Origin of the sequence: Pseudotamlana agarivorans, assembly GCF_018860245.1 — a bacterium.
GTDB lineage: Bacteria > Bacteroidota > Bacteroidia > Flavobacteriales > Flavobacteriaceae > Pseudotamlana > Pseudotamlana agarivorans_A.
Window position 1 is genome coordinate 1 of sequence record NZ_JAHKPD010000001.1, and the last position, 57,671, is coordinate 57,671.

At 34.9% G+C, this 57,671-nt stretch carries 49 protein-coding genes (1 of these 49 running past the window's edge); 22 read left to right on the plus strand and 27 right to left on the minus strand.

Annotated features, from left to right (window positions below; translation table 11 throughout):
- Positions 1-990 precede the first annotated feature (990 nt).
- The 4 genes from KO493_RS00005 to KO493_RS00020 form a co-directional block, all read right to left on the minus strand.
- Complete coding sequence (locus KO493_RS00005; RefSeq protein WP_216065903.1) at positions 991-2,310, minus strand: TolC family protein; 1,320 nt, start codon at positions 2,308-2,310, stop codon at positions 991-993.
- Positions 2,300-5,497 carry an efflux RND transporter permease subunit gene (locus KO493_RS00010; protein ID WP_216065904.1) on the minus strand — a complete coding sequence of 1,066 codons (3,198 nt, stop codon included), beginning with the start codon at positions 5,495-5,497 and terminating at the stop codon, positions 2,300-2,302. The genes KO493_RS00005 and KO493_RS00010 overlap by 11 nt, the downstream gene beginning before the upstream one ends.
- Positions 5,497-6,630 carry an efflux RND transporter periplasmic adaptor subunit gene (locus tag KO493_RS00015; RefSeq protein WP_216065905.1) on the minus strand — a complete coding sequence of 378 codons (1,134 nt, stop codon included), beginning with the start codon at positions 6,628-6,630 and terminating at the stop codon, positions 5,497-5,499. The genes KO493_RS00010 and KO493_RS00015 overlap by 1 nt, the downstream gene beginning before the upstream one ends.
- Before the next feature lie 74 nt (positions 6,631-6,704).
- Positions 6,705-8,621, minus strand: coding sequence for an ABC transporter ATP-binding protein (locus KO493_RS00020; RefSeq protein WP_216065906.1), 1,917 nt, complete (start codon positions 8,619-8,621; stop codon positions 6,705-6,707).
- 86 nt (positions 8,622-8,707) lie between these two features.
- Here KO493_RS00020 and KO493_RS00025 point away from each other — a divergent pair, with 86 nt between their 5' ends.
- A complete protein-coding gene (locus tag KO493_RS00025) occupies positions 8,708-9,094 on the plus strand; it encodes a DUF983 domain-containing protein (RefSeq protein ID WP_216065907.1) in 387 nt (128 codons plus the stop codon).
- Between the two features lie 159 nt (positions 9,095-9,253).
- Here the strand turns inward: KO493_RS00025 and KO493_RS00030 are convergent, their stop codons facing one another.
- The 9 genes from KO493_RS00030 to KO493_RS00070 form a co-directional block, all read right to left on the minus strand.
- A complete protein-coding gene (locus KO493_RS00030; protein ID WP_216065908.1) occupies positions 9,254-10,297 on the minus strand; it encodes an NAD(P)/FAD-dependent oxidoreductase in 1,044 nt (347 codons plus the stop codon).
- A 313-nt stretch (positions 10,298-10,610) separates the two neighbouring features.
- Positions 10,611-11,411 carry a hypothetical protein gene (locus KO493_RS00035; protein WP_216065909.1) on the minus strand — a complete coding sequence of 267 codons (801 nt, stop codon included), beginning with the start codon at positions 11,409-11,411 and terminating at the stop codon, positions 10,611-10,613.
- 338 nt (positions 11,412-11,749) lie between these two features.
- Positions 11,750-12,640: a gliding motility protein GldN gene (gene gldN / locus KO493_RS00040; RefSeq protein ID WP_216065910.1), complete on the minus strand. Its 891-nt coding sequence runs from the start codon at positions 12,638-12,640 to the stop codon at positions 11,750-11,752.
- A 147-nt stretch (positions 12,641-12,787) separates the two neighbouring features.
- A complete protein-coding gene (gldM, locus tag KO493_RS00045) occupies positions 12,788-14,350 on the minus strand; it encodes a gliding motility protein GldM (protein WP_216065911.1) in 1,563 nt (520 codons plus the stop codon).
- 62 nt (positions 14,351-14,412) lie between these two features.
- The gene (gene gldL, locus KO493_RS00050; RefSeq protein ID WP_216065912.1) at positions 14,413-15,051 is read right to left on the minus strand and encodes a gliding motility protein GldL; all 639 of its coding nucleotides are present in this window, start codon (positions 15,049-15,051) and stop codon (positions 14,413-14,415) included.
- A gap of 71 nt (positions 15,052-15,122) precedes the next feature.
- Positions 15,123-16,493 (minus strand): gliding motility lipoprotein GldK, encoded by a 1,371-nt coding sequence (gene gldK / locus KO493_RS00055; protein ID WP_252723115.1) that lies wholly within the window; start codon positions 16,491-16,493, stop codon positions 15,123-15,125.
- Between the two features lie 155 nt (positions 16,494-16,648).
- Complete coding sequence (locus tag KO493_RS00060) at positions 16,649-17,815, minus strand: formimidoylglutamase (protein WP_216065913.1); 1,167 nt, start codon at positions 17,813-17,815, stop codon at positions 16,649-16,651.
- Positions 17,816-17,824: 9 nt separating this feature from the next.
- Positions 17,825-20,347: a type I DNA topoisomerase gene (gene topA / locus KO493_RS00065; RefSeq protein WP_216065914.1), complete on the minus strand. Its 2,523-nt coding sequence runs from the start codon at positions 20,345-20,347 to the stop codon at positions 17,825-17,827.
- A 144-nt stretch (positions 20,348-20,491) separates the two neighbouring features.
- Positions 20,492-21,250 (minus strand): hypothetical protein, encoded by a 759-nt coding sequence (locus KO493_RS00070; protein WP_216065915.1) that lies wholly within the window; start codon positions 21,248-21,250, stop codon positions 20,492-20,494.
- Between the two features lie 186 nt (positions 21,251-21,436).
- On the opposite strand from KO493_RS00070, the gene miaB reads away from it, so the two are divergent.
- From miaB to groL, 8 genes are all read left to right on the plus strand, one after another.
- Positions 21,437-22,897: a tRNA (N6-isopentenyl adenosine(37)-C2)-methylthiotransferase MiaB gene (miaB, locus tag KO493_RS00075; protein WP_216065916.1), complete on the plus strand. Its 1,461-nt coding sequence runs from the start codon at positions 21,437-21,439 to the stop codon at positions 22,895-22,897.
- Between the two features lie 102 nt (positions 22,898-22,999).
- Positions 23,000-24,271: a sigma-54 interaction domain-containing protein gene (locus tag KO493_RS00080; RefSeq protein WP_216065917.1), complete on the plus strand. Its 1,272-nt coding sequence runs from the start codon at positions 23,000-23,002 to the stop codon at positions 24,269-24,271.
- Between the two features lie 50 nt (positions 24,272-24,321).
- Positions 24,322-24,831: an LptE family protein gene (gene lptE, locus KO493_RS00085; RefSeq protein ID WP_216065918.1), complete on the plus strand. Its 510-nt coding sequence runs from the start codon at positions 24,322-24,324 to the stop codon at positions 24,829-24,831.
- A gap of 43 nt (positions 24,832-24,874) precedes the next feature.
- Positions 24,875-25,837, plus strand: coding sequence for a hypothetical protein (locus tag KO493_RS00090; RefSeq protein ID WP_216065919.1), 963 nt, complete (start codon positions 24,875-24,877; stop codon positions 25,835-25,837).
- Positions 25,837-26,187 carry a preprotein translocase subunit SecG gene (gene secG, locus KO493_RS00095; RefSeq protein ID WP_216065920.1) on the plus strand — a complete coding sequence of 117 codons (351 nt, stop codon included), beginning with the start codon at positions 25,837-25,839 and terminating at the stop codon, positions 26,185-26,187. Before KO493_RS00090 ends, secG begins: the two co-directional genes overlap by 1 nt.
- 148 nt (positions 26,188-26,335) lie before the next feature.
- Positions 26,336-26,611, plus strand: a complete 276-nt coding sequence (locus KO493_RS00100; RefSeq protein ID WP_216065921.1) for a co-chaperone GroES — start codon at positions 26,336-26,338, stop codon at positions 26,609-26,611.
- Positions 26,612-26,651: 40 nt separating this feature from the next.
- A complete protein-coding gene (locus tag KO493_RS00105; RefSeq protein WP_216065922.1) occupies positions 26,652-27,002 on the plus strand; it encodes a four helix bundle protein in 351 nt (116 codons plus the stop codon).
- A 124-nt stretch (positions 27,003-27,126) separates the two neighbouring features.
- Positions 27,127-28,758 (plus strand): chaperonin GroEL, encoded by a 1,632-nt coding sequence (groL, locus tag KO493_RS00110; protein WP_216065923.1) that lies wholly within the window; start codon positions 27,127-27,129, stop codon positions 28,756-28,758.
- A gap of 90 nt (positions 28,759-28,848) precedes the next feature.
- Here the strand turns inward: groL and KO493_RS00115 are convergent, their stop codons facing one another.
- From KO493_RS00115 to xrtF, 8 genes are all read right to left on the minus strand, one after another.
- Positions 28,849-29,250, minus strand: coding sequence for a hypothetical protein (locus KO493_RS00115; protein ID WP_216065924.1), 402 nt, complete (start codon positions 29,248-29,250; stop codon positions 28,849-28,851).
- A 69-nt stretch (positions 29,251-29,319) separates the two neighbouring features.
- Entirely contained in the window at positions 29,320-30,459 is a 1,140-nt protein-coding gene (locus KO493_RS00120; protein ID WP_216065925.1) for a PepSY-associated TM helix domain-containing protein, read from the minus strand.
- A gap of 102 nt (positions 30,460-30,561) precedes the next feature.
- Positions 30,562-32,952 (minus strand): TonB-dependent receptor, encoded by a 2,391-nt coding sequence (locus KO493_RS00125; protein WP_216065926.1) that lies wholly within the window; start codon positions 32,950-32,952, stop codon positions 30,562-30,564.
- Positions 32,953-33,352: 400 nt separating this feature from the next.
- On the minus strand, positions 33,353-33,712 hold the full coding sequence (locus KO493_RS00130; protein WP_216065927.1) for a heavy-metal-associated domain-containing protein: 360 nt from the start codon (positions 33,710-33,712) through the stop codon (positions 33,353-33,355).
- Between the two features lie 33 nt (positions 33,713-33,745).
- A complete protein-coding gene (locus KO493_RS00135) occupies positions 33,746-35,992 on the minus strand; it encodes a TonB-dependent receptor (RefSeq protein ID WP_216065928.1) in 2,247 nt (748 codons plus the stop codon).
- A 121-nt stretch (positions 35,993-36,113) separates the two neighbouring features.
- Entirely contained in the window at positions 36,114-36,515 is a 402-nt protein-coding gene (locus tag KO493_RS00140) for an HYC_CC_PP family protein (RefSeq protein WP_216065929.1), read from the minus strand.
- Between the two features lie 68 nt (positions 36,516-36,583).
- Positions 36,584-37,012 carry an exosortase F system-associated membrane protein gene (locus KO493_RS00145; protein ID WP_216065930.1) on the minus strand — a complete coding sequence of 143 codons (429 nt, stop codon included), beginning with the start codon at positions 37,010-37,012 and terminating at the stop codon, positions 36,584-36,586.
- Positions 37,005-37,556, minus strand: coding sequence for an exosortase family protein XrtF (gene xrtF / locus KO493_RS00150; RefSeq protein WP_216065931.1), 552 nt, complete (start codon positions 37,554-37,556; stop codon positions 37,005-37,007). Before xrtF ends, KO493_RS00145 begins: the two co-directional genes overlap by 8 nt.
- 132 nt (positions 37,557-37,688) lie before the next feature.
- On the opposite strand from xrtF, the gene KO493_RS00155 reads away from it, so the two are divergent.
- The 8 genes from KO493_RS00155 (at position 37,689) to def (ending at position 46,350) form a co-directional block, all read left to right on the plus strand.
- Positions 37,689-38,147, plus strand: coding sequence for a GAF domain-containing protein (locus KO493_RS00155; RefSeq protein WP_216065932.1), 459 nt, complete (start codon positions 37,689-37,691; stop codon positions 38,145-38,147).
- A gap of 216 nt (positions 38,148-38,363) precedes the next feature.
- Positions 38,364-39,896 (plus strand): bifunctional phosphoribosylaminoimidazolecarboxamide formyltransferase/IMP cyclohydrolase, encoded by a 1,533-nt coding sequence (gene purH, locus KO493_RS00160; RefSeq protein WP_216065933.1) that lies wholly within the window; start codon positions 38,364-38,366, stop codon positions 39,894-39,896.
- Positions 39,897-40,084: 188 nt separating this feature from the next.
- A complete protein-coding gene (locus KO493_RS00165; RefSeq protein ID WP_216065934.1) occupies positions 40,085-41,113 on the plus strand; it encodes a rod shape-determining protein in 1,029 nt (342 codons plus the stop codon).
- Positions 41,114-41,131: 18 nt separating this feature from the next.
- Positions 41,132-41,956 (plus strand): rod shape-determining protein MreC, encoded by an 825-nt coding sequence (gene mreC, locus KO493_RS00170; RefSeq protein WP_216065935.1) that lies wholly within the window; start codon positions 41,132-41,134, stop codon positions 41,954-41,956.
- Positions 41,949-42,455, plus strand: coding sequence for a rod shape-determining protein MreD (locus tag KO493_RS00175; RefSeq protein WP_216065936.1), 507 nt, complete (start codon positions 41,949-41,951; stop codon positions 42,453-42,455). The genes mreC and KO493_RS00175 overlap by 8 nt, the downstream gene beginning before the upstream one ends.
- Positions 42,452-44,389, plus strand: coding sequence for a penicillin-binding protein 2 (gene mrdA, locus KO493_RS00180; protein ID WP_216065937.1), 1,938 nt, complete (start codon positions 42,452-42,454; stop codon positions 44,387-44,389). The genes KO493_RS00175 and mrdA overlap by 4 nt, the downstream gene beginning before the upstream one ends.
- Positions 44,390-45,667, plus strand: coding sequence for a rod shape-determining protein RodA (gene rodA, locus KO493_RS00185; protein WP_216065938.1), 1,278 nt, complete (start codon positions 44,390-44,392; stop codon positions 45,665-45,667).
- Between the two features lie 155 nt (positions 45,668-45,822).
- Positions 45,823-46,350, plus strand: a complete 528-nt coding sequence (def, locus tag KO493_RS00190; RefSeq protein WP_252723117.1) for a peptide deformylase — start codon at positions 45,823-45,825, stop codon at positions 46,348-46,350.
- On the opposite strand, the gene gldC is transcribed toward def, so the two are convergent.
- Both gldC and gldB read right to left on the minus strand, forming a co-directional pair.
- Positions 46,347-46,685 carry a gliding motility protein GldC gene (gene gldC / locus KO493_RS00195; protein WP_216065940.1) on the minus strand — a complete coding sequence of 113 codons (339 nt, stop codon included), beginning with the start codon at positions 46,683-46,685 and terminating at the stop codon, positions 46,347-46,349. The genes def and gldC overlap by 4 nt on opposite strands.
- A complete protein-coding gene (gene gldB / locus KO493_RS00200; RefSeq protein ID WP_252723118.1) occupies positions 46,685-47,659 on the minus strand; it encodes a gliding motility lipoprotein GldB in 975 nt (324 codons plus the stop codon). The genes gldC and gldB overlap by 1 nt, the downstream gene beginning before the upstream one ends.
- Positions 47,660-47,733: 74 nt before the next feature.
- On the opposite strand from gldB, the gene nadE reads away from it, so the two are divergent.
- Both nadE and KO493_RS00210 read left to right on the plus strand, forming a co-directional pair.
- Positions 47,734-48,522 (plus strand): NAD(+) synthase, encoded by a 789-nt coding sequence (nadE, locus tag KO493_RS00205; protein ID WP_216065941.1) that lies wholly within the window; start codon positions 47,734-47,736, stop codon positions 48,520-48,522.
- A 102-nt stretch (positions 48,523-48,624) separates the two neighbouring features.
- A complete protein-coding gene (locus KO493_RS00210) occupies positions 48,625-49,254 on the plus strand; it encodes a response regulator (protein ID WP_216065942.1) in 630 nt (209 codons plus the stop codon).
- Here KO493_RS00210 and dnaG read toward each other — a convergent pair.
- The gene (gene dnaG, locus KO493_RS00215) at positions 49,249-51,207 is read right to left on the minus strand and encodes a DNA primase (RefSeq protein ID WP_216065943.1); all 1,959 of its coding nucleotides are present in this window, start codon (positions 51,205-51,207) and stop codon (positions 49,249-49,251) included. The two genes, KO493_RS00210 and dnaG, sit on opposite strands and share 6 nt — an antisense overlap.
- Before the next feature lie 257 nt (positions 51,208-51,464).
- Here dnaG and KO493_RS00220 point away from each other — a divergent pair, with 257 nt between their 5' ends.
- From KO493_RS00220 to KO493_RS00230, 3 genes are read left to right on the plus strand one after another with little or no spacing between them, the layout of a single operon-like run.
- Positions 51,465-52,907, plus strand: coding sequence for a circularly permuted type 2 ATP-grasp protein (locus tag KO493_RS00220; protein WP_216065944.1), 1,443 nt, complete (start codon positions 51,465-51,467; stop codon positions 52,905-52,907).
- 14 nt (positions 52,908-52,921) lie between these two features.
- Positions 52,922-53,848 carry an alpha-E domain-containing protein gene (locus KO493_RS00225; RefSeq protein WP_216065945.1) on the plus strand — a complete coding sequence of 309 codons (927 nt, stop codon included), beginning with the start codon at positions 52,922-52,924 and terminating at the stop codon, positions 53,846-53,848.
- A 5-nt stretch (positions 53,849-53,853) separates the two neighbouring features.
- Positions 53,854-54,804 (plus strand): transglutaminase family protein, encoded by a 951-nt coding sequence (locus KO493_RS00230; RefSeq protein WP_216065946.1) that lies wholly within the window; start codon positions 53,854-53,856, stop codon positions 54,802-54,804.
- 174 nt (positions 54,805-54,978) lie between these two features.
- Here KO493_RS00230 and KO493_RS00235 read toward each other — a convergent pair whose 3' ends face one another.
- The 3 genes from KO493_RS00235 to queA form a co-directional block, all read right to left on the minus strand.
- Positions 54,979-55,956: a polyprenyl synthetase family protein gene (locus KO493_RS00235; RefSeq protein ID WP_216065947.1), complete on the minus strand. Its 978-nt coding sequence runs from the start codon at positions 55,954-55,956 to the stop codon at positions 54,979-54,981.
- Positions 55,957-56,003: 47 nt separating this feature from the next.
- A complete protein-coding gene (rlmN, locus tag KO493_RS00240) occupies positions 56,004-57,044 on the minus strand; it encodes a 23S rRNA (adenine(2503)-C(2))-methyltransferase RlmN (RefSeq protein ID WP_216065948.1) in 1,041 nt (346 codons plus the stop codon).
- A gap of 122 nt (positions 57,045-57,166) precedes the next feature.
- Positions 57,167-57,671, minus strand: the 3' portion of a protein-coding gene (gene queA / locus KO493_RS00245; RefSeq protein WP_216065949.1) for a tRNA preQ1(34) S-adenosylmethionine ribosyltransferase-isomerase QueA. 545 nt of this gene lie beyond the right edge of the window; 505 of the gene's 1,050 nt are visible here — the last part of the coding sequence; its start codon lies beyond the right edge, outside the window; its stop codon occupies positions 57,167-57,169.

Consider the following 57,671-nt stretch of genomic DNA (forward strand, 5'->3'; position numbering starts at 1 on the left):
TTTTAACCCTAATTTAATACCTGAAAACTGTTAATGAACTACCGCTACAATGGCTATGCCTTTGTTAGCGGGGTGCAAATATACAACTGTTTATATCTATCCAACAAACTTTTTATGGGCTTTTTTTAATTATTTTTTATCAAGTGTTTTAATACCCACTAAACGTGTGGTTTATACTTGAAAAAAGTTTTGGTTTGTTGGTGGGGTTTAGAGTTTTGATAGCCCCTACTCTATTTGTCCTTTTATAATAGTGGCTGTTTGTGCTGGAATATGCATGTTTGAATGTTTTCGTTTAGGTTAGATTTAGTATAATTATAATCGAAAAGAACTGAGTTTATCTTTTATTCCACTCAAAAAAGACTTTACACTGAGGTAACAATAGCTAAAACATGTCTGCTTCAGCTTAATTGTGCCCCTTCTATATTATTAGAAATATTCTTTTTACACGAAATCTTCTAAAAACTTTAAAAGTTATTGAATGTTCTTCCTATTATATAGGTACACATTATATGTAACGAGAATAATTCCGCCGAAAGGCTAATCATTTTTATAGTGAATAGTGAAAATTTGACGGGAGACCGAAGACAGAAGTTGTCGCTCCTGACGAAAGGCGGAATCGTTTAAATTAAAAACGGGCAACTCTATTTAGGGAAGCTCAGTCGTGTCTAAAAAATTGGATCCCGACTGCGCTCGATCTGACATTCTACTAATATTCTATTTTTAGTTCTTCGTGTTACTCTGTGAAATCCTCTGCGTAGCTCTGCGTAATAGTTTTTTCTCGCAAAGGCGCGAAGTCGCAAAGCGTAATAATTAAAAATTAATAGTGAAAAATTAAAAATGGGCAACTCGATTTAGGCTGCTCAACCTGTAATGAGATACGGAACAAATCTGTGAAATCTGTAAAATCTATTTCTAGAAAATTCTAAACGTAACAGTGAGCTACCAATAACCAGCAACCAACAACCATCAACTACTTACTATTTTTTAAAACTAAAACTCTACATTCAACAGTTCCCCACTAATTTGAAGTAATTCAATTTCGGCAACCTTAGCCAAATATTTTGCCTTATTTCTATTTAACTCGGCGTTTAGAAGGTTCACCTGTGCCAAACGAAATTCAATAGAATTGACTTGACCGAGTTTAAATTTTTCTTCGGTGCGATCGAAGTTGTTTTGAGAGGTCCTTATATTATCTTCCTCCAGACGATAAATATTTAATCGGTTGTGGTAATTATCCCAAGCGTTATTGAAATCACGTGCTAAGGAGACAAGTAGTTGCTGCTTTTGAATATTCTGCGCTTCTAAACTCAACTTCGCATTTTTTACGCGCGTAATCGTAGTACCACCATCAAACAAATTCCAGCTTAGGTTTAAACCGCCAGACAAACCATTGGATGTTGAAACCGCGACGAAAGAGGCTGCATTGTTATCGTTTTTATTCCACCCGTAACTTCCTATTAATCCTAAGGTAGGTAAATAAGCTGATTTTTCTGAACTTACCCCTAGCCTACTAATGTCCATGTTTTTATCAACCTGCAAAATGCTCACATTATTTGCAATGGCCTTTTGCTTCAACTCTTCCTTATTATATATGGTATTGAAATTGATAGCGGTATCCACATCGAAAGTATCGGGAAGGGAGTTGCCTAAAACCACATTCAAATCACGCTTAAAATTTCTAAGTTGCTGACGCGTATTCATCATGGTAATACTATCGTTGTTAATATCAACTTCGGCGTTAAGTACATCAAGCTTGGTATTCTGTCCGTATTCAAATTGATATTGAGCACGAAGTAAACGATCTTTGGAAATCGCAAAGGTTTGTATGATGGCGTTGTAATTATCGGCAATCTCGGCAACATTATAATATACCGTAAATAATTGCAAAACGGTATTTTCAATAGTAGCACGTGCTTCTAGTGCTGTTAAGGCTTCCGTTTCTTTAAGACGTTTATAATTATAAGAGCGCCCTAAACCATCAAAAAGCACATAATTTAAATCTACCGAGGCATTATACCTGGAACTTTCGGCTCCCGATAACTCTGTAACTCTACCGTCTGCAAACTCAGCCTCCGTATTATCTTTGTTAAAAGTAGCACCAGCATTTCCCGTTAGAGTGGGCAAATAGCCAGAATTTAAAATATCTGCATTGTTTTTAGCAATCTCTACATCGGTATTCACTAATTTAATACCATAGTTATGCTCGAGTGCCAAACTAACTGCTTCTTGCTGCGTTAATACGTCTTGAGCAAATAACGACGAGGCTTGCGAAAACAATAGGATACTAAAAACAAGGGATTTAATGTGCATTCTCTTCATTTTGTTCTTTAATAGCGCGTTCAACTTCTTCTTTAGTCACATCTTTTCCGGTTGCCAACCACTTTACATTTTTCTTAATATCGTTACTAAATGATAAAAATAATGGTAACACTAATAAAGTTAATACGGTGGCATAAGCGATTCCGAAGGATATTGAAATGGCCATAGGTTTTAAAAATTGTGCTTGTCTACTTTTCTCTAATAGTAAAGGTGCTAATCCAGCAACTGTAGTAAGTGAAGTTAAGAAAATAGCTCTGAATCTCGATTTTCCAGCTTCCAAAAGGGCATCATCAAACAACATCCCTTCTTTTAAATTACTATTAAACTTGCCTATTAATACGAGACCATCGTTTACCATGATCCCAATTAATGCAATAATCCCTAACATAGATAAGACATTTACAGGAAATCCTAAAAGCCAGTGTCCCCATGCCACAGCGGTTAAACTGAAAGGCACTAATAGAATTAACAGTATTGGCTGACTATAACTTCTAAATGTAAAGGCAATCGTGATATAAATAAGCAGTAAAATAGGTATTCCGGCATTAGCTAGAGATGATGAAAGCTTATTGGCTTCTCTATTCTGACCTTCATAAGACGTTGAAATTGTAGGGTATTTGGATTGAATAGCAGGAATTACATTCGTCTTGATATCATTTAAAATATCCGTTGTACTCGTACTTGGGTCTTTTAAATCGGCTGAAACCTGAATTTCACGTTGCCCAAGTAAATGATTGATAGCGACATCTCCTCTTTCAATAGAATAATTTGCGATGTCTTTTAAAGTCACCCGATTGCCCGTTGGTGTGATGATATGCATGTCGTCCAAATTATTTATAGACTCTCTATTCGATCTGTCGTAACGCACCCAAACTCGAATTTCATCTTGTCCACGTTGAAAACGTTGTGCTTGCACACCAAAAAATCCGGCACGCACTTGGTCCATCACAGTCCTTAGGTTCAAGCCTAGTAAATAGGCGCTTTCTTTTAATTCCAGTCGAATTTCTTTAATCCCCGCAGGATCATTATCCTCAACATCTTTTAATAAAGGATTGGACTGTAGTACTTTTTTTAGTTCTTCCTTAGCGCCTTTAAGGTCGGTTATGTTATTACTTAATAATGACACCGAAACCGGGCTTCCTCCAAAATTGCCTCCAGAACCAAAAATTAAGCGCTCTGTTCCAATAATTGGTCCAACTAGTTCCCTTAATCGATTAGCCACCAAACTGGAACTGATTTCATCAGGTCGTTCTTCCCCTGGTAATAAATTGATACTTAAACGCGCACTTGATGTACTGTTTAGGGTTAATATCGTATTTTCAAAAAGTTCCTGACCTGTACCTTTTAAATATTTCTCGGTAAGCTCTTGATTGACGATAAAAGATTTCTGTTCAATCATTGAAATGATAGAGTCTGTAATTTTTACATTCGTACCATTTGGCATATCCAATTCGACATTAACACGATCACTGGCAATGGACGGGAAAATGGTCATTCCGATGATACCCCCGCCAATGGACCCAAAAGTTAAAATCAATAAAGCCACAAAAATACCTAGAGATAAAAACTTAAATTCTAATACGAAATCGAAGGTAGGGCTATAAACCTTGTCTCTTAAAAAAGACATTATTTTATCGCCAAGCTTATTAATACCTCGCATTTTGGTGAAAAACTGTTTTACTTTTGAAGGATTTTCTTCTTCAACAGGTTTTTGTAGCGCTTTCGAGTGTGCTAAATGCGCCGGCAAAATAATGAGCGCTTCAATTAAAGAGACCACCAAAGTTAAAATAACAATAACGGAGACTTCACTGAAAAATTCACCAATGCGACTATCTAGGAATAAAAATAATGAGAAAGCTAATAGCGTTGTGATAATTGCTGAAACTACTGGAGGTATAACTTCCATAGTACCATCTATAGCTGCTTGAATTGGCGTTTTCCCTTTTTCATAGTGCTGATAGATATTCTCTGCGATAACTATACCATCATCCACGAGGATTCCGATAACGATAATCATTCCAAAAAGTGACAATACATTAATGGTCACATCAAACTGACCGGCAAAAATAAACATCCCTAAAAAGGAAACCGGCAAACCAAACGCCACCCAAAATGCTAAACGGGTGTTTAAAAATAATGACAAGAAGGCTAAAACAAGTAGCATCCCAACAATAGCATTTTCAGCCAAAAGTTGTGTACGCTGACTTAATGGAATGGACCTATCTTGAACAACATTAATTTGAACATTATTATAACTCTGGTTATAGCCTTCAATATATTCATTCACCTTATCGGCAGAAGACATTAAATCTTCATTGTTGGTACTAGTTACTGTTATATTAACAGCTAATTCTTCATTATAAAAAGTAGCGTTGGGGGTTTCTGAAAAGCGATCCCGAATCACGGCAACATCTTTTAGTCTAACTGTTTTACCGTCGTTTGTGGCTTTGATAACAATATTAGATAATTCATCACCGTAATACGATCTGTTATTGGCTCGTATTAAATATTCCTCAGCATCAGTTTTAATATTTCCACCTGTTACCAAAATATTGGAAGCTCCAATGGCTTGGGAAACATCGCTGAAACTGATATTATAAGCTAATAAGCGACTTTCATCTACCGCTATTTCAATTTCTTCTTCCGGATAACCGGTTACTTCAACTTGAGAAATGCCATTTATAGCACGTAAATCATTTTCAATTTGCCTACCAATTTGCTTTAAAGTGACTAATGGCACATTTTTTCCACTTAAAGCGAAAGAAATTGTTTCTCTTACCTCTTCACGTTTAGCAACAATTAAAGGCTCCATGCCTGTTGGAAAAGATGGCACGCGGTCTACAGCATTCTTAACCTCTAAGAGCATAAAGTCTATATTCTCGCCCTTTTCAATTTCTACGGTAATAGTTCCGCTATTTTCTTTTGAAACTGAAGTAACACGATCAACCCCTTTTAAACCTTTAAGGTTATCTTCTATTTTCAGTACCACCCCTTCTTCAATCTCTTGAGGAGAAGCGCCAGGGTAGGTCACATTTATCGAAATAATTTTAGAATCTATTAAGGGAAAAAACGAAGACTTTAGTGAAACTACTCCAATAACCCCAAAAACAAAAAACGCCAAAAGAAACACGTTAACCGCAACGTGGTACTTAATAAAATACGCGATTAGTTTCCTCATTATTTAGCAGTGGTTTTAGACGTTTCACCTTTAAAAGGCCTCACCAGCATGCCTACATAAGCACCAGGAACTGCTTTTTTCAAGATTACCGTACCATCAGGAATAGCTTTTAAAACGACTTTAGTATCCGAGAAATGAACTGGTTTCACAGGAATCACATCTAAAATACTATCGCGAACCACAAAAACTTCATGATCTTCTAATAACAGATTCCTGTCAATTTCAAAAGCGTTCTCTTCTTCTTTAGCATCTACTCGAGCTTCTAAATACATGCCTTCTTTAAGGTCTTCATTTTCAACATCGATGTAAGCTGTTATGGTTTGGGTAGTTGCATCAATACTACCGTTAACACGTGAAACACGACCTTGGTACGTTTCCGTATCATCTAAATTATTTAGCGTTACGGGCTCTCCAACCTTTAGTAAACTCGCATACCCTTTACTAAGGGCTACTTCCATTTCATAAACAGAAGGATCTATAAACTCCCCTAATTTTTGTCCGCTACGAATTAAAGAACCTTCGGTAACTAAAGCTTCTGTTAGAATTCCAGAAAAAGGCGCTGTGATATTATATTTATATAAACGCTGCTCTAAATTTTTAACATTGTAATAGCTGGAAACAATACCACGACCTGTTATAAAGTAATTTTCCTTATCGGAAGTCATTTCTGGCAACTTTGGTGTTGATTTATTTATGTTGAAGCTGTTAAGGTAGGACTGCCATTTTTTATAAACGTCTGGAAAATCCAAACGTAAATCTGGCATAATTGAAGATAGCGTATTATATAAATCACTTTTTGCCGATTGAACGCTTGCGTAATATTCGGCAGCGTCCATACCAATTAAAGTTTGACCTTTTCTATATTTTTGTCCGGGTTTAAAGAGTACACGCGATGGCTTGAAAACACCTTGAACTTCCGCATATAATTCTACACGACGTTTGGCTACTAAACTTCCATTGGCAGGAATTATAATTTTAACTGTAGTATTCTTAACCGTATCTGTAAAAACCGTTTTAACAACTTTTTCTTTTACTGGTTTTGGTTTGTTTTTATTTGCAATCAGTTTTTTTGCAAACAAAAAAGAAAACACAATGAGCAAAATGCCTATTGCAGAAAGTATAATTTTTCGCATTCGTATAAGTTTAGGGGTATTGTCGTCAAAATTACCCAATACTTAACCGCGAAATGTTAAAAAAAACTTAAATTCTAAGCCTCGAATTCATCTATTTGCATGTGAATTTCTTCCCATTTTTCAATAAAACTTTCTAAGTCAGATTTCTTTTTTTGGTAATCATCGAAGAAATTAGGTTTCGATGTGGTTTCCTCGTAATTAACTTCAAGTTCAACATCGATCGCTTTAATGTCTCGCTCTAATTGATTGATTTTAGATTCAACATTGCTAAGCTTATTATTTAAAGATTTTAACTTCTTTTGATCTTCGTAAGATTGTTGCTTTTTTACTTTAGGGGCTTCCTCTTTTTTAACCACGGTACGTTTTTCAACTTCTCTTAAGTTTTCAACTTTACGTTGCTCTAGGTAAAAATCGATATCTCCTAAATACTCTTTAAGTTTATGGTCCTTGAACTCATAAACAATATTTGTTAAGCCTTGTAAAAAATCACGATCGTGAGACACTAAAATCAAAGTACCTTCAAAACGTTTCAAGGCATCTTTTAATACGTTTTTAGATTTAATATCTAAGTGATTCGTTGGCTCATCCATTATTAGAACGTTAAACGGTTGGAGCATTAGCTTGGCTAAAGCCAAACGATTTCGCTCACCACCAGATAGTACACGCACGTATTTATCGGCCTCTTCGCCACGAAATAAAAAGGAACCTAAAATATCACGTACTTTACTTCTATTGGTTTCGTTGGCGGCATCTACCATAGTATCATAAACGGTTTTATTCCCGTCGAGATATTCAGCTTGATTTTGTGCAAAATATCCAATTTGCACATTGTGCCCCAATTTTAAATGTCCGTTATATTTCACATCACCAACCATAATTTTGGCCAATGTGGATTTACCTTGTCCATTTTGGCCAACAAAAGCTGTCTTACTATCGCGTTCAATAAGTAAATCTATATTTTTTAAAACGTGATTATCACCATAGTTTTTTGAAACACTTTCAGCCTCAACCACTACTTTTCCTGGTGTAATAGACACAGGGAAGTTAAGGGTCATCACACTATTATCATCTTCATCAACTTCAATACGATCAATCTTATCTAACTTTTTAATAAGCGATTGCGCCATGGTCGCTTTAGAAGCCTTAGCACGGAATTTCTCAATAAGTTTTTCGGTTTGCTCAATTTGCTTTTGCTGATTTTTTTGAGAAGCCAACTGCTGTGTTCTTAATTCTTCACGCAATACCAAAAACTCAGAATATGGTTTCGGATAATCATAAATACGTCCTAAAGAAATCTCAATCGTACGATTCGTGACATTATCTAAGAACATCTTATCGTGCGAAACGATAGCTACAGCACCAGCATAATTTCTTAAAAACCCTTCTAACCAAATAATAGATTCAATATCTAAGTGGTTGGTAGGCTCATCCAGAAGTAAAATATCATTATTTTGAAGTAATAATTTCGCCAACTCAATACGCATACGCCATCCTCCCGAAAAAGTATCGGTAAGTTTATCAAAATCTTCGCGTTTAAAGCCTAAACCTTGAAGAATTTTTTCTGTATCGCCCTGGTAGTTATATCCACCTAAAATTTCATACTGATGCTGAAGCTCATTAATATCGACCATTAACTGATGGTACCCTTCACTTTCATAATCGGTACGTTCGGCCATCTCGGTATTAACCGCTTCCATTTTAGCTTCAACTTCTTTTATCTCAGTAAAAGCTTCATAAGATTCCTCCAAAACCGTTCTCCCCAGAATAAAATCAATATCCTGTTTTAAAAAACCAATTTTTAATTCCTTATCGGCTGCAATCTGCCCTGTATCGGGTTCCATTTCTTTCGACAAGATTTTAAGCATTGTCGATTTACCGGCACCATTTTTTCCAATTAACCCGATTCTATCACCATTACCAAGCTTGAATGTAATATCTTCAAACAGGTATTCCCCTTGAAATGAAATCGATAAATTATGAATGTTCATCATAGAAATGTAACTTTTATCACAAGCGCTTTAGTATTAAAATATTATTTTTGTCCTGCGATTGAGCTTGCAAAAATACATTAAATTATATGTTTAAAAAAGGATCTAAAATATATAGCATTTTTACTGGAACATGTCCTAAATGTCATGAAGAATCGATGTTTAAAAACACCAACCCGTACATCCTTTCTGAAGCTTTAGATATGCATGAAAAATGCTCTAATTGCGGGACAAAATACAAAATTGAACCTTCCTTTTTCTACGGCTCCATGTATGTGAGTTATGGTGTAGGTATTGCTTTTGCAGTAGCCGCATTTGTGATTTCGTTTTTTGTGTTTAACGCAGGCATTAATACAATTTTCATCTCAATTATAGCCACGCTAATTATATGTATGCCAATTATTCTAAGACTATCTCGAAATATTTGGATTAACATTTTTATGCATTACGATAAGAGCTTGGCTAAGAAAAAGTAGTTTTTGGGCGTTCCCACATCCTTCGACTCCGCTCAGGACAGGTGGTCGGGCTATCCGTTACAATCTTTTTACTCGTGCCTCGCAAAAAGGATTTCCACTGCTATCCCTAACGCATTTCAAGATAAATTCAAGAGCACATTTATAGAAAAAATTTGAATATTAAGATTCAAAACGTTTAATATCAACTTCCTTTTCTAAAGGGATCTTGTTTTCAATGAGATTATAAAGTTGCTGCGCGACATACGGACCAATCATAACCCCTCGAGTACCTAAACCATTTAAAACATACAGGCTTTTATGTTCAGAGTGCTGCCCTACCAGAGGTCGTCTATCTTTAACTGTAGGTCGAATGCCCGCCACTTGATTCACAATCTCAAACTTGCATCTAATTAATTTTTCTAATTTCCCTAAAAGTTCATTTTTGGCTTTCTCTGAAACTTGGTTGCTTAAATCCTTCCACTCATAAGTAGCCCCCACAATATACTGGTCTTCCCCTATCGGAATTAAAAACACACCAGCTTTTAGTACGTAATCAATTTTCAATTCCGGGGCATAAATAATAAGGAGTTCACCCTTTGCAGGATTTAAAGGCAAGGTATTAAAAAACGGATTCTTCTTGATACCAAAGCCTTCACAAAAAACAAGTTGTGCCGCTGTGATATCTTTATACTTTACTTGATTTACACTAGTCTCTAAAACATGGTATTCAAAAGGAGTGTCAAAATATAACTCTTTTGCGCGTAAATCTTTTTCGTAGGCGTTAACCATGGTATTAACATCAATACGTCCGGTTTCTAGAACCTCTCCATAACCAAACGGGGCATCAATAACGGCATTATCATTTTTAATAATTTTAGCAGAGAGCCATTTTGACAGCAAAGGTTTATCGCTAGCCGTGAACCAATCATTTTGTTCTTCCAAAGAAGCAAACTTTCTGTACACAGGAATTTTATAATCTAATTTAACGCCTAATTCCTTTTCAATGGTAGCATAAAGCGGTAACGCCAACGCTAACTGTTCATCACTTTTCCAAACCGATGTGAAGCGTTTTAACACCACTGGATTATACAAACCACCTGCAACGGCTGAAGACTGCTGTGAGGCATTATCAAAAACAACAAATGTTTTATTAGCGCGCTTTAGTTCCTCACAAAAACAAATACCAGCAATACCACTACCTACAATAATATAATCTACTTTCATATAATAACTTGACTCAGTAATCTAAAATTAATAAGTTGTAATAAAATTATTGATTACCCATAAACTGTCTTAATACTAAAAACACAATGCTTTTGACATTCAGAAGAAGATACGACTGAAGAATACGTCAAAGATTCGAGAGATTCCTCAATTCTTCGGAATGACAAAAAACACGTTAGCTGTGTTTTACGGATAAATCAGATAAACTAAAACCAATTTAGATAACAAAGATAATACGCTTTAAACCAAAAACTCTCAGATTATAGAAATAACCTGAGAGTTTAAAATAGTTATGCATTTTAAGAATACCTTTTTATTTCATGAATTGTAAGTTAATACCAGTCAACACCTGAAATACTGGCTGAACCCCTTGAACATATATAGAATATTGTGGTTCAACATACATATTGAATACCGTATTGCCCATTTTTATTACTTGTCCAATACCTAAAGCAATAGGAAATGAGTAAGCTTCCTTTTCAAAGTCCATAACCCAAATAGGAACCCCTCTTAAATAAGTTCCTTTACCCAATTGCCAAAAGTAAAACGGTTGAATAGCCGCCAAACTCGTTGAATCACGATCAGAATCACCTGCAAAAGATGCTTGCCAAGTAATTAATGTTCCGAATTGAAAAACTGGAGACTTGGCTACGAAAGCAACAAAAGCAAAACCTCCTTGCCATTTACCAGAACCTAAAACATCATCACTAGCCGTAGGCGCTGTAATGGATGGTCCGATACCCATGGTTGTCGTAGCATTTGATACAAAGTTATAGGATAAGAAGGCATTAAAATCTCCAACGCCACTTGTTGTATTAACAACTCCATTGGCGTTAGGCATTCCTAAAGTTGAAAAAGGCATAGATGCTCTTAAAAGCAACTTACCCTTAGAAATTGGTTTTGCAAAGCGCAACCATGTGGTATTCATAAAGGCAGCGTCGGGTGCCTCAGACAATTTTGGAAAATAATAGTTCTGAAAACTTAAAGATGTCATATTTGCTAATGGATTATTAGCCTGCGCTTCGCTAGAACTAGCCGCTGGCGCATCTTCTTGGGCAAATGACACCGTAGTGGTAAGTAAAAAAACGATGAATATTCTGGTAATTTTATTCATAAATACAGTTTTTGTGTTAAATAAAGATATGCTCAATGGTTTACTAATAAATAAAGTTAGGAAAATAATAGTATCCTAGTTGTTAAAAAGTAAGATTTCACGTTACTAAACCTGATAACATTCTACGTAATTAATCATTATTTATATCTAAAAATTTAAACTAAAATAGATCACCATCAGATTAACGTCTCGTAACAATTATATTCATTCTACTAACTAAAAATAATTATTATTGGAACATATAAATCCATGAATAATCAATGCTATTAGTAAACTATAAAACAAAAAAACGCCCACTATAAAAGTAGGCGTTATATAATAATAAATGAATTTTAAAATTAATATGTCCACATATCAAGTTCAAAATCTCTAATTTTATCTTTAATTCTTTGAGATTCTAAAAGTTGCATTAAAGCATTATCCGAAACATATTCAGAAATAGCTCTATCACCTTGTACATTCTCTTCTCTATAGATATAACCATGGAAACGTCTAGCATTTAGCACGTGATCGAACGAAAACGGTATAGAACTATTTTCATTATTAAATGATTTTGCTTCATGTAACACGGCTCTAGCATCTGGGAAAAACACCCAAAACAATTCTACCAAATCAGGTTGATCGGTATCAATAAAGTTTACATCTGGAGCTACCGGAGCGATACCTAATAATCTGTACTTCATTTCAGCTTGACGCTTATCAAAATACCATAGACCTTTAATATGAAATTCTTTAATGTCTGCTGCTGTAATATCTCTTCTGTTGATATACTCTGCAGATAAAGTTTCACCAGCATTAATTTGCTCAATACCAAGTTCTGTAGTGTCAATCATAGCTAAAGAAGCTTCAATATCTTTAAGCGTTCTTTTAGTGGTAAAGTATGAATCACTATAAATGTTTTCAATCGTTCCGTTTTGAATATTCTTCATAAGAACATCGTACAATGAACGTCTATCATGACCAATATTATTGGTGTCAATAGGATAATATAACGGGAAGTTTGCGCGCTCATCAAGAACTACCTTTTCCCAAACCATTTTAGAAAATAAGATATCTCTATCATCCACATAACCGTATTCCAAAGGTTTATCATTATCTACGGCCTTTTGATCTTCTGTTCTAACGCCAATTTCTTCTGGACTCTTTGCATTTAATATATTCGCTTGAGCAAACATATTAGAGACTGTAAAAACAGTTACAAGGGTTAATAAAAAACTTCTTAAATTCATCTGCTTATATTTATTATTTCTCAATGGTATTATAAAACATCCGTTTCGTTTCAGTTGCAAACAACGTCATCTATTACGGATGTTATATATTATAATTTTTCCTTTTAATACTTATAGCACTTCCGTACTTGTGATATTAACTCAGGTTTAGTTTGTAAGCTCTATAAAAACTGGAGATACTTTTTTAAGTATAACACTTACTCCAGAAGCCTTAGCTTCAATGTCAAATATTTGAACACCAGATCCACGTTTAGCTCTTGCTAAAGCTTGTTGTGCTCTACTATCTAACTTGTTACCTCTAACACTAATAGTTGGTTGCCCAGGCACTTTAAATTTAAATCCAGTAACACGTAATGGTAATTCGAAATCGAAATCATCAAACTTAGCACCAATAGTAGAGATTTTAAGACTATTACGTTGCATTTTTAATGCGCCATCTTCACCTCTTACTGTACCAGTTGGTTTAGGTAAATCTTTAATTCTAAATTTCGCTTTATCACCAACAGTCTTACCATCAGGTAAAGTTCCTGTTACGTTAATAGTTACTTCACGACCTTTAACACGGGTTGCATCCATAACATAAGAACTACCAGATTTTCTAGATAAACCAGATGCACGTGCACTAACTTTATTATCAGGAATACCAGCAAATGAAATGGTCATCGGGTTTTTAACACCTCGGTAAACCACATTCATTTTGTCAGCAGAAATAGTTGCTGAATTAGGCTTAGCCACTGTAGCAAAAGAAGAGTTTACAGGTACTGCAATTTCTTCTCCACCTTCTCCAAAAAACAAGTTTCCTTCAATTTTATGTTCTCCAACGCCTCCAGTTCCGATTTTCAACTTCACCTTACCATCTTCAATTGAAAATTGATCTTCAGTAAGTTTTTTACCATCTAAAGTTAATTCCACTCTTTTTGGTTTAGTAGATGCATCTTTACGCCCTAAAACAATTTGTCCATCAAACTCCTCACCATTAAAGTAAGCCGATTTAGTCGTTTCCATTAAAGTGGTGTAGTTAGTCATGGAAACTTCGCTAGAAAGTGTTCCTTGTAACATCGTTGATAAAACTTCATTTTGAGTGGTTTTAATATCAGCTTGAAGTTGTGTCATTTTAGTTAAAGAAGCCACTAATGGAAATCCTTTATAGTGATAATCTAACCATCTCACAGGGCGACCATCTCTATTAGTTACTTCATCTGTATTAAATTCAGATTGTACATCTTTAATAACAGGTTCCATACCTGGCTCACCTTTTAAGATCGCAGATACCCCATCCCTGAAGGTTGCTATTTGGTTTAAAAACGCTTCACCATCAGCTTTGATCTTGTCGCCTTGAAAAAAGTTTGCGTCTAAGTAATCGCCTTTATCCATAATCTCATAATCTGTAGGATCATCAATTTTAGCGGTCATATTACCTTTTAATTCTTCTAAGTAAGCATCAAATTTGTCTGCCAACGCATCAATTTGAACTGCTTTAGCTTTTAACTCCTGATATTTTTCTGGTTGATCTGAAGCCTTTTGCTCTAAGTTTGCCATAAAACTGTCATTCTGAACAGTACTTGCAACATTAGATTTAGTAAGCTTCTCATTCATTAATCCGAAGGCTGAAAGCACTTCTTTTGACATATTTAAAGCAAGCATCGCTATAAATATTAAATACATCAGATTAATCATTTTCTGTCTAGGTGATAAATTTCCTCCTGCCATGTTTGTTAATTAGGTCTTTATTAATTATTAATTAATTAGTAGTTTGAGATTAACTCCCCTAATTATTTGTTCATTGCAGATAACATACCTCCGTATACTCCATTTAAAGAAGATAAGTTAGATGCTAAAGCTTTCATTTGCTCTTCTAACTTAGCTGCGTTTTCAACAGACTCTTGGTTAATACTAGCTTGTTTATTTACACTTTCTAATTGCACTTTGTAAAGGCTGTTTAATGACTCCATTTGAGCAGCTGCTAAAGACATTTCTTCACCATATTTTTTTGTAGCTTGAATTGAATCTACTGTTGGGCTAATGTTTTTAGCTGCACCTTCAAAATTTTTGATGCTATTTCCTAAACTAGAGATTAATTCACCATCAATTTTAGCTTCTTTTAATAAATCATCTAATTTTTGAGATAATAATCCTTGTGCATCTTGCTTCGCCTCACCTTTAGCCGATGACGCCCCACCTGCTAATTCTGGATATACCAAAGCCCAATCTAAATCATCATCAACTGGTTCAAATGCCGATAATGCGAAAATAATTGCTTCTGTTACAAGACCGATAGTTAACATTACGTTACCTGTTAGTGGTCCAATTTCGAAGTGAATAATTTTGAATAATGCTCCAACGATTACGATAGCGGCACCTAATCCGTATGCCATATTCATAAATTTCTTGTTTGCTTTTGACTTTGCCATAATGTTCGGTTTTAAATTTTTAGTAGGTTAATTTTAATTATTTTGTTTAATGAATTGGTTATAAATATGATTTACTTCTGACCGTTCGCTGTTACTTGTGTCCCCATATAATCTTGAACAGTTCTAAAGCCTATATAACTTCTTGAAGAATCTGCATACTCATAATCTCTTGAACTTACTTGTAAGAAGTATGCGACATCTTTCCAAGACCCGCCTCTTACAATTTTACGTTGGTTTTCCGCATCGTTTACACTTGGATTAATTGTAGAAGTGTACTCGTAGGCAGATGGATCATAAGATGCATTTACCCATTCAGATACATTACCAGCCATATTGTATAAGTTGTAATCGTTAGGATCGTAAGACTTTGCTTCAACCGTATATAAAGCTTGATCGGCAGCGTAATCACCACGTACAGGTTTAAAGTTGGCCATAAAACATCCTCTATCAGATTTAGTGTAAGGTCCACCCCAAGGATATGTTGCTGCTTGCAACCCACCTCTGGCTGCATACTCCCATTCGGCTTCAGATGGCAATCTGAACGTATTTACTGCAGCAGATCCTCTTTTAGATTTTTGGTAAATGTTTTTCCAAAGTGTTCTCCACTCACAAAACGCTTTAGCTTGTTTCCAAGTCACACCAACTACAGGGTAATCACTATAAGCATCATGCCAAAAATAATCGTTATGCATTGGCTCATTATATGAGTAAGCGAAATCTCTAATCCAAACGGTTGTATCTGGATAAATTTCAATTTCTTCTTTTATGATAACATCCTTACGTTTAACACCTCTTTTCTTAGCAGCTTCTTGTATGTCCATATGGTTATACTGAAACTTGAATTTGGTAACATCCCAAGTACGTTGTCCATTATAAGATTCTTCTAAAGGCAAATACATCGTATCCATAACCTCTGTATAGTACTCATCTGGATATTCAGCAGTATCTAAAATTAAATCTATATCTTGATTAATTTTTCTCCCCTCATAACCTGTTGGTCCAAGTCCTGTATAATTTTCGAACATGTACTTTTCGTAAACAGACATATCGGTCGTATCAACATCCTTAAACGCAAATTCACCAATACCACCATCATCTGGTGTTAATCCAACTTCATCAGCTAAAACAGCTAATTTCATTCTTACGATCGAATCTCTTACCCAGTTTACAAATTGACGGTATTCACTATTTGTAATTTCTGTTTCGTCCATATAAAAAGACCTAACAGTAACAGTTTTTGCAGGGGCATCATGTACACCAGCAAGGTCATCATCAGCTTTACCCATAATAAATGCACCACCAGGAATAAGTTGCATTCCATAAGGTTTTTCTGGATGCCATTTCTTTCCTTGCACACCAACTAGTTCGCCTCTGTCTTTAGAGCCACAACTGGCAAGAACAGCTAACACTGCGGTTAATAATAATAACTTCTTCATATCCATAGTAAACTCGAGGTTAATTTATTTAGCTTTTCGATTCCGAGAGCGTAAACATATTTATATATTTTTTAAAAAACAACTATTTATCTAAAAAAATAACGTTTCATCGTGAAAAAATAACACTTAAACGGTAGTCTCCTCAGGTTGATCTTTAACAATTAGACACTATTTTTTTGAAATGCTTTATACCAACGCTCTGGTATTATATTATTACAGGCATCTTTATAATCTTGATGCATGCATGGTAATAACGTATGACGCTTCAATTTATTATTAACTTCCGATAAAAATGGTATTTCAATCCACCAACGACCTGTTTTATTGCTCTTATAGAACACAAGTGACTCATCTTCAACCAGTATGATAAATTTCTGATAACTATTGTCATCTGAAAAATCATCATCCAGAACCCTATAATTAACACCTTCAATAAAATACCACATCATTTGTGCAATTAATAAAGAGGTCATATCATCATCTCTTGAAGGTTTGTATTCATAAATACCAAAAGAACTCACTTTATTACTTATACCCGCATACCTAGCGATGGCACAAATTTCTTTTCCATCTAACCCGTTTGGCGAATAACGTTGATTTAAACCTAATTCAGAGCCTTTTACTGCATTTAAATCGACGCTTACAATATTTGCATCGCGTAATGCAGGCTCAACCGATGTGATATCATGTGATACTTGTCCTAGCCTATAAGATTCAAAATACAAACTATCCATCAAGTCTAGCTCCTCTTGGGAGTTAAAATAGGTTTGATATCCGATCGTCGCGTAGTTAAAAAGATTGTAAGGTTCATCTAAAATAATTTTACCAACAAAGCTGTTATTTTTTATAGGCTTTGAAGAGTCGCCCAAATTAAATTGCGCATCGACATTAACGATATTAACCATAGGGATTAAATCGTCGTAAGCACGGTAATTGGCATAAGTTAAGTCTTGTGAACCACCTAGAATAATAGGAATTATCTTTTTTTGCAACAGCAAGCTAATCGCCTCCCTTAGGGCAAAATAAGTATCTTCAACACTCTCCCCTTTGTGTATATCACCTAAATCGGCTACACCCAAATTCCAGCTTCCTGGAAATAAACTATAAAAAGATTTACGAATTTCATGCAGTTGAAACTCTTCCCCAATATAATTAATATCATTCCTGTTTTCTAAAACACCAATAATAGCAATATCAACATCGTCTAGGTCTGGCATACCATGTTGCGCAGAATGTATTTTAAGTTTTCTTCCTAGAGCTTGCGTTGAAAGTAATTCGTTATGTGCTAAAACTAAATCTGAAACAGGCGAAAGAAAATTAAAATTCATATATCTATATTACTTTTTTGCGGTGGGCTTTTTCTTAACAGCAGGCTTCTTTTTAGCTGCTGGCTTTCTTTTAGTTGCTTTTTTCTTTGGAGTTGCGGCTTCAATAATGCCTTGAGCTTCTTCCAAACTCATTTCAGAAACATCAACAGTTTTAGGTAATTCAACTTTAATCTTACCTTTTAAAACGTTATGTCTTCCCCAACGGGCTTTTTCAACACGAATACCTTCATCTTCCCAATTGTGAATCACCTTATCGATTTCCTTCTGAATTTTTGTTTCAATTAATTCAACAATATCTTCATCGGACAAATCATCCCAATCGTATTTTTTGTTCACGTTAATGAACATATTGTTCCATTTAATATATGGTCCGAAACGTCCTTTACCTTTTTGAACTGGCAAATCGTTATACATATATATAGGGGCATCTGCTTTTTGCTTTTCTTTTATTAAAACAATGGCATCGTCTATTTCTACACTTAGCGGATCTGTTCCTTTAGGAAGTGACACATAAGCTTCTCCAAACTTCACATAAGGACCGAAACGGCCATTATTCACTAAAACCTCCTCACCCTCATAATTACCTAATGTTTTTGGAAGCTGGAATAAATCCATAGCCTCTTCATAAGTAATGGTTGTTAATTGTTGATCTGGACTTAAACTGGCAAATTGCGGCTTTTCTTCATCATCAACAGTTCCTATTTGAACCATGGGTCCGAAACGCCCTAAACGCACACTCACCTGTTTACCTGTTTTAGGATCTTTACCTAAAATACGTTCTCCAGATTCTCTATCGGCATTTTCTTTTACATCTTCCACCACCGGATGAAAGTCTTTATAGAAAGCCTTCATCATTTTAATCCAGTTCTCGTTTCCTTCGGCGATTTCATCAAAATCGGCCTCAACTTTTGCTGTGAAATTATAATCTAAAATCGCATCAAAATGATTCACCAAAAAGTCGGTAACAATCATTCCAATATCTGTTGGAACTAACTTTCCTTTATCAGAACCTACTTTTTCCGAAAGGGTATTATCCTTTACGTTTCCTTCACTTAATACTAACTGCGTATACGCGCGTTCCACACCTTCAACTGTACCTTTTTCAATATAATTTCTATTTTGAATGGTTGAAATGGTTGGTGCATAAGTAGAAGGTCTACCAATACCTAACTCTTCTAACTTCTTAACTAAAGAAGCCTCTGTATATCTTGCCGGAGCACGTGTATAACGCTCTGTAGCGGTAATGTAGCTATTTAATAGCTTTTCATTAACACGCATTGCTGGCAACATGCCTTCTTGTTCTACATCTTCATCATCGGTACCTTCTAAATAAACCTTTAAAAACCCATCGAAAGTAATCACCTCTCCGTTTGCAGTAAAAGTTTCTTTATGTGTTGACGCTTCAATTTTCACATTAGTACGTTCAAGTTCGGCTTCACTCATTTGCGAAGCAATCGAACGTTTCCAAATTAAATCGTATAAACGCGCTTGATCTCTATCAATATCAACAGAATGTGTTGCGAAATTAGTTGGACGAATCGCCTCATGCGCCTCTTGAGCTCCTTTAGATTTCCCTTTAAAATTTCTTGGCTTGCTATATTCGTCTCCGTAAGCATTTTTAATTTCTGCTTCAGCCCCTTTACGCGCTTCATCAGATAAATTCACACTATCGGTTCTCATATAAGTAATTAAACCAGCTTCATAAAGGCGCTGTGCCATTGTCATGGTTTTACTTACTGAAAAATACAATTTACGAGATGCTTCCTGCTGAAGTGTTGACGTGGTAAACGGTGCAGCGGGTGATTTCTTAGCTGGCTTTTTTGTTAAATCGGCAACGTTAAAATCTGCTGTTGCGTTTTTTTCTAAGAATTTTTGAGCCTCTTCTTTAGAAGAAAAGTTCTTCGGAAGTTTCGCTTTAAACGTCTGCCCATCTTCATTTGAAAATTCGGCATCAATTCTATATGAAGCTACAGGTGTGAATCCTTCAATTTCACGTTCTTTTTCAACAATTAAACGTACCGAAACAGATTGCACACGTCCTGCTGAAAGTCCGCCCTTTACTTTTCTCCAAAGCACAGGTGACAATTCGTAACCTACTATACGGTCTAACACACGACGCGCTTGTTGCGCATCAACTAAATCGTAATCTATACCTCTAGGGTTTTCAATTGCTTTTTTTATAGCCGTTTTAGTAATCTCATGAAAAACAATACGTTTGGTTTTGTCTTTATCTAGTTTTAGTGTTTCCGCTAAATGCCATGCAATAGCTTCTCCCTCGCGATCCTCATCACTTGCTAGCCAAACCATTTCTGCTTTCTTCGCTAAGTCTTTCAGTTTTTTTACAACTGCTTTCTTATCTTTTGAAACTTCGTATTTTGGTTTAAAATCACCTTCAACATTAACCCCTAATTCTTTCGATGGTAAATCGGATATATGTCCGAAACTTGATTCTACTTTAAAATCTTTACCTAGAAATTTTTCAATGGTTTTCGCCTTTGCAGGTGACTCTACGATTACTAAATTCTTCGCCATACTTCATTTTTTGAAGCTACAAATGTATATCAAAAAAACGTTATCTGTAGCATATTCGTTATAATCTGTAAATTATTTCAGCCTACAAACCTGCTTTTAACAGTATTAAAATAGGTCTTTTTAATGAAAAACAAGTCTTATTTATTATGAAGCCCCGATTTCATCAATGGCACTTTTCCTTCCAAAACCAATAACTTCCTTGTAAATAAAAAACACTGGCAAATACGCTATGGATATGGTAAATAAAATACCTATACCACAACCTAAAAAGCCTAATACCCCCATCAAACCAGCCACAAACATAGTCCCAAAGGATAACCACCATTTTTTGTTTCCTAATTTAAAACTGGCTTTTAGAATTTCTATCTCACTTAAATCTGGATTAAAAGCAAAAAATACAGTAATATATCCTAACGGCACATATACATATATAGCAGGTATTACAAATAGAAACAATGCTAGGGTAGATATTCCCGTATGGATCATTCCAAGGGTTAAAAGTTTTGAAAAATAGCCATGTTTAAAAAAATAGAAATAATCATCTTCTACATTTTCGTCAAATATCACATGTTTACAAATTCTATAAAAACCAGCTAGGAAAGCCATGGTTAAAGTGCTTATTAATATGTTTTGCGGAATGGCGTACAACACATTCTTAGAATAAGTATTTACCAAATCATCCACATTAAAACCTGCTTCAATATTTAATTCTGTAGTTGTATTCAAACCAATTAAGTTAAATAATATACTAGCTACCCCAGCGCACACCACTATTATCAAAACAAGCACCAAGCCTTTTTGCCACACTTTTTTAAATAACGAAATCACTTCATCTATAATAGTCCCAAATTCTAAGTCTTTGGCATTTTCAATTTTTTCAAATAAATTTTCAAGTGTAGGCATTGAAGTAAGCGGTTATGGTTAATTGGGGTTAAAATTAATTTATTTTAACACAACCGAAAGTAAATCGACCACGAATCATTAAAACTATCTTAATAGTGTGCTAAAATCAAACTGTCACTTTGTCACAAATGATAATTATATTGTATCTTTGCGTGCTTATTGACCGATAAAAGGTTTCAGTAAATTATGGAAAAGATTATAGACGAAAACAAACAAGGAGAAGCCTTAGTTTTGGAACAAAAAGACACAAACAAGCGTAAACTTTTTATTGAAAGCTACGGATGTTCCATGAATTTTAGTGATAGTGAAATCGTAGCGTCTATTATGGCGAACCAAGGTTTTAACACCACTCAAAAACTAGAAGAGGCCGATTTGGTTTTAGTAAACACCTGTTCTATTCGAGACAAGGCAGAACAAACCGTACGTAAACGTTTAGAAAAATATAACGCTGTTAAACGTGACCTAAACCCGAAAATGAAAGTTGGAGTTTTAGGCTGTATGGCAGAACGCCTAAAAACAAAATTTCTTGAAGAAGAAAAAATTGTCGATTTAGTAGTTGGCCCAGATGCTTACAAAGATTTACCAAATCTTTTAGCTGAAGTTGACGAAGGTCGAGATGCTATAAACGTGATTCTTTCCAAGGAAGAAACTTACGGCGACATATCACCTGTGCGATTAAACACGAATGGTGTGACTGCTTTTGTATCCATAACCCGTGGTTGTGATAATATGTGCACCTTCTGTGTGGTTCCTTTTACTCGTGGTCGTGAACGTAGTCGTGATCCACAAAGTATTCTTGAAGAAGTAAACGACCTATGGAACAGAGGTTATAAAGAAATAACCCTCTTAGGACAAAATGTAGACAGTTACCTTTGGTATGGTGGCGGCCTGAAAAAAGATTTTGAAAAAGCTAGTGATATCCAAAAAGCGACGGCTGTAAACTTTTCAAACTTGTTAGAAATTTGCGCCAAAGCACAACCTAAAATGCGCATTCGATTTTCAACATCCAATCCTCAAGATTTAACGCTTGATGTGATTGAAACGATGGCAAAATTCGATAACATTTGCAATCACATCCATTTACCGGTGCAAAGTGGTAGTAACCGTGTTTTAAAAGCAATGAACCGTTTGCATACACGTGAAGAATACTTCGCATTGATTGATAACATTCGTCGCATTATTCCAAATTGCGCCATCAGTCAGGATATGATCGTTGGGTTCCCTACAGAGACAGAAGAAGATTTTCAAGATACCGTTTCCTTAATGGAGTACGTAAAATACAACTTTGGGTATATGTTTACGTATTCAGAGCGCCCAGGTACCATGGCTGGAAGAAACATGGAAGATGATGTTCCTGAAGAAACTAAAAAACGTAGACTACAAGATATCGTAGACCTACAACGCGTTCATAGTGAAATTAGAACTAAAGAATATTTAAACACCGTAGTTGAAGTTTTAATCGAAAAAGAATCAAAAAAATCTGCCCAACAATGGTCTGGAAGAACCTCACAAAACATCGTGTGTGTTTTCCCTAAAGCCGATTACAACATTGGTGATTTTGTAAATGTAAAGGTAACCGATTGCACAAGTGCCACCTTAATTGGAGAGGCGAGCCCCCTAACCCCCGAAGGGGGAACTGAGGCGTAATTCAAATTTGATTATTTGATATTATGTAAAAACAGCTAGGCGCAATAGAAATTAGATTAATAACTAATAAAAAAGATTTCCGTTTTCACGGAAATGAAAAATATGGAATCAGTTCAAGCAATAAAACAACGTTTTGGTATTATTGGGAATACACCAGCATTAAATCGTGCTATCGAAAAGGCTATTCAAGTAGCGCCTACAGATATTTCGGTTTTAGTTACTGGAGAAAGTGGTGTTGGAAAAGAGAGTATTCCTAAAATTATTCATCAATTATCACATAGAAAACACAACAAATACATCGCTGTAAACTGTGGCGCGATTCCCGAGGGCACCATAGACAGTGAACTTTTTGGTCACGAAAAAGGGGCTTTTACAGGTGCTTCCCAAACCAGAGCAGGCTATTTTGAAGTCGCCGATGGCGGAACCATTTTTTTAGATGAAGTTGGCGAATTACCCCTAACGACACAGGTTCGTTTATTACGTGTTTTAGAAAATGGAGAATTCCTTAAAGTAGGTTCTAGTAAAGTACAAAAAACCAACGTACGTATTGTAGCCGCTACAAACGTGAATATGTTTGAAGCCATTGAGAAAGAAAAATTTCGTGAAGATTTATACTACCGTTTAAGTACCGTAGATATCAACTTACCGCCATTACGCGAACGCCAAGAAGACATCCATTTATTGTTTAGAAAGTTTGCCAGCGATTTTGCTTTAAAATACAAAATGCCTACCGTAAAACTTAGCGATAGCGCCATACAAATGCTTACCAAGTTCCGTTGGGGTGGTAATATCCGTCAGTTACGAAACATTGCCGAACAACTTTCGGTTTTAGAACAAAATAGAACCATTACTTCAGAAATTCTACGTGGTTATTTGCCAGATTCAGCTTCAACTAATTTGCCCGCTGTTATTAAAACCTCAAAATCGGAGAGTGATTTTAGTAGTGAACGTGAGATTCTATATAAAATCCTTTTTGATATGAAAGGAGACCTGAACGATTTGAAAAAACTCACTATGGAGTTGATGAAAAACGGCAACACCAAGGATGTTGAAAAAAACAACGAAAGTTTAATTCAGAAAATTTATGGAGAAAATGACGATGAGGATACCGACTATGAAGAATCCTTAGACACAAGCACCGAACTTCTTTCCATTGCAGAACACCCTGTTGAAGAAGACATTACGCCTATTCAAGATAAATATCATTTTGCTGAAGAAATTGAAGAAGAAGAAACCCTATCGCTTCATCAAAAAGAGTTAGAACTCATTAAAAAATCACTAGAACGTCATCAAGGAAAGCGTAAATTAGCTGCCGCGGAATTGGGTATTAGCGAGCGTACCTTATACCGAAAAATTAAACAATATGATCTTTAAACAAGTTTCATAACCATAAAAATCAGCTTATTAAGTTATAGCTATTCAGAATGAAAAAATATTTAAAACACATAGCCCTTGCCGTATTTAGCTTAACATTCTTAGGCTGTGGCATCTATTCATTTACAGGCGCTTCTATTCCTGCTGGTGTAACAACCTATCAAGTTAATCGTTTTGATAACACTGCGCTTCTTGTAGAGCCAGGTTTGGAACGTGACTTTAAACTGGCTTTGGAAGATTTAATTCAGAATCAAACCAATTTAAACTTAGTACCTTCTGGGGGCGATTTAGTTTACGAAGGAGAAATTACAGAATATAGAATATCTCCAACTACGGCAACCTCAGATCAAATCGCAGCACAAAACAGATTAACTATAAGTGTAAGTCTAAGGTTTTTTAATAAAAAGAAAGAGGAAGATGATTTAGAACAACGTTTCTCATTTTTCTACGATTACCCAGGAACCGATCAACTTGTTGGTACTCAAAAAACAATCGCACACGAAGAAATATTTGAACGTATTACTCAAGATATTTTCAACGCAACATTAGCGAAATGGTAACATCAAACTTAAAAACTTAAAATCACTAAATTTGGCAAGGCCAATGAACCAAGAAGATTACATACAAATTCTCCAAAACCCTCAAGTTTTAACCAACGAACAAACTGAAGGACTTAAGTCCGTAATCACAAAGTACCCCTATTTTCAGTCGGCTCGCGCCATTTACCTTAAAGGCCTTAAAGACCAAAGTAGCCTACAATACAACCAAGAACTTAAAAATACTGCAGCCTATACAGCCGATAGAAGTATTCTATTTGACTTTATAACTTCAGAAATATTTACACAAAATGAAATTTCTGAAACCATTAAAAACAACAGTTCTTATTTAGGAAATATTCCTGTAGAAATAGAAGATCTTTCCGTTGACAAAAAAGTGACTATTGACGATGTTTTAAAACAACAAATTAGCGATACCGATGGTGTATTAGATCCTAGCCTTTTTGAACCAAAAGAAGCCAGAACATTAAAAGAACCCCCTCTACAAGAGACACTTACTAAAACAGTAGAAACTCCAAAAGAATCAGTTGAAACGGAAAACGCTTCAGTTGAAGCCGTGTTAGAATTGGGAAAACCACTTCCTTTCGATAAAAAGGAATCACATTCTTTTAATGAATGGCTACAATTAACACGTTTTGCACCTATTGAAAGAGTTCCCGAAAAAATAGAACCTGTAATAACGGCGGACAAACTTGCTGAAACAGCGCTTTCTACAGATTTAGAAAAGGAAAAAAAGTTTAAACTTATCGATAAATTCATCGCTGAAAACCCAAAAATTAGTCCGACAAAACCCTTATTACAGAAAGGAAATTTGGCTCAAGCCCAAATGATCCAGCCGGAAGCCCTAATGACAGAGACTTTAGCGCGTATTTACGTCGAACAAAAAAACTTTAAAAAGGCAATTCAATCTTATAAAATTTTAAGTTTGAAATATCCAGAAAAAAGTAGTTTCTTTGCAAACCAAATTAGAGCAGTAGAGCAATTACAAGAACAAAACAATAAAAAATAATGAGTACGTTTACAATATTTTTAGTCCTTATAGTGGTGGTAGCGTTTTTACTTATCGTAGTAATTATGGTTCAAAACCCTAAAGGTGGCGGATTATCATCATCTTTCGGTGGTGGAGGAACACAACAATTAGGTGGTGTAAAGAAAACCACAGATTTCTTAGACAAAAGTACTTGGTACTTGGCAACCTTACTATTGGTATTAATTTTAGCTTCTAACGTAGCAATCAATAGAGGGCCTTCTAACAATGAGTCTAAAGCTTTAGATACAGAAGCGATTTCTACTCCGGTAGCTTTACCAGATGCTCCTGCAGCGACTAACGATGCAGCTCCAGCAAAGGAAGCAGAATAGTATTCGCACACATAAAACAAGACAAAAATGCCAACTTAAATAGTTGGCATTTTTTGTTTCTGCAAGTTTGTCAGTTATATATTATTGGCACATTTTTCGTATAAATTGACCTAGTATTTATAAACTTAATAATTAAAATATAAACAAAATGGGATTAAACATTAAACCATTAGCAGACCGCGTTCTTATTGAACCAGCTGCAGCCGAAACTAAAACTGCTTCAGGAATTATTATTCCAGACAACGCCAAAGAAAAACCTCAAAAAGGAACTGTAGTAGCTGCTGGACCAGGTACCAAAGATGAACCAATTACGGTTAAGGTTGGAGATACCGTTTTATATGGCAAATATGCTGGAACAGACTTAAAGCTTGAAGGTAACGATTATTTAATCATGCGTGAGAGTGATATTCTTGCGATTGTATAATAGGCTATAAGCTGTATGCTATAAGCTAAAAAGCGGTTCTATGAGAGATTTTAAAAAATATGATATTTGGAACTTAAGTCATGTATTTACCTTAAAAATATATGCACTTACAAAATCTTTCCCTTCGGAAGAACTTTACGGAGTAACCTCCCAATTACGTAGAGCAAGCTCGTCTATACCTACTAATATTAGTGAAGGTTGTGGAAGAGATAGTGACCCCGAATTTAATCGCTTTTTAACTATTGCTTCAGGCTCAGCTTCAGAAGTGGAATATCTAATTATTTTATCGAAAGATTTGAAATATATTGATGAAGCTTCTTTTAACCAACTCAGCAATGAGATTAATACAATAAAAAGAAAAATTTATTCCTTAAAACAAAAATTAAATTAACAAGCTAATGGCATAAGGCCAAAAGCTTATAGCATATAGCTAAAAGAGGAAATCTCATCAAACAAAAAAGTAAACAATAATTAAACAGATTCCCGCCTGTGCGGGAAAAGAAAATAAGCAAATCATGGCAAAAAGTATAAAATTTGATATTGAAGCTCGCGACGGTTTAAAACGTGGTGTTGATGCATTAGCAAATGCAGTAAAAGTAACTTTAGGTCCTAAAGGTCGTAACGTAATTATTAGTAAAAGTTTTGGTGCCCCATCGGTAACTAAAGATGGTGTATCGGTTGCTAAGGAAATCGAATTAGAAGACGCTCACGAAAATATGGGTGCGCAAATGGTAAAAGAAGTTGCTTCTAAAACCAACGATTTAGCTGGTGACGGAACAACAACTGCTACTGTTTTAGCTCAAGCTATCGTAAAAGAAGGTTTAAAAAACGTGGCTTCTGGTGCTAATCCTATGGATTTAAAACGTGGTATCGACAAAGCAGTTGAGGCCATTACTAAAGACCTTGAAGCGCAAGCTCAAAAAGTAGGAAACTCTTCAGAAAAGATCAAACAAGTTGCTGCTATTTCGGCAAATAACGACGATACTATTGGTGAGTTAATCGCTCAAGCTTTTACTAAAGTTGGAAAAGAAGGTGTGATTACTGTTGAAGAAGCTAAAGGGATGGAAACGTATGTTGATGTTGTTGAAGGTATGCAATTCGACCGCGGATACTTATCACCTTACTTCGTGACAGATTCTGATAAAATGGTTGCCGATTTAGAAAATCCATACATTTTATTATTCGATAAGAAAATTTCTAACTTACAAGAAATTCTTCCAATCTTAGAGCCAGTGGCTCAATCTGGTCGTCCTTTATTAATTATCGCTGAAGACGTAGACGGACAAGCTTTAGCTACTTTGGTGGTTAACAAATTACGTGGTGGTTTAAAAATTGCTGCTGTAAAAGCGCCAGGATTTGGTGATAGACGTAAAGCAATGCTTGAAGATATCGCGATTTTAACTGGTGGAACTGTAATTTCTGAGGAAAGAGGATTCACTTTAGAAAATGCTGATTTAAGTATGTTAGGTACAGCTGAAACGGTAACTGTTGATAAAGACAATACAACTATTGTAAACGGTTCTGGTGATGGTGAAACGATTAAAGCACGTGTTAACCAAATTAAAGCACAAATAGAAACAACGACTTCAGATTACGATAAAGAAAAACTTCAAGAGCGTTTAGCTAAATTAGCTGGTGGTGTTGCTGTACTTTATGTAGGTGCTGCAAGTGAAATTGAAATGAAAGAGAAAAAAGACCGTGTGGACGATGCTTTACATGCAACAAGAGCTGCAGTAGAAGAAGGTATTGTTGCTGGTGGTGGTGTTGCTTTAGTAAGAGCAAAAGCTGTTTTAGCAAAAATTACAACTGATAATTTAGATGAGACTACAGGTGTTCAAATCGTAAATAAAGCGATTGAAGCGCCTTTAAGAACAATCGTTGAAAATGCTGGTGGTGAAGGTTCTGTTGTTATCAACAAAGTATTAGAAGGTAAAAAAGACTTTGGTTACGATGCAAAATCAGAATCTTATGTAAACATGCTTAAAGCTGGAATTATCGATCCTAAGAAAGTAACGCGTATTGCTTTAGAAAACGCTGCTTCTGTTTCTGGAATGATTCTTACAACAGAATGTGCATTAATTGATATTAAAGAAGATGCTCCTGCAATGCCTCCTATGGGTGGTGGCGGTATGCCAGGTATGATGTAATCGAGAGATTTCAACATATAATTTATAAAAAAACGCTTCAATTAATTTTGAAGCGTTTTTTGTTTTTTACGGGGTACAGATAAAACAGTTTTATACTTTTTTTGCTCGTTTTAATAACTCCAGCTCGATGTTAGTAGGAAACTTTAAAATGCCGCGATACCAAAAATTATATGCGGTGATCTCATCTGCTTTAAATTCATATCGCTTTACGGCTTTAAAAAGTTTTAATTCCTTTTTACGAAGCTTTTTTAACTGTCTCAAATATTTTGAATTCGAAATCTTGCCAGAACTAAACAAACCCTGTTGTATTGCAAACGTCTTTTGAATGTTATTAAAACGACGTTTAAACGCTTCAGATCTGCTTTTATCCTGACTTACTAAAGTCAATGAAATTTCAGTAAACGACACCACCTGTATGTTCGAGTAGGATACAGCATGAGTCATGCTCACGAAAAATACCAGGATAATTATAAGCGTTTTAGAATAGTTCATACCTCAAAAATAGTAAAACCTTAAAGACATCCATTCAAATATCTATTGATTGCCGAGTTATTGCGCTTTTTAACTGTCTAGTGTTTTATTCTTTTTATAGTTTCGCCCGTACCATAGTAAAACGCCAGTTACAGGTAAACTAGCAGTTAACAAACTCACTAAAAAGGCTATAATTTTTCCAACAATTCCTCCTATGGCTCCAATATGAATATCGTAATTCATCCTTAGAATTTTATCGGCAAGTTTAGCATCCTTGTATTTTCCGTAAATTCCTGGTGTTTCAATTTCTTCAAGCGTGTTTTGATCAAAGAATCTAAAATCGGAATCATAAAAAACACCTGCCGTTTTAGACACCTCGACATAAATACTAGACGTGTCCGATTCAGGATAATGCAATTCATAATTTTCAACGTTTGGAGACTCCTTCCAAAGTTTCGGAATTAATTGGTCTATAGGTGCAACGCCTTCCGAAGCATCGCTAGTTTTTATTCCACTTTTATTTTCAGGAATAATGAAAGCCGCAACTTTTTCGCCACCTGTAGACTTGTATACCACATATTTTAACCAATTATACGACATTACAGTTCCTGTAAAAGCTAAGATTAAAGCTAAAGAGCAGATATAAAATCCAACAACAGTATGCAGATCGAAGTTTTTACGTTTCCATCGTGTTGTCGATTTCCAATTGAAAGTTATACGTTGTTTTAAATTTTTACGCTGTTTAGGTATCCAAAGTAGAAACCCAGAAATGATTATTATGATGAAAATTAAAATGGAAGCACCAACCAATTGTTCTCCAAATTCTTTAGGAAACCATAAGCGCGTATGGCCTTTCAAAATAAAAGGAAAAAAACCAGATAGGTTATTATTAATCTGAATGATCTCTCCGGAATACGGGTTTAAAAATACGTCCTGATAAAACTCAGGTTCCCGGTCGTAAAAAATAACTTGAATGGCTTCATCAGGTTTTCCAAAAATAGCACCATGAATATGATTATTTGGAAAAACATCTTGTGCTATAGTTTGAGCTTCGGTAACTGTAATTGGTGGCACATTTTGTATTTCAACCGTTTTATAATCGGAATACAAACCTTCTATTTCTTCTTTAAAAGCCCAACAACACCCCGTAATAGATACTATAAAAACCACCAAACCAGTTGCTAACCCGAGTATTTTGTGCAGTGTTAATATTTGTTTTCTATATTTCATAGGCTTAAAAAAGATGGTTTGATAGTCTAGTTTTAACTCAAACTAAAGGCAGATAATGCACTACCTACGACTATCAAACGACCTGCTAATTATAATTAATCATTAAAATTTATAAGTAAAGTTGGCGATTAACGCTCTTGGCATTTGTGGCGTTATGGTTGTCCAACCTTTATAATATTCCTTATTAAATGCATTGTTTAGTTTTAGACTAATACGGTATTGATTCGCTTGATAAAACAAGGACGCATTTGCGACGGTGTAACTTGGCAAAATAAACTCACCAGTACTCGCATAGTTAATTGCAAAACGCTCGCTTGCTCCATTAAATCCCGCCCCTAATCCGAAGCCTTCTAACAGTCCTTCTTGAAATTCGTAATTCGCCCAAAGGTTATATAAAGTTTCTGGTCCAGCTTCAAGCGGGCGTTTATTCAAGATATTTACGTTATCAGATTCGGTGGTTTCACTAAAATTATCACTAAAACCTGCTCTTATGTTTAAACCATCTAATGGATTGGCGTTCACCTCAATTTCAAAACCTCTACTCACTACTTCTCCACCCTGAATTTTATTGAAAGGCGAATCTGGATCGGTAATCACTTGATCAATTACTTTAATATCGTAGTAACTTACCGTAGCATTTAAACGGTTTGAGAACAAATTGGTTTTAATACCAAATTCTAATTGATTGGCTTGCTCAGGATCGAAAGTTTTTAACGTTTGTGGCCCTGCACTCGGATCGCCAACAAGTGTTGGTGCTACGTTTGTAAATCCGTTTTGGTAATTAGCAAAAACGGATAATTTATTAAGTATAGGCTGAAACATTAATCCGAATTTTGGAGAAAATGTACTTTGATTATAATCATCTTCTGAATTTGACAACTCACCTTTATTGTCAAAATGATCAAAACGAAGACCAACCATCGCTGAAAAATTTTCAGTAATATTTAATACATCTGAAGCATAGATACTGAAAATATTGTACTCCGTTTTTATGTTATTTACCGTAGCTGAAGCTAAAGCTGCATCAATTCCGGAAGTTGATAGTGGATAACCAGCTTCGGTAGTACCATCAGCCTGGACACTTCCGTAGTAAGCATAACTTGTACTGTTATCCACACTTGTGGTGTTTAAGTAATCGATTCCAACTACCATTCTATTTCTCAAACCTAAAACATTAAAGTTTCCAATAAAATTTTGCTGAATATCTGCAGTTTCAGTGTTTGCGTTTTGTTTATTTATATATCTTGAAAAAGTATCCACTGGATTTCCTCCAAAATCATATAGATAAGAATAATAGCCTTTTGTAGAAGTACTACTTCTTGAAAGCAGTGTTTGTGACTGCCATTTATCAGACAGTTTATAATCCATTTCTACTCTGTAATTTTGAGTAGGGTTCTGTAAAGTAATATCATTACTTGTGAATGACAACTTATTATCATATCCTAATTCATCTAAATTACTAGCTATACTAGGCGCGCCTCTGTTTAAGAATAAAAACATTGGATTGGTTTGTTCGGCTTGAGTAATTTCACCGTAGAAAGAAAAAGACAATTTATTATTAACCTTATAAGATAATGACGGTGCTACAAAAAAGGATTGTTTAAAACCAGCATCCTGAAAACTTTCAGATCTAGAAAAAGAAGTATTTAATCTGAAGTAAATATTCTTGTCCTTATCTAGAGCGGTGTTAAAATCTCCAACAATTTGATTAAAACCATAAGAACCTGAGGTAAACGACAACTCACCACCTGTACCGGCAAAAGGCTTTTTAGTTACCACGTTTATTAACCCCCCATATGAACTCACGGCGTTACCAAATAATGTAGCTGAAGGCCCTTTAATCACTTCAATACGTTCAATATTGGCTGCGTTAATAGTTCCGTTTGTTAAACCAGGAAGACCATTTACCAGTTGAGGCTGAACGGCAAACCCGCGTAAAGCGTAATATCCAGCACCATCGCCACCTCTACCTGTTGAAGTCCAAAGGTTTTCTACACCCACAGCATTTTTTAAAGCATCATCAAAGTTTGTAATTACCTGAGATTCCAGCAAACTAGTAGTTATTGTACTATACACTTGGGTGTTTTCTATATCCTTTAAAGGTAATTTAGACACGTAAGCCGTTTGCTTTCTAGAGAATTTATTTCCATTCCCGCCGTAAAGAACTACTTCATTTAGAATTTCATTACCTTCATAAAGTGTGATGACACCAAGATCTAAATCTTGATTTGGCGATACTACAATTTCAACTTCTTTGGTTTTGTAACCTAAAAAAGAAAAAGTTAGTGTGTAAGTACCGGTTTCAATATTTTCAATTTGAAATTGCCCAGAAACATCCGTTTCTGTTCCTCGTGTACTATTTTCAAGTACAACATTAACATTTTCCACCGGCTGAAAAGCTGAGTTATTTACAACACCTTTGAGGTTGTTATTTTGAGAGTAACCTAACCAAGTGAGTGTTAAAAACAGTAAACAAGTAATTTTAAATTTCATTATTTTTATTTAGATTTATTATAAATAGTTATTTTTTCGGCAAATGTAATTGCCAAGATCCTTTCTTCCAAATTATTTATAATAAATCTAAATAAAAATGTAATTTTTGTTAAAAACACCCGAAACCCCCTACGATTAAAGGTAAATTAAATTCTTGTACTCTAACAAGAACATAAGTTTTCATTGTTCTATTAGAAATCCCCCAATGTATTGCTCAAAAAAGAGGCTGTCTAAAAAGTAAAGTTTTTGTCAACCTGAACTTTGTTCAGGCCCTTATAATGACTAATTATCACTATGATATGATTCTAAAATAAATTCAGAACAACAAACTTTATTACTTTTTGAACAGCCTCTTTTAGTTTTTAAAATCAAGAGTTTAAATGCTCAAAATTAAGATGTTTTAATCATCATTACTATGATCATCCAATACAGCTTCATCGCGATACTTACAGCAAGGATGCACACTGTTATAAGCTTCATCTGTAGCTTTTAAATCTTTTGTATCATGACCAACAGCCAATACACTAGCTTTAATCGTTTCTACATCCGTCTTTCTTTCATCGTAGATTAAAGCGAGTTCATGAGTTTTTACATTCCAAACCGCAGATTTTACGCCTTTTGTTTTAAAACAGGCTTTTTCAATTCTGGTTTTACACATTAAACAAACGCCATCCACCTCGATACTTGTTCTAGCATTTTTGTTTTGTGCAAATGACACCGTTCCTACAAGGAACATGAATACTATAATTACTTTTTTCATTTTTTATAGGTTTTAATAATTCATTAAATTCATTTATAATTTTAAGCGGAAACCAGCATAATACAGCCCTCCAAATATAGGGCCATATACAAAAGTGGTATCAAAATTTGCTCCAAACGGATCGTTTGCTGCTAAAATAGGATTTGCTTGCCTCACGTTAGTTATATTTTCTCCGCCTAGATAAATCTCAAATTTTGAGGAGAATACTCTAGTAATTTGAGCATTTAAAGTAGATAACGTTGGTGTGAAATCTGGAAGCTGATAAGCTACTGGATTACTTGCAGTACTCGAAAAACGCTGTGTACCTAACCAATTAAACGTGGCGTCAAACTTCCAATGCTTACCCCCTTCTCTTAATGCTGTTTCATATGATGCATTAGCAAATAAACGGTGTTTTGGCACTAAAGGTTTATCAAGTAACCCAGAGTCGTACTGGGTTTTAACTTCATAATATTTATAAGCTAGTCTTAAATCGAAATGCTCAAAAGCATTGTAATTTAATTCAGCTTGAAAACTATTGGCGTAACTCTTCCCTTCTAAGTTATAGAAATTGACTTCCAAAGGATTTTCATAATCTACAACCACTTGGTTGGTAAAGTCCGTTTTATAATAATCTAAAGTGATATCTGCTTTTCTTCCAAACAGGTTGAAGCCTTGCAAATAAGACACACCATAATTCCAAGCGATTTCTGGTTCTAAACCATAAATGTTTCCGTTTGAATTCAAGATATTAAAAGTTCTAGACGTCGCAAACATCTGTTGATTTTCAGCAAAAATATTAGCACTACGTTTTCCCCTTCCAAAAGACATACGGAATGCTGACTTCTCCCAAGGCGTATATTTCGCATGAAACCGAGGCGTAATAAACGTACCTAATAAGTTACTGTGATCAATGCGAATACCAGCTGTTAAATTCAGTTTTTCTAAATTATCGTAATTATATTCAAAGAATGCACCAATATCATATTCGGTGCGCTCGTAGTTAGAATCTAGGTTTTTAGCATCAAGAAACTCATCGTAATGATCGTAAGTATAGCTCAACCCTGTTTTTATTTTATGTCGGGAATCGCTAATAATCGAACTATACATTGCGCTAGTGTATAAACTATTCTGGGTGATGTCATATTGATTTAATCCAAAATAAGAGTCTTGCTCATGACTGCTAAACGCCGCTTGAATCCCTATTTTCTGATATGGAATATTGGGATTCACATAACCAAACTTTCCAGAAACTTCATAGCGACGTGTGTCAATTTCACTGCCCCAAGCCCTTGTTGTGAGTTTATCTGTTTGTGGGTCAAAATCTAACTCACCTGTTTGTTTTTCATCATTGAGAAACTTCAAATTGATAAAACTTACAAAACCCTTTTCAGGATTCGTGTACTGCCAACGGTTCATTAAATTTATTTGATTGTACTTAGGCATATCAAGAAAACCATCATGATTCACATCATGCTCGGCATTGTGTGAGTTTCCGTGTAAATACAATCCGGTATCCCATTTATCACTCACCTTTGTACTGATGTGGGTATTTATTTCCATACGCGCACTGGAAGCACCGTAAACATTCACGAAAACCCGATCATCGGTAGAAGGTTTTACTAATTCGGCATTTATTTGCCCTGCAATACTTTCATAACCATTTACTACACTTCCAGCGCCTTTGGTGATTTGAATACTTTCAACCCAAGTTCCTGGAATGAAGCTTAAACCAAATGCCTGTGAAGCACCACGAATGGATGGTATATTCTCTGTGGCTATTAAGATATACGGACTCGTAAGTCCGAGCATTTTAATTTGTCGTGTTCCTGTAACCGCATCGGCGAAGTTAACATCAATAGATGGGTTAGTTTCAAAACTCTCTGCTAAATTACAGCAAGCAGCTTTAAGCAATTCATCACTACTTACCGTGAACGTATTTGTTGCCTGTAAATACGATTTTGAGGTAGCCTGTTTTCGTGATTTTACAGTAACCGCATCCAAATTATCGGTTGGCTCAAGCCAATGCCTAATGGCTTTTGCTGTACCAACGGTAATCGTATCTGTTTTAAACCCTATATAACTTATCACCAGTTTTTTATATTCCGGTTTATATGGAATACTAAATTTACCATTCATATCGGTAACGGCTCCAATTGAAGAATCAAGCCAATAAACATTAGCTCCGGGCAAAACAAGATTTTTGTTTTTATTATTCGCTTCTAAAATTACACCTGCGAGTTTCTCTTGTGAAAAGAACACGGTGGGCAATAGCAAAAGCACAAAAAATATGTGTTTCATTTATTTAAAATTTGAATTTATATTATTCATTAACTATTTTCAAAAAAATTAAAAATAGACTTATACTCAACATGTACGACATGACGAGTTTCCTAAAAAAAAGGTTGTAATAAACTAAAAATCAAATGATAAAAACCTGATCTAAAACCTGAATATCGGTGACCAGTTTGGGTGGGGAATAATTTTTATGCGGAATCTTTTGCTTTGGTAAGTTTTCCAAACCAAAAATATAACTGTGTGTAAAAGCGTAAAGAAACTGTTGCTGTTCAAACTCTAAATCGTCATAAGATGCTAATGTTAGTTCATCTTGACCTTGAACCACATTCATTTCATCTTTACAGCAGGTTTTCTTCTGAAGTAGCTCTAAGGCTTCCATTTCACATTTATCCGCTTCGACAAAAACCGAAACATCTACTAAAACATCGCCACAGAAATGCTTTTCAATGGTAAACGACACCGTTGAAAACAATACTAGTAAAGCTAGTAAACCCGTAAAACCTTTATATAAAAATGCCTTTAACACGTTGCAAAAATACAAAAATGAAAATTTCTATAATCCTTTTATTAACTGTTTAACATTTTGATATATCCTCAATTTTTAAGCTTATGGTAATAAAATGCAGGTAATAATAGAATTAAAATAATAGGCTGAATTAAGAAACGGCGCACATTAAAAAACATATAGTAATCTTCTTGTCTTGGATGCACAACGAAGTATAAATAAATACACATTAAAACAATAAATGCGAGTCCATAAATAACCCCAGATAACTTAACCATGCTTTTATCTAAAGAAACAACATAAATAATAGCCAGAGAAATAATCGTATTCAAAACGTAACGCCAGGTTGTAAAACCAACAAGTTTAGCAATTTCCCTACGCGGACTATCGATATAGAGATAATCATTTCTAAAAAAACTAAGATATGGATCGTAGAACAAGGCATCTTCAAAATACCGAATTAAAATGAGCATTAAGAACAAAAAAGATAGGACCAATATTTTATAAACTTTAGACATGCTTTTTCTTGAGATTAGAAAAACGATTTACCCAAAATACCCAAAGAAAAAATACCATTCCATAAATAATTCCTGGAAAAATCACATTGTGTAGCATGCTATCATATTCAGGGAAATGATACAAACCAATAGTTAAGACCGCTATACGGAGTAAATTAATCGTATAAATAATAACACTACCAGATAATATATAAATCGCAGTTATTTTTAATGTGCCTGAAAATGCAATTATAAAGGAGATAAATAAAATAATAACGCTAAACGCATTACAACCTTCTACGATACGCGCTAAATATTCACCTTTTAAAAGCAGTTTTAAAGAAGGCTCTTCGGTGTGTTTTACAACTTCGCTATGATAACCAAAAAACTCCAATAATTCGGCTGTCTGCAACCCAACAAGATTTGTAAAGTAATCTGGATAATACATAGAACCATCGGAAAACTTAAGGTAAAAGCTATAAATCAAGGACAAAACAATATAAACGCCTAAAAAAGTTAGCATGAATTTTATAACCGACTTGTATTTAATAAATAGGGTCTTCAATGGAAATTTTCGGCATTTATTTTATTCAAATGCTCTGCCTTGTACTTTTAGTTAATGAAATGTATTAATGTTATCTTAATGAATTATCAAATTACGCCATTTTAAATACTTTTACCAAAACCTTTTGAAATTATGATTTTTGAACAATTAAAACCACAGATAGAAGCTATAGTCTCTAATAACCAGAGAACAGTAGATGAACGCCTATATAGTATTTGCGAACTCCTAGAAAAAAACATCACTTACTACAATTGGGTCGGTTTTTATTTTAGCCATGCCACTAAAGAAGAATTGCATTTGGGTCCTTATGTAGGCGCCCCAACAGATCATACGGTGATTCCATTTGGAAAAGGTATATGCGGACAAGTAGCTTTAAGTCACAGTAATTTTGTAGTACCAGATGTTAAAGCTCAAGATAATTACATCGCTTGTAGCATTACGGTAAAGGCTGAAATTGTGGTACCTATTTTTAAAAACGGCAAAAATATTGGTCAGATTGATATTGACTCGAATACACCAGATCCTTTTTCCCAATTGGATGAATCATTTTTAGAATTTGTATGCGAACAAGTAGCCAATATACTTTCTTAAACTCAAAGTTCTAGAATATCCATTATTCGCATTTTGAGTTATCCATACCTTTCAACTATTTTATTGAACGTAAGAAAACCTTTTTTAAGAAATCAAAGCTTGTTTTTTAGAAGAAATAAGTACTTTTGCACTTATTTTCAAAACTTAGTGTAAAGCACTGATAAACACGATCAAATTATTTTTAAAACAAATAATTAAAAACATAACACAATAGAAATGAGCAACGAGAAAACAATTAAATCTGCCTTAATTTCAGTATTCAGTAAAGATGGCTTAGAACCAATAGTTAAAGAACTTGACAAACAAGGTGTTACCATTTATTCTACTGGTGGTACAGAAAAATTTATTAACGATTTAGGTATCAAAGTTGTTCCTGTTGAAGATGTTACTTCATACCCTTCTATTCTTGGTGGTCGTGTAAAAACGTTACACCCAAAAGTTTTTGGAGGTATTTTAAACAGACAAAGCCATGATGGTGATGTTGCTGAATTAGCAGAATATGAGATCCCACAAATTGATGTGGTTATCGTAGATTTATATCCGTTTGAAAAAACAGTAGCTTCTGGCGCTAGTAATCAAGATATTATAGAAAAAATCGATATCGGTGGTATTTCTTTAATTCGTGCTGCAGCTAAAAATTATGCAGATGTGATTTGTGTATCTTCAGTTAACGATTATGCTGAATTTTTAGATCTTATTTCTGCAAATAACGGCAGTATTTCTGAAGAAGACAGAAAACGTTTTGCTGGAAAAGCATTCAACGTATCTTCTCATTATGATACGGCAATTTTTAACTATTTTAATCAAAATAATGAAGAAACGGTTTTAAAAATTAGCGATCAAAACGGTAAAACTTTACGTTACGGTGAAAACCCGCACCAAAAAGGATTTTTCTTCGGAAACTTTGATGAATTATTCACAAAACTTCACGGAAAAGAATTAAGCTACAACAACTTATTAGATGTTGATGCGGCTGTTAACTTAATGAACGAATTTAAAAATGACGCACCAACATTTGCCATCTTAAAACATAACAATGCTTGTGGTTTAGCGCAACGTGACACCTTACACCAAGCTTATGTTGATGCTTTAGCTGGAGATCCAGTTTCTGCTTTTGGTGGTGTTTTAATTAGTAATAAAGAAATTGATTTAGCTACGGCTGAAGAAATCCATAAATTATTCTGCGAAGTGGTTATCGCACCTTCATTTTCCGCGGAAGCGCAAGCTTTACTTCAAGGTAAAAAGAATAGAATATTGTTAGTGATTCACGATATTGAATTACCAAAAACAAACGTAAGAAGTTGTTTAAACGGTGTTTTAGTTCAAGATAGAAATAACATTACAGATACCGCTGAAGGTTTAACAAATGTGACCACATTAGCACCAACCGAGGCACAAATAGCAGATTTATTATTCGCATCAAAAATTTGTAAGCACACAAAATCTAACACCATTGTTTTAGTAAAAGACAATCAATTATGTGCTAGCGGAACCGGACAAACAAGTCGTGTAGATGCTTTACAACAAGCCATTCACAAAGCAGAATCTTTTAATTTCGATTTAAAAGGCGCTGCCATGGCAAGTGATGCCTTCTTCCCTTTCCCTGACTGTGTAGAGATTGCTAAAAACGCAGGGATAACATCTGTAATTCAACCAGGAGGATCTATTAAAGATCAATTAAGCATCGATTATTGTAACGATAATGATGTCGCAATGGTTATGACTGGTACGCGTCATTTCAAACATTAATATTCATAATTTACATCTCATCGGTTTTTAAACGTGGTTCTAACCGTCTAAAAACCGATGAATAACGTATAAGATTCAGAACTGATATTTTAATCATAAAATGGACGGCGTAAATCGCGTATATTTATATACTTTTATTACATTTACGAAATACGTTTTTTCAACTTTTTTAAAACATTTAATAGCACATGGGCTTTTTTGACTTCCTAACCGAAGAAATTGCGATAGATTTAGGTACTGCAAATACTCTTATTATTCACAACGACAAAGTTGTTGTTGATGCGCCTTCTATAGTAGCTCGAGATAGGGTTTCAGGGAAAATAATTGCAGTTGGTCAAGAAGCCAGCTTAATGCAAGGTAAAACCCATGAGAACATTAAAACGATTCGCCCATTAAAAGATGGTGTGATTGCCGATTTTGATGCTTCAGAACAAATGATGAGTATGTTTATTAAGAACATACCTGCTTTAAAAAAGAAATTCTTCACCCCCGCTTTACGATTGGTTATTTGTATTCCATCAGGAATTACAGAGGTTGAAATGCGAGCGGTAAAAGAAAGTGCCGAACGCGTTAATGGTAAAGAAGTTTACTTAATTCACGAGCCTATGGCTGCCGCAATTGGTATTGGGGTAGATATCATGCAACCTAAAGGGAATATGGTAGTAGATATAGGTGGTGGTACCACCGAAATTGCTGTTATCGCCTTAGGTGGTATTGTTTGTGATAAATCTGTTAAAATTGCAGGTGATGTATTCACCAGTGATATTGTTTACTACATGCGTACACAACACAATTTATATGTGGGTGAGCGTACTGCTGAAAAAATAAAAATTCAAATCGGAGCTGCAACTGAAGATTTAGAATTACCTCCAGAAGATATGAGCGTTCAAGGGCGTGACTTACTTACTGGAAAACCTAAACAAGTCCAAATTTCTTATCGAGAAATCGCCAAAGCTTTAGATAAATCAATTTTAAGAATTGAAGATGCGGTTATGGAAACCCTCTCTCAAACCCCACCAGAATTAGCCGCCGATATTTATAATACCGGTATTTACTTAGCAGGTGGAGGTTCTATGCTTCGTGGATTAGACAAACGTTTGTCTCAAAAAACAGATTTACCAGTTTATATCGCTGAAGATCCATTACGTGCCGTAGTAAGAGGTACTGGTATCACTCTAAAAAATTTACCTAAATTTAAAAGCGTTTTGATAAAATAAGAATCCTGAATTTACACCATGCAACAAATTATTAATTTTATAATTCGGTTTAAAAACTTTTTGTTGTTTTTGCTTCTGTTTTGTATCGCTCTTGCGTTTACTATTTTATCACACTCGTATCATACTAGTAAATTTATAAATTCGGCTAATTACCTTACAGGTGGTTTTTATGAATCTTTTCATCACATTAGCCGTTACCTGGATTTAAATGATCAAAATGATTTACTAGCTGAAGAGAATCGTGCATTACGTGATTTATTATTCAACCAGAGCGTATTAGGGGATTCAACATACATCGATACGGCTTCATACAACACAGACTATCGGGTATATAGTGCTCAGGTTATAAAAAACAGTTACTCCATTACAAATAACGTGCTTACTTTAAACAAAGGTAAGGTTGATCATATACAGCAAGATTATGGGGTTATTTCTTCCAAAGGAATTATTGGTATCATTGAAAAAACCAGCACGAATTATTCCAGTGTTTTATCTATTTTAAATACTACAAGTCGTATTAGTGCGCAATTAAAGAAAACAAATCATTATGGTACTTTAGTTTGGGAAGGTTTGTCGCCCGAATTTATAAAACTTATAGATATCCCAAAAGTCGCTCCTGTAAAACCAGGAGACACCGTTATTACATCAGGAAGATCTTCTATTTTCCCTAAAGGGGTTCAAATAGGTGTTGTTAACGATTTTAAATTAGATCAAACCGAAAACTATTATGAAGTCCAAATTAAATTATTCAACGATATGACCAATATTGAACATGTTTATATCATTGAAAATTTAAATTCAGAGGAAATTAAAAGCTTACAAAGGGAGAGCACAGATGAATAGTATTCTATCCATACATACCGTACGATTTATTGTTTTAATAGTACTACAAGTTTTATTATTAAACCATATCAATTTTTTAGGATATATAAACCCTTATATCTATATTTTATTTATTGCTTTATTTCCAATAAAAAACAACCGCATTACGCTAATTATATTGAGTTTTTTATTAGGAATAATCTTAGACATCTTTCTAGATTCTGGAGGAATCCACGCTGGAGCTTCTGTGTTTATTGCCTATGCTAGACCTGTATTTCTAAAGTTTGCCTTCGGGACGATGTTCGAACATCAACTTATAAAATTTAATATGGTGGAGTTTACATCAAAACTCATTTATTTCACACTACTTACTGTTACTCACCATTTTATTTTATTTTCCTTGGAAATATTTAGCTTTTCTAAGATTTTATTAATACTTGAAAAAACATTATTTTCAAGTATTTTCACTATTTTATTAAGCATCATACTAACTATCATATTTAGTAAAAAATTTAAATGAGACAATTTTTACTTTTCATTACTATAATCGTTGTTGGTCTAATATTCATTTCAAGACTCTTTTACCTGCAGGTTTATACTACGGGATCACACAGTCTATTTGCAGATAACGCCATAAGAAAAGTTTACGATTACCCTAAAAGAGGATTTGTTTTCGATAGAAATGGAAAGCTATTAGTTTCGAACCAGCCTTCATATGATGTCATGATCATCCCTAGAGAGGTTGAAGAATTGGATACTATAGAATTTTGTAACCTTTTAAAAATAGATAAAGACAAATTCTTAGATAAGTACAAAAAGGCGAGACACTATTCACCAAGATTACCATCTGTTTTTGTTTCACATCTTTCTAAGGAAGACTACGCAGTTCTACAAGAAAAAATGCGTAAATTTCATGGCTTTTACATCCAAAAACGTTCGTTAAGACATTACGAGGCCAATATTGGAGCAAACGTCCTTGGAGACCTTGGAGAAGTGAACAATAGAACTATTGAAAAAGACCCTTATTACAGAATGGGTGATTTAATAGGAAAACAAGGGATTGAGGCTTCTTATGAAAAAACACTACGTGGTGTAAAGGGAATTAAATTCATACAAAAAGACCGATTTAACAGGAATATAGGGCCTTATAAAAACGGGGAATTTGATACCATCCCAGAACCGGGCAAAGATATTACCATTACCATTGACTCCGATTTACAAGCTTATGGTGAGCTTTTAATGCGTAATAAACGTGGTGGTGTTATTGCAATAGAACCTGCTACGGGTGAAATATTAGCTATGGTGGCTGCTCCAACTTACGATCCGAATATATTAGTTGGAAGAGATCGTTCTAAAAACTTCACTAAACTTTATAATGATTCCATAGCAAAACCTCTTTTTAACAGGAGTTTGCAAGGGGTTTACGCTCCTGGTTCTCCATTTAAATTAATGAATGCTTTAATTTCTTTACAAGAAGGTGTCATGACGCCTAAAGAGACCGTAACTTGTTATCGCGGTTACCATTACGGTAGAAGTTTTATGAAATGTCACTGTGCTAGTGGAACAAGAAATAACATGATATCTGGAATACAACATTCTTGTAATGCGTATTTTGCTACCGTGTACCGAAAGATACTTGATAAAAATGGTAATGCTTCCAAAGGGATCGATGTTTGGAGTGATCATGCCAAAAGTTTTGGATTGGGTAAATTCTTAAACAATGACTTATATGTTGGTCAGAAAGGAAGAATTCCAAATCGCGAATACTATAAATATGCTTATCCAAAAACATTCTATTCTACCTATACCGTATCAAACGCTATTGGTCAAGGTGAGGTAGCAACAACACCCATACAATTGGCAAACATGGCAGCTGCTATTGCTAATAGAGGTTATTTTTACACCCCACACATTATAAAAAATATTGAGGACGAAACCCTTCCTGAGCAATTTACCAAACCTAAGTATACTACGATTGATAGTAAACATTTTGACCCTGTTGTTGAAGGCATGCATGAGGTTTACAAACGAGGAACTGCAGCCTCATTACAAGTTAAAGGCATCGATATTTGTGGAAAAACAGGTACGGTTGAAAATTTCATCAAACTGGATAGTGTTAAAATGCAATTAACAGATCACTCGATATTTTTAGCCTTCGCTCCTAAAGAAAATCCGAAAATCGCGATCTCTGTTTTTGTTGAAAATGGATATTGGGGAAGCCGTTATGCTGGTAAGATTGCCAGTTTAATGATAGAAAAACATTTAAAAGACAGCATTACTAGAACCGATTTAGAAACCTGGATTCTTAAACATAGCTTAGAGAACGAATATGCTAAACCTTATTCAGGAAAACCTTTCGGAATAAACGGTCGTTCTGCTTTTCAGGTAGTAGATAACGAAGAATACACCGAATTAAGAGCCTTACTTGAAAAAATTAATAACCCAGAAAAATAAATGGTTAGAGAAACGAATAGATACTTTAAATTCGATTGGATTACAATTCTACTCTTCTTTTGCTTAGTTGGCTTTGGATGGCTTAATATATTGTCGGCTTCGCATGTGGGAACCGAGATAAATTATTTCGACTTTTCTCAGCCTTTTGGAAAACAACTCGTTTTCATCTTTTGCACGATGGTATTAATTACGCTATTGCTGGCGATTGACGCTAAATTTTACGAACGTTTTGCCAGTATTATTTTTATTGTTTCTATGCTTTCACTCGTTGGCTTATTTGCCTTTGGTAAAAATGTAAATGGAGCTACCTCCTGGTATGGCATAGGTAGTTTCACCCTCCAACCAAGTGAATTCGCTAAAGCCGCCACCGCACTAGCAGTTGCGAAGTATGTAAGTGACTTAAACACTAATTTGACATTCTTTAAAGACCAGATCAAGGTCTTTGCTATTATTGTTACGCCTGCAATATTAGTTTTATTACAAAATGACACTGGTAGTACGATAGTTTACGGCGCATTCTTTTTCGTTTTATACCGTGAAGGTCTACCAAAATATTACTTAAACATAGCCGTATCATTAATTTTAATCGCGATTTTATCATTAAAATTTGGGGCTATAGCAACTTCTATCATTGCTGTTCTTGTAGCTGTGGCTATCTATTTTTTCAGTAAGAAAAGATTACGAATACATTATATTGCCATGTTCTTAGCCGCTGCCATTGCCGTGTCTTTTAGTATTAAATTATTTTACAACAATGTATTACAACCCCATCAAAAAGATAGAATAAGTCTTTGGTTAAACCTTGAAAAAGACCCGATCAAACTTGATCAAATGAAAAAAACCTTTGCTTATAACCTTAATGAATCTGAGAAAGCTATAGGGAAAGGTGGACTCTGGGGCAAAGGGTTTATGCAAGGTACAAGAACTACAGGGAAATTTGTACCTGAGCAACATACCGATTATATCTTTAGTACTGTTGGTGAAGAATGGGGCTTTTTAGGAAGTAGCATGGTAGTCATAACTTTTGTTTTACTCCTATTGCGAATACTCCATTTAGCAGAGTTACAGAAATCTCAATTTAGTAGAATTTACGGTTATAGTGTTGCTGCCATTGTTTTCATTCACTTTATGATAAATATCGGAATGGTTATGGGCTTAATCCCAACTATTGGTATTCCATTACCTATGTTTAGCTACGGTGGTTCAGGACTTTGGGCATTTACCATATTAATATTCATTTTTGTGAAATTAGACTCCAATAGAATTAATGAATGGTAATTTATTATTGTGTCTTTACTAGAATAAAGAAATACGTCTATTCAAAATCAATTTTCCACTTCAACAAATCACTACTGTATTTGTTATTTACCCTATTGGTATCAGTTAGTTGTTCATCTTCTCATTCATTTACGGAAAATGAAACTAAGCTTATCATGAGTGCCGATAGTTTAACACCTATGCGTGTTTATAAAATTACAAACCCAGAAGATTCCCTATTACTTAGAACACGAAGTAGTAAAATAAAAGCAAACCCCAACAATCCAAATATTAAACATTTTGTAAGCAGACTTTTTGCAACAGTTAGAGATAGTGTATCGTTAGGTGTTGGTATTGCCGCACCCCAAGTTGGCATTTTAAAAAATATTATTTGGGTGCAACGTTTTGATAAAGAAAACATCCCCTTTGAAGTGTATTTAAATCCGAAAATCACCAAATACTCCAAGAATAAACAATCTGTAAGAGAAGGCTGTTTATCCATCCCTAACCGTAGTGACGTATTAAATTGCAGATCTCATCAAATAGAAATCGAATACGACACTATGGAGAACGAACACAAGCAAGAAACGATAGAAGCATTTACTGCTGTTATTTTTCAGCATGAAATTGATCACCTGAATGGCATTCTTTATTTAGACCATTTGGAAAAAGAAATTCAAGAAGCTAAAACTTTGAAAGATTAGTCTTTTTTAAGTTCCAACTTTTCAGCAAAATAATCACTAAAATCTTTCATTGTTGCGCTCATTTTATCATCTTGGGTGGCTTTGTAAAATGTATCACTCATCGCTACTAATGTTTGATGAAAAAACACTTTCATTTCGTCTACTGGCATATCTTTGGTCCATAAGTCGATTCGTAAAGTCTCTTTTGTTTTAGAATCCCAAACGGCAAGCATCATTGCTTTAGCCTCCTCATTGGTGATACCGCCATCTTCAGCTGTCCAATGCAACTTTTCCGGCACACGGTTTTCATCAAGTTCTACGTTAAGTTCTATTTTAGATTGGTGTGTATTAGCCATTATTTTTTTGGTTTAAACTTTGAATTATTAAAAATGTCTTCACTATTTTTTATCAGCATATCTCTTAAAGTCACCTCATTATTTTCCATGTAGGCGCGCACAATTTGCCATCCTATATATTGTCCAACACGCCCTGGTGAATTGGCATCAATATCTTCAAGATAAAATTTTGAAAAAGGCGCAGGGTTTATAAATCGTGTGGGTAATTTGGAATCGGTACTGTAAAGAAGTTCTCGCTCAACAAAATAACGCCAAATATAACTTTCATTGGTTTTGGCCCAGTCCAATTGTACCTGACTATATCCAATACGCTCAGCTTCAGATTTAAATGGTACAACAGCATCTTTGAAATAGAGTTGCTTTCCGAAGAAAATCATTTCATCTAATAAGGATTTACGTTTAGCCTGATAAATGTATTTTTCGGAATAAGCATCTGCCAAATCAACAACAATTTGTTCTGGGTTAAGGCTTTTTCGAAGATACGTCGGAATACTTCCGTAGAATTTATGATCGGTACCCAAATAAGCATCTAATGCAATTACAGCAATGGTATCGGTAACAATAACACGGTTTCGGTAATCAACATCGTTGGTAACGGTTATCAATCTTGGCGTTTTAAACTCTGGGAAATAGTATTTCAGATGATTGAACAAGGATTCAATTTCAAACTCTGAAGTTTCAAAGGAAGCAAATGATTTATGAACTTCATTAAACAATTCGATTTGTAAGGAATCAGACTTTTTCTCTATCCAAAATTCATCTGGATAGCGATTTGAAAACATAAAGGGATAATCCGATTTTAAATTTTCTAAACCTTCTGGTGTTACTTTCGCAAATAACCTATCGAAACGTTCTACCTTAATATCTGTGTTTATTTGAGCAATCTCATTTTCTAGAGCATCTTCAGTTTTACAAGAAATCATTGCCGCTAAAACAAACACCATCAATAATTTCATTAAAAACTTAAAGCTCATAAATTTTTATAAATTAAGTGTTTGGGTTATTTTTGTTTGCAAAGGTACTATTCTTTGACTTAAATTCATTTAAAATGCAAACAGAAAAAGTAATTGATCACATTGTAAATTGGCTAAAAGATTACGCAACTAAAGCTGGAGTAAATGGTTTTGTAATAGGGATTTCTGGAGGAGTTGATTCTGCCGTAACCTCAACATTATGCGCCAAAACAGGACTAAATGTTTTGTGTATTGAAATGCCTATTCATCAAGCTGAAAGTCATGTTTCTAGAGCACAAGAACATATAGCACAGCTTAAAGCGCGTTTTGATAATGTAAGTGAGACACGTACCGACTTAACTCCTGTATTTGAAGAATTTAAAACTGAGGTGTTTTTTGATGGTGACCAAGCTACCGTAGACATGGCTTTGGCCAACACAAGAGCGCGTTTACGTATGACTACTTTATATTACTATGCTGGATTATACGGTTTGCTTGTTGCTGGAACAGGAAATAAAGTTGAAGACTTCGGAGTGGGCTTTTATACAAAGTATGGCGATGGTGGTGTGGATTTAAGTCCGATTGCCGATTTGATGAAATCTGACGTTTTTGAATTAGCAAAAGCCTTAAATGTACCAGAATCGATTTTAAATGCAACCCCTAGTGATGGATTATTTGGTGATGCTCGAAGTGATGAAGATCAAATTGGAGCCAGTTATCCAGAGCTTGAATGGGCGATGCAAAAAGACGCTGAAGGCAAGGTTTTAAGCGACTTTTCTGACAGAGAACAGGAAGTGTTTAACATTTACAAACGTTTAAATAATGCCAACAAACACAAAATGATTCCTATACCAATCTGCGAAATACCTACAAATTTGTCATAAGAATTGCAATTAATGTAAAAAATCATTACTTTTGCGGTAAGCTTAATCTCTCAATATAACTTGCTCTCTAACTTAGTTATATTTAAAAAAGCTCTCTTGATTATGATAAATTTATTAATAGCAGACAATCATCCGATTACCAGAAAGGGACTCGAAGTACTTTTCTCGGCATCACCCAACATTAATATTGTTGGTAGCGTAGACGATGGCGACGCCATCCTCGAATTTGTAAAGAAAAACCCCGTAGACATTATTCTTACTGAAACTGATTTCCCAAGATTAAACGGGTTAACAGTTTTACGGTATTTAAAGAATGACTACCCGGACATTAAAACCATTATTTTTAGTGCTCAACCAGAAGAAGTTTATGCCATTAACGCTATAAAAGCTGGCGCTGCAGGTTATTTAAACAAATCTGTTAATGTAATTACCATTAATGAGGCTATAATGAAAGTTCATGACGGTGGTATTTACTTAAGTAACGATTTAACCCAACAATTAGCGTTTGGTTCTAGAGTAAACAAAGGTGGTGCATTTTACAAAAAACTTTCAACCAGAGAATCTGAAGTTTTAAAACTTCTAACTATTGGTAAGAAAAACAAAGAAATATCTAAAGAATTAGATATAAACGAAAAAACAGTAAGTACTTATAAGGCCCGTTTAATGCGCAAATTAAAAGTAACGAACTTGGTAGATTTAGTAAACCAAGCAAAATTAACGCAGGAGTTATAAAACCCGGTTAAGTTTTCTTGACAACAACATTTTTAGACTCGAATAGTCTTTTACTTCTTCAAGTATATTTCTATTCGTGTCTATTTTGTTTTGTAAGGTTTCCTGCTGGAAGCCTTTTACTTTTTGATCGATTAAGAAACAACGTAAACTCAATATCGTTTCACTTACTATTTGGGCAATAGTCACTTCCTTTTCTTTGGGAAATATATCCATACGATTCCAATCGTCTAGACTATAACGCTCATCCTCCATTAAAATAGTGGTAATTTCATTAGCCATATCCTGATCTACTGAATTCACAAAAGTTTTTAGATCAAACGCTGCATCTTGATTTAGTCTATCTATAATCGTATAGTAAAGTATTTTGAACTGCGGATTACTAAATTCCATTTCATCATCCTGTAGGTCTAAAAATATTTTCTCAAAAACTTTAGCTTGCTGAATTACCGGTTCTAATTCCAACTCCCCCTTTTCATTTTCTTTAAAAACCAGATCTTCAAAATCCTTTGTTTTACTTCCGTAAAGTAATAAAAGCTCAATAATTTTACGCTCTAAAATGTATTGCACATCAACCTTTTCTTGTGGGGCTTCATGTTTAATAACCTCAAAAGCTTTTTGATCAGATTGTGTTTTTTTATGTTCCTCTTGAGTTTCCTTTTTATCAAGCTGCGCCAAAGTAGTAAATAAAACTTCCTCACTTATATCCATGATTCGCGCACATTCCTGAATATAGATTTCCTGTTTAATACGGTCTGGTATTTTGGAAATGCTCATTATTATATCACGAACTGTTTCAGCTTTTTTTATAGGATCATTTTTTGAATCTTCAAATAAAACAGAAGCCTTAAACTGAATAAAATCTTTGGCATTTTCATTAAGATAAGTCCCTAATTCTTCAAGTGTATTTTGTTTGGCGAAACTATCGGGGTCTTCTCCTTCTGGAAAAGTACACACCCGAACATTCATACCCTGTTCTAGAATTAAATCAATTCCACGAAGGGAAGCACGCATCCCTGCAGCATCACCATCAAAAAGTACCGTAATGTTTTTTGTAAGCCTATTAATTAACCTAATTTGCTCTGAGGTTAAAGCCGTTCCAGAAGAAGACACGACGTTGTGAACTCCCGTTTGATGAAACTGGATAACATCGGTATACCCTTCAACTAGGAAGCAATTATCTTCTTTAGCTATACTTTGTTTGGCTAAATGAATACCATACAAAACTTTACTTTTATAATAAATTTCACTCTCTGGTGAATTTACATATTTCGCCGCTTTTTTATCGGTGATGAGTATCCGTCCACCAAAACCTAATACGCGACCACTCATACTCTTTATTGGAAACATCACGCGGCCTTTGAATCGGTCGAAGCGCTTATCTTCCTTAACTATGGTGAGTCCTGTTTTGGCTAAATAATCAATATTATAACCTTTTTTCAAGGCCTCATCGGTAAAAGCTCGCCATTCGTTTAAAGAATATCCTAAATCGAATTTTTTAATAGTTTCTTCGGTGAACCCACGTTCTTTAAAATAACTAAGTCCGATAGACTTGCCTTGATCGGTTTTATGTAGTATGTTTTTAAAATATTCACTAGCAAATTCACTTACCAGATACAAGCTCTCTTTTTCGTTTGCTTTCTCCTTTTGCTCGTCGGACTGTACCGTTTCTTCAATTTCGATATTATACTTTTTCGCTAAATACCTTAAGGCTTCCGGATAGGTAAAATGTTCATGTTCCATCAAAAATGAAACCGCGGTCCCGCCTTTTCCTGTTGAAAAATCTTTCCAAATTTGCTTAACAGGAGACACCATAAAACTAGGTGAGCGTTCATCGCTAAAAGGACTTAATCCCTTAAAATTACTCCCAGCCTTTTTTAATTGTACAAAATCGCCAATAACTTCCTCTACACGAGAAGTTTCAAATATTTGATCTATGGATGATGGTGATATCAAGGCCTAGTTTTATAAGTTAATTGCAATATTAGAGAATTCCGATTGTAAAATTAAGCATAAACTGAGTTGAATCATAATTTCAATTTCAACTATAAAACGACGACCAAAAATATATAATTCACAAATTTTAGAGTCCAAAATCTAATTTACGAATATTATTATCAGTGTTTTTTGAATTTTACAGATTAATTATTTGATAACACTGTAATTCATTGAATTTAATTCAAAATTAACTATCTTTAAAAAAAGTCAAGCTGATGACTAACAAACAATTATTTTCTTCATACCAATTACTTCCTAACACTTGGGATGAAATGTATAGCGATACATCCAACATTCGCTCACAGTACGAAATCATTAATGATTACCTGCGCAACACCTCTACCAAGGTATTATACAAAAAGGAAGAACTATCGCGGCAATTATTTATGAGTCAAGGTGTCACTTTTACGGTTTATAACGATAAAGAAGGGGTCGAGAAGATTTTTCCATTTGATATTGTTCCTAGAATCATTACAGCTTCTGAATGGGAACACATCGATATAGGCATTAAACAACGTTTAAAAGCGTTAAACCTATTTATTAAAGATATTTATCATGATCAATTTATAATTAAAGATGGTATTATCCCTGCCGAACTTATTTACTCCTGCCCTTACTTTCTTCGTGAAATGAAGGGCGTTAAAGTGCCTCATGATATTTATGTTCATATTGCTGGAGTAGATTTAATTCGAAATAGCGATGGTGAATTCTACGTACTTGAAGATAATTTACGCACCCCTTCAGGTGTGAGTTATATGCTTGAAAACAGGGAGATTTCAAAACGCATTTTTCCAGGTATATTACCTAAAAATAATATTAGACCCGTTTCAGATTATCCTAATTTATTATATAAGAAGCTTAAGGCACTCTCCAACCAAAGTGACCCGAACATTGTGCTTTTAACACCAGGGATTTACAATTCGGCATATTATGAGCATACCACCTTAGCCAGACTTATGGGTATTGAACTTGTAGAAGGCAGTGATTTAGTGGTCCAAGACCATGTGGTTTTCATGAAAACAACTAGTGGCTTAAAACGCGTAGATGTGATTTATCGCCGTGTGGATGATGATTTCCTAGACCCCTTAGAGTTTAACGCGTCTAGCACTTTAGGTGTAGCCGGTATCATGGCAGCATACCGAAACGGTAATGTTAATATCGTTAATGCGCCAGGAACGGGAATTGCAGATGATAAAGCCATATATATTTATGTACCCGAGATGATTCGTTACTATTTAAATGAAGAACCTATTTTAAAGAGTATAAAAACATATCAATTAGCCCATGCTGAAGACTATGCTTATGTTATTAAAAACATCAAAAAAATGGTATTGAAAAAAACCGATGGTAGTGGCGGTTATGGCATGCTTATGGGCCACGAAGCATCAGATGAAGAAATCGCAGATTACATCAATACCGTTAATAAAAAACCTGAAAATTTCATTGCACAACCCATATTGAGCTTATCGACAGCCCCCTGTTGTATTAATGGCGTATTATCTCCTAGGTGTATTGATTTAAGACCATTTGCATTAACAGGTCCAGATGGTATAGATATTACACCGGGTGGTTTAACCAGAGTTGCCTTAAAAGAAGGCTCGTTGGTTGTAAACAGTTCCCAAGGTGGTGGCAGCAAGGACACCTGGGTTATTCAATAATTAAAACATAAAATATGCTTAGCAGAGTAGCAAATAATTTAATTTGGTTAGAAAGGTACATGGAGCGTGGCAATGGCATATTGAGTTTACTAAAAGTAAATTTTTATGCCAACCAAGACTCACCTGAGCTTTTTCCATGGACGCCAATTATAAAAAACTACAGTGACTTTAATAATACGTTTTACACAGAAAACACCGTGGATTGTCTAGATTTCATGATTTTTAATAAAGATAATGCGAATTCAATTGTAAATATTGTAACTAGGGCTAGAGAAAACGCCAGAAGTGTTCAAGAGCATATATCTAGAGAGTTATGGATTTGCGTAAACAATTATTATCTTTTTTTAACAAAAAAAGGGTTGCGCAAAAAACTAAAAAATGAAGACTCTATAGATTTTCTTGATAACCTAAGAAACTACCATTTGATGTTTTACGGTGTTATGGATATTACCCAAGAACGTGGGGCGCCTTACTATTTTCTTAATTTAGGAAAGTTTCTGGAGCGTATGATTTTAGTTTCCGATTTCACTGAACTTAAACTCACCGAAATAGCAAAAACAACAGATAAATTAGAACAGAGTTTTTATTGGAAAAACCTACTACTTTCTATGGGCGGTTATCAGTTATATTTAAAAAAATATAAATCGGCTTTTAAAGAAGACCATATTATTTCCATGGTTTTTCAAGAAAAATTATTCCCAAGATCGCTGTACTACTGCGTGAACAAATTAAACCTTAGTGTTAGCAAACTTATAGAAGGTGGTCAACTCGATAAAAATTACATTGAATTTTCTTTAGGAAAACTTGAAAGCACCATTAAATACACCTCTATTGAAAGCATTAACAAACAAGGTCTCGAACATTTTATAAACGAAATAAAACAGGATATTCATGAGATATCAATGAGTATAAACAAGATTTATTTTTCAGAAATAACCTAACCATTATGCCAACATTTTATATCAAACATATTACGGAATACAACTATAGCGATTCAGTTTATGATGCCGCCAGTCAGATGATGCTTCATCCTATACAAGATGCGTATCAAAACATTCCATCACATACCCTCAGTATTACCAATAACCCTACCATTGAAACTCGTAAGGACTTCTACGGTAATACCGTTGGCACCTTCATGATTATTGAACCACATACTCAATTATCTATAATTTCTGAAGTGGAAGCTGTGACGTTTGAAAAGTCGCTCCCCGAGGATCAAGCACCGTTGGAACAACAATGGGACACCTATAAGCAATTAAAAAACAATCCGTTATTCATGGATTTTTTAGACTATAAACCTTTTGACGGCTCCCATGAAATCACAAACCTTATAGAAAGCAAAGGCCTACGTCGCACCACCCCATTTAAAGCTTCTATGGCACTTTGTGACTATGTGTTTAACAACTTTAAATACATTCAAGGCATCACTAATGTAGACTCCAATCTCAATGATATCTGGACATTAAAAGCAGGTGTGTGCCAAGACTTTAGCATTTTACTCATTCAATTGGTTAGAATGTTAGACATACCCGCTCGCTATGTTAGTGGCTACATCTGCCCTAATGATGATAATTCAAGAGGCGAAGGTGCTACTCATGCTTGGGTGGAAGTTTACATGCCGTTTTATGGTTGGCTAGGACTGGACCCAACAAATAATGTTATTGCGAATCAATTCCATGTACGACTTGCGGCAGGCCGAAATTTTAAGGACTGCACCCCTGTAAAAGGCGTTTATAGTGGGCAAGCCGAAGAAGATTTATTTGTAAAAGTTGAAATTAATACCACTAAAAGCATTATTAACGATACGGCCTTCTCCCAAAATGAGGGCGAACATGTAAAACACCGTAACAGTTATAGGCAAAGTCTTAAAAATATGCCTAACCAGCAGCAGTAATGCGTATATCTGTTTGAAGTTTCAGGTTTCAACTAGGCGAATAAAGACATAAATGAGTCTTCAATAAAGAATGAAAAGTTAAAAATAAAAACGGGCAACTCTATTTAGGAAAGTACTCGTCAATAGTCAATAGTCAATAGTCAATAGTCAATAGTCAATAGTCAATTTAATAAACTATTTCTTCCTGTCAATCACATAGTTAACCATAAGTTCTAGTGAAGATTTAAATTCGGAACTTGGAAATGTATTTAATAGCTGAAGCGCCTCATTTTGAAATTGCTTCATTTTTTCAACGGCATAGTCCAAACCACCATTGTCCTTCACAAATGCAATCACCTCTTTAACACGCCTTGTGTCCTTATTATGATTTTTAATGGAGTTAATTAGCCATTTTTTTTCTGCTTTAGAAGCATGGTTAAGCACATAAATTAAAGGCAAAGTCATTTTTTGTTCCTTGATATCAATTCCTGTAGGCTTTCCTATTTTAGCGCTACCATAATCAAACAAATCATCTTTTATTTGAAAAGCCATACCAATAAGTTCTCCAAATTTACGCATGGTTTCTACATGTGTAGATTCAGGCTTTACAGAAGCGGCTCCTAAGCTGCAACATGCTGCGATTAAGGTTGCCGTTTTCTGACGAATAATTTCATAGTAAACGTCTTCAGTAATATCAAGTTTTCTTGCCTTTTCAATTTGAAGCAATTCACCCTCACTCATTTCTCGAACGGCAATCGATATAATTTTTAACAAATCAAAATCGCCATTATCAATAGATAAAAGGAGGCCTTTTGAAAGCAGAAAATCACCAATTAAAACGGCAATTTTATTTTTCCAAAGGGCATTTACAGAGAAAAATCCGCGACGACGGTTACTATCGTCTACCACATCGTCGTGAACTAAAGTAGCTGTATGAATGAGTTCGATAACCGAAGCACCACGATAAGTGCGCTCGTTCACTTCGCCATTGGACACCATTTTAGCCACTAAAAACACGAACATCGGACGCATTTGCTTCCCTTTTCTATTAACAATGTAAGTGGTTATTCGGTTAAGTAAAGCGACTTTACTAGACATTGACAACAGAAACTTTTGCTCGAAAAGGTCCATTTCAAAGGCTATAGGTTGTTTAATTTGCTCTACTATTTTCAAACGTTGGAATTATGAGTATTCAAATATAAGTGATAGAAAATAATTTTTTAAGATTTATTCGCTAATTGTCCGCATGCCGCATCAATATCTTTTCCGCGACTGCGACGCACATTCACCACGATTCTATTCTTTTCTAAAGTTGAAATATAATTTTCTAAGGCCTCATTGGTAGCTTGCTGAAATTCCCCATCATCAATAGGGTTGTATTCGATGATATTTACTTTACATGGCACATATTTACAAAACTTAACAAAGGCATCAATATCTTTTTGACGATCATTAATACCATTCCAAACGACATATTCATAGCTTATTTTGCGTTTGGTTTTTAAGTACCAATACTCTAAAGCTTCTCTCAAATCTTCTAAAGGGAAAGTTTCATTAAATGGCATAATAGATGTTCGAACCTCATCAATAGCCGAGTGTAAAGACACGGCTAAATTGAATTTCACTTCATCATCGGCCATTTTTTTAATCATCTTTGGTACGCCTGAGGTAGAAACGGTGATACGCTTTGGTGACATGCCAAGACCTTCATCGGAAGTAATTTTATCAATAGCTTTAATCACGTTATTATAGTTCATGAGAGGCTCTCCCATACCCATAAAAACGATATTACTTAACGGACGATTATGATACAATCTACTTTCATTATCAATCGCCACTACTTGATCGTAAATTTCATCTGGATTCAAGTTTCTCATGCGTTTTAAACGTGCCGTTGCACAAAATTTACAATCTAAACTACAACCAACCTGACTAGAAACACAAGCCGTAGTACGGGAAGCTGTAGGGATTAAAACCGACTCTACGATTAAGCCATCATGCAATCGCACCGCATTTTTTACGGTACCATCGTTACTGCGTTGCATGGTATCCACTTCAATGTGGTTGATAACGAAATTCGCCTCAAGCATATCACGTGTTGCCTTTGAAATATTTGTCATATCATCAAAAGTATGTGCTGCTTTTTGCCATAACCACTCGTAAACTTGATTGCCACGAAAGGCTTTATCACCTTCCTTTACAAAGAAATCTCGAAGTTGCTCTTTAGTTAATGCGCGTATGTCTTTTTTTCCTGTTGCCATAAGAGTTGCAAAAATAGTGAAAGCAAATTAGAATACAGATTTGAAATGAATACATTCATCGTGTGCAAAAAAAAAGAGCCCCTAAAAAAGAGGCTCCTATTATATTTTAACGTTTTTACAAATTAGATGATTAACATCGCATCACCATAACTGTAGAATTTGTAGCCTTCTTTTACAGCTTCATCGTAAGCACGTTTCATAAAATCGTGACCAGCAAATGCAGAAACCATCATTAATAATGTTGATTTTGGCGTATGGAAGTTTGTAATCATACTGTTAGCGATGCTAAATTCGTATGGCGGGAAGATAAATTTATTTGTCCACCCTTCAATTTCATTTAAACGACCACTTGAAGACACCGCACTTTCAATAGCACGCATAGCGGTTGTACCTACGGCACAAACACGACGTTTTTCTTCAATACCTTTATTAACGATACCTACCGCTTTTTCGTCTATTTTAAGCTCTTCACTATCCATTTTGTGTTTCGATAAATCTTCAACCTCAACTGGATTAAAAGTCCCTAAACCAACGTGCAAAGTAACCTCAGCAAAATTAACACCTTTAATTTCTAAGCGTTTTAATAAGTGTTTTGAAAAGTGAAGACCAGCAGTAGGTGCTGCTACA

Coding starts and splice junctions, on each gene's coding strand:
- rodA (WP_216065938.1), top strand. CDS start 44,390: ATGGTTAGAGAAACGAATAGATACTTTAAATTCGATTGGATTACAATT.
- KO493_RS00025 (WP_216065907.1), top strand. CDS start 8,708: ATGTTTAAAAAAGGATCTAAAATATATAGCATTTTTACTGGAACATGT.
- KO493_RS00135 (WP_216065928.1), bottom strand. CDS start 35,992: ATGAAACACATATTTTTTGTGCTTTTGCTATTGCCCACCGTGTTCTTT.
- KO493_RS00210 (WP_216065942.1), top strand. CDS start 48,625: ATGATAAATTTATTAATAGCAGACAATCATCCGATTACCAGAAAGGGA.
- KO493_RS00060 (WP_216065913.1), bottom strand. CDS start 17,815: ATGAATTTTAATTTTCTTTCGCCTGTTTCAGATTTAGTTTTAGCACAT.
- KO493_RS00230 (WP_216065946.1), top strand. CDS start 53,854: ATGCCAACATTTTATATCAAACATATTACGGAATACAACTATAGCGAT.
- KO493_RS00030 (WP_216065908.1), bottom strand. CDS start 10,297: ATGAAAGTAGATTATATTATTGTAGGTAGTGGTATTGCTGGTATTTGT.
- gldL (WP_216065912.1), bottom strand. CDS start 15,051: ATGGCAAAGTCAAAAGCAAACAAGAAATTTATGAATATGGCATACGGA.
- lptE (WP_216065918.1), top strand. CDS start 24,322: ATGAAAAAATATTTAAAACACATAGCCCTTGCCGTATTTAGCTTAACA.
- KO493_RS00120 (WP_216065925.1), bottom strand. CDS start 30,459: ATGAAATATAGAAAACAAATATTAACACTGCACAAAATACTCGGGTTA.
- nadE (WP_216065941.1), top strand. CDS start 47,734: ATGCAAACAGAAAAAGTAATTGATCACATTGTAAATTGGCTAAAAGAT.
- rlmN (WP_216065948.1), bottom strand. CDS start 57,044: ATGGCAACAGGAAAAAAAGACATACGCGCATTAACTAAAGAGCAACTT.
- purH (WP_216065933.1), top strand. CDS start 38,364: ATGAGCAACGAGAAAACAATTAAATCTGCCTTAATTTCAGTATTCAGT.
- KO493_RS00100 (WP_216065921.1), top strand. CDS start 26,336: ATGGGATTAAACATTAAACCATTAGCAGACCGCGTTCTTATTGAACCA.
- KO493_RS00130 (WP_216065927.1), bottom strand. CDS start 33,712: ATGAAAAAAGTAATTATAGTATTCATGTTCCTTGTAGGAACGGTGTCA.
- KO493_RS00125 (WP_216065926.1), bottom strand. CDS start 32,952: ATGAAATTTAAAATTACTTGTTTACTGTTTTTAACACTCACTTGGTTA.
- KO493_RS00145 (WP_216065930.1), bottom strand. CDS start 37,012: ATGTCTAAAGTTTATAAAATATTGGTCCTATCTTTTTTGTTCTTAATG.
- KO493_RS00015 (WP_216065905.1), bottom strand. CDS start 6,630: ATGCGAAAAATTATACTTTCTGCAATAGGCATTTTGCTCATTGTGTTT.
- KO493_RS00020 (WP_216065906.1), bottom strand. CDS start 8,621: ATGATGAACATTCATAATTTATCGATTTCATTTCAAGGGGAATACCTG.
- KO493_RS00080 (WP_216065917.1), top strand. CDS start 23,000: ATGGAATCAGTTCAAGCAATAAAACAACGTTTTGGTATTATTGGGAAT.
- gldN (WP_216065910.1), bottom strand. CDS start 12,640: ATGAATTTAAGAAGTTTTTTATTAACCCTTGTAACTGTTTTTACAGTC.
- gldM (WP_216065911.1), bottom strand. CDS start 14,350: ATGGCAGGAGGAAATTTATCACCTAGACAGAAAATGATTAATCTGATG.
- KO493_RS00155 (WP_216065932.1), top strand. CDS start 37,689: ATGATTTTTGAACAATTAAAACCACAGATAGAAGCTATAGTCTCTAAT.
- secG (WP_216065920.1), top strand. CDS start 25,837: ATGAGTACGTTTACAATATTTTTAGTCCTTATAGTGGTGGTAGCGTTT.
- KO493_RS00010 (WP_216065904.1), bottom strand. CDS start 5,497: ATGAGGAAACTAATCGCGTATTTTATTAAGTACCACGTTGCGGTTAAC.
- topA (WP_216065914.1), bottom strand. CDS start 20,347: ATGGCGAAGAATTTAGTAATCGTAGAGTCACCTGCAAAGGCGAAAACC.
- KO493_RS00165 (WP_216065934.1), top strand. CDS start 40,085: ATGGGCTTTTTTGACTTCCTAACCGAAGAAATTGCGATAGATTTAGGT.
- mrdA (WP_216065937.1), top strand. CDS start 42,452: ATGAGACAATTTTTACTTTTCATTACTATAATCGTTGTTGGTCTAATA.
- KO493_RS00105 (WP_216065922.1), top strand. CDS start 26,652: ATGAGAGATTTTAAAAAATATGATATTTGGAACTTAAGTCATGTATTT.
- KO493_RS00115 (WP_216065924.1), bottom strand. CDS start 29,250: ATGAACTATTCTAAAACGCTTATAATTATCCTGGTATTTTTCGTGAGC.
- gldK (WP_252723115.1), bottom strand. CDS start 16,493: ATGGATATGAAGAAGTTATTATTATTAACCGCAGTGTTAGCTGTTCTT.
- KO493_RS00225 (WP_216065945.1), top strand. CDS start 52,922: ATGCTTAGCAGAGTAGCAAATAATTTAATTTGGTTAGAAAGGTACATG.
- gldB (WP_252723118.1), bottom strand. CDS start 47,659: ATGAGCTTTAAGTTTTTAATGAAATTATTGATGGTGTTTGTTTTAGCG.
- KO493_RS00175 (WP_216065936.1), top strand. CDS start 41,949: ATGAATAGTATTCTATCCATACATACCGTACGATTTATTGTTTTAATA.
- KO493_RS00220 (WP_216065944.1), top strand. CDS start 51,465: ATGACTAACAAACAATTATTTTCTTCATACCAATTACTTCCTAACACT.
- mreC (WP_216065935.1), top strand. CDS start 41,132: ATGCAACAAATTATTAATTTTATAATTCGGTTTAAAAACTTTTTGTTG.
- miaB (WP_216065916.1), top strand. CDS start 21,437: ATGGAAAAGATTATAGACGAAAACAAACAAGGAGAAGCCTTAGTTTTG.
- gldC (WP_216065940.1), bottom strand. CDS start 46,685: ATGGCTAATACACACCAATCTAAAATAGAACTTAACGTAGAACTTGAT.
- groL (WP_216065923.1), top strand. CDS start 27,127: ATGGCAAAAAGTATAAAATTTGATATTGAAGCTCGCGACGGTTTAAAA.
- KO493_RS00070 (WP_216065915.1), bottom strand. CDS start 21,250: ATGCCTACACTTGAAAATTTATTTGAAAAAATTGAAAATGCCAAAGAC.
- KO493_RS00090 (WP_216065919.1), top strand. CDS start 24,875: ATGAACCAAGAAGATTACATACAAATTCTCCAAAACCCTCAAGTTTTA.
- def (WP_252723117.1), top strand. CDS start 45,823: ATGAGTGCCGATAGTTTAACACCTATGCGTGTTTATAAAATTACAAAC.
- KO493_RS00035 (WP_216065909.1), bottom strand. CDS start 11,411: ATGAATAAAATTACCAGAATATTCATCGTTTTTTTACTTACCACTACG.
- KO493_RS00005 (WP_216065903.1), bottom strand. CDS start 2,310: ATGCACATTAAATCCCTTGTTTTTAGTATCCTATTGTTTTCGCAAGCC.